Source organism: Pseudomonas sp. GM33, from assembly GCF_000282295.1.
GTDB lineage: Bacteria > Pseudomonadota > Gammaproteobacteria > Pseudomonadales > Pseudomonadaceae > Aquipseudomonas > Aquipseudomonas laurylsulfatiphila.
The window spans coordinates 1-56,536 of record NZ_AKJO01000177.1; the positions used below are offsets into that span (position 1 = coordinate 1).

The 56,536-nt window shown below is 61.1% G+C and carries 56 protein-coding genes and 1 pseudogene (1 of these 57 cut by a window edge); 36 read left to right on the forward strand and 21 right to left on the reverse strand.

Translation table 11 applies throughout. The annotated features are described in order from the left end of the window. From PMI26_RS03235 to cobG, 4 genes and pseudogenes are all read right to left on the reverse strand, one after another. Positions 1-276 (reverse strand): annotated as a pseudogene (locus tag PMI26_RS03235) (precorrin-3B C(17)-methyltransferase); the annotation flags it as partial. Then, positions 276-1,007, reverse strand: a complete 732-nt coding sequence (locus PMI26_RS03230) for a precorrin-2 C(20)-methyltransferase (RefSeq protein WP_033048380.1) — start codon at positions 1,005-1,007, stop codon at positions 276-278. The pseudogene PMI26_RS03235 and the gene PMI26_RS03230, both read right to left, overlap by 1 nt. Next, positions 1,007-1,633 (reverse strand): precorrin-8X methylmutase, encoded by a 627-nt coding sequence (locus PMI26_RS03225; RefSeq protein WP_007979603.1) that lies wholly within the window; start codon positions 1,631-1,633, stop codon positions 1,007-1,009. The genes PMI26_RS03230 and PMI26_RS03225 overlap by 1 nt, the downstream gene beginning before the upstream one ends. Next, positions 1,626-2,948, reverse strand: coding sequence for a precorrin-3B synthase (gene cobG / locus PMI26_RS03220; protein WP_007979605.1), 1,323 nt, complete (start codon positions 2,946-2,948; stop codon positions 1,626-1,628). Before cobG ends, PMI26_RS03225 begins: the two co-directional genes overlap by 8 nt. Positions 2,949-3,116: 168 nt before the next feature. On the opposite strand from cobG, the gene PMI26_RS03215 reads away from it, so the two are divergent. The 19 genes from PMI26_RS03215 (at position 3,117) to urtE (ending at position 21,768) form a co-directional block, all read left to right on the forward strand. Continuing rightward, positions 3,117-4,328, forward strand: a complete 1,212-nt coding sequence (locus tag PMI26_RS03215; RefSeq protein ID WP_007979607.1) for a bifunctional cobalt-precorrin-7 (C(5))-methyltransferase/cobalt-precorrin-6B (C(15))-methyltransferase — start codon at positions 3,117-3,119, stop codon at positions 4,326-4,328. Next, positions 4,321-5,418, forward strand: a complete 1,098-nt coding sequence (locus PMI26_RS03210) for a cobalt-precorrin-5B (C(1))-methyltransferase (RefSeq protein ID WP_007979609.1) — start codon at positions 4,321-4,323, stop codon at positions 5,416-5,418. Before PMI26_RS03215 ends, PMI26_RS03210 begins: the two co-directional genes overlap by 8 nt. Continuing rightward, the gene (locus PMI26_RS03205) at positions 5,415-6,140 is read left to right on the forward strand and encodes a cobalt-precorrin-6A reductase (RefSeq protein ID WP_007979611.1); all 726 of its coding nucleotides are present in this window, start codon (positions 5,415-5,417) and stop codon (positions 6,138-6,140) included. The genes PMI26_RS03210 and PMI26_RS03205 overlap by 4 nt, the downstream gene beginning before the upstream one ends. Before the next feature lie 56 nt (positions 6,141-6,196). Further along, positions 6,197-6,532: a type II toxin-antitoxin system RelE/ParE family toxin gene (locus PMI26_RS03200; RefSeq protein ID WP_007979613.1), complete on the forward strand. Its 336-nt coding sequence runs from the start codon at positions 6,197-6,199 to the stop codon at positions 6,530-6,532. 4 nt (positions 6,533-6,536) lie between these two features. After that, positions 6,537-6,860 carry a helix-turn-helix domain-containing transcriptional regulator gene (locus PMI26_RS03195; protein ID WP_007979614.1) on the forward strand — a complete coding sequence of 108 codons (324 nt, stop codon included), beginning with the start codon at positions 6,537-6,539 and terminating at the stop codon, positions 6,858-6,860. A 110-nt stretch (positions 6,861-6,970) separates the two neighbouring features. Then, positions 6,971-7,369, forward strand: a complete 399-nt coding sequence (locus PMI26_RS0129880) for a DUF2946 domain-containing protein (protein ID WP_033048371.1) — start codon at positions 6,971-6,973, stop codon at positions 7,367-7,369. Between the two features lie 47 nt (positions 7,370-7,416). Beyond that, positions 7,417-7,896, forward strand: coding sequence for a copper chaperone PCu(A)C (locus PMI26_RS03190; RefSeq protein WP_007979618.1), 480 nt, complete (start codon positions 7,417-7,419; stop codon positions 7,894-7,896). Positions 7,897-7,917: 21 nt separating this feature from the next. Continuing rightward, positions 7,918-8,361, forward strand: a complete 444-nt coding sequence (locus PMI26_RS03185) for a DUF2946 domain-containing protein (RefSeq protein ID WP_007979621.1) — start codon at positions 7,918-7,920, stop codon at positions 8,359-8,361. Between the two features lie 239 nt (positions 8,362-8,600). Further along, a complete protein-coding gene (locus PMI26_RS03180; RefSeq protein WP_443200857.1) occupies positions 8,601-10,670 on the forward strand; it encodes a TonB-dependent copper receptor in 2,070 nt (689 codons plus the stop codon). Between the two features lie 100 nt (positions 10,671-10,770). Beyond that, complete coding sequence (locus PMI26_RS03175; RefSeq protein ID WP_007979625.1) at positions 10,771-12,150, forward strand: PepSY-associated TM helix domain-containing protein; 1,380 nt, start codon at positions 10,771-10,773, stop codon at positions 12,148-12,150. A 180-nt stretch (positions 12,151-12,330) separates the two neighbouring features. Further along, positions 12,331-13,119 carry an ABC transporter ATP-binding protein gene (locus PMI26_RS03170; RefSeq protein ID WP_007979627.1) on the forward strand — a complete coding sequence of 263 codons (789 nt, stop codon included), beginning with the start codon at positions 12,331-12,333 and terminating at the stop codon, positions 13,117-13,119. Continuing rightward, positions 13,116-14,075, forward strand: a complete 960-nt coding sequence (locus PMI26_RS03165) for an ABC transporter substrate-binding protein (RefSeq protein WP_007979628.1) — start codon at positions 13,116-13,118, stop codon at positions 14,073-14,075. The genes PMI26_RS03170 and PMI26_RS03165 overlap by 4 nt, the downstream gene beginning before the upstream one ends. Then, positions 14,072-15,082, forward strand: coding sequence for a FecCD family ABC transporter permease (locus PMI26_RS03160; protein WP_007979630.1), 1,011 nt, complete (start codon positions 14,072-14,074; stop codon positions 15,080-15,082). Before PMI26_RS03165 ends, PMI26_RS03160 begins: the two co-directional genes overlap by 4 nt. Before the next feature lie 201 nt (positions 15,083-15,283). Then, on the forward strand, positions 15,284-15,706 hold the full coding sequence (locus PMI26_RS03155) for a hypothetical protein (RefSeq protein ID WP_007979632.1): 423 nt from the start codon (positions 15,284-15,286) through the stop codon (positions 15,704-15,706). Between the two features lie 328 nt (positions 15,707-16,034). Then, positions 16,035-17,300: an urea ABC transporter substrate-binding protein gene (gene urtA, locus PMI26_RS03150; protein ID WP_007979634.1), complete on the forward strand. Its 1,266-nt coding sequence runs from the start codon at positions 16,035-16,037 to the stop codon at positions 17,298-17,300. Positions 17,301-17,489: 189 nt separating this feature from the next. Next, complete coding sequence (urtB, locus tag PMI26_RS03145) at positions 17,490-18,992, forward strand: urea ABC transporter permease subunit UrtB (protein WP_007979636.1); 1,503 nt, start codon at positions 17,490-17,492, stop codon at positions 18,990-18,992. Next, on the forward strand, positions 18,992-20,071 hold the full coding sequence (urtC, locus tag PMI26_RS03140) for an urea ABC transporter permease subunit UrtC (protein ID WP_007979638.1): 1,080 nt from the start codon (positions 18,992-18,994) through the stop codon (positions 20,069-20,071). The genes urtB and urtC overlap by 1 nt, the downstream gene beginning before the upstream one ends. Further along, entirely contained in the window at positions 20,068-20,937 is an 870-nt protein-coding gene (gene urtD, locus PMI26_RS03135) for an urea ABC transporter ATP-binding protein UrtD (RefSeq protein ID WP_007979640.1), read from the forward strand. Before urtC ends, urtD begins: the two co-directional genes overlap by 4 nt. Before the next feature lie 132 nt (positions 20,938-21,069). Next, on the forward strand, positions 21,070-21,768 hold the full coding sequence (gene urtE / locus PMI26_RS03130; protein WP_007979642.1) for an urea ABC transporter ATP-binding subunit UrtE: 699 nt from the start codon (positions 21,070-21,072) through the stop codon (positions 21,766-21,768). Between the two features lie 11 nt (positions 21,769-21,779). On the opposite strand, the gene PMI26_RS03125 is transcribed toward urtE, so the two are convergent. Continuing rightward, on the reverse strand, positions 21,780-23,114 hold the full coding sequence (locus PMI26_RS03125) for a DUF4329 domain-containing protein (RefSeq protein WP_007979644.1): 1,335 nt from the start codon (positions 23,112-23,114) through the stop codon (positions 21,780-21,782). Between the two features lie 252 nt (positions 23,115-23,366). On the opposite strand from PMI26_RS03125, the gene PMI26_RS03120 reads away from it, so the two are divergent. The 6 genes from PMI26_RS03120 (at position 23,367) to ureC (ending at position 27,913) form a co-directional block, all read left to right on the forward strand. Further along, a complete protein-coding gene (locus PMI26_RS03120; protein ID WP_007979646.1) occupies positions 23,367-24,206 on the forward strand; it encodes an urease accessory protein UreD in 840 nt (279 codons plus the stop codon). A gap of 155 nt (positions 24,207-24,361) precedes the next feature. Continuing rightward, complete coding sequence (locus PMI26_RS03115; protein WP_007979647.1) at positions 24,362-24,664, forward strand: urease subunit gamma; 303 nt, start codon at positions 24,362-24,364, stop codon at positions 24,662-24,664. Between the two features lie 9 nt (positions 24,665-24,673). Then, complete coding sequence (locus PMI26_RS03110; RefSeq protein ID WP_007979650.1) at positions 24,674-25,207, forward strand: GNAT family N-acetyltransferase; 534 nt, start codon at positions 24,674-24,676, stop codon at positions 25,205-25,207. A gap of 6 nt (positions 25,208-25,213) precedes the next feature. Further along, the gene (locus tag PMI26_RS03105) at positions 25,214-25,747 is read left to right on the forward strand and encodes a GNAT family N-acetyltransferase (protein WP_007979651.1); all 534 of its coding nucleotides are present in this window, start codon (positions 25,214-25,216) and stop codon (positions 25,745-25,747) included. Then, entirely contained in the window at positions 25,747-26,052 is a 306-nt protein-coding gene (locus tag PMI26_RS03100; protein ID WP_007979653.1) for an urease subunit beta, read from the forward strand. Before PMI26_RS03105 ends, PMI26_RS03100 begins: the two co-directional genes overlap by 1 nt. 160 nt (positions 26,053-26,212) lie before the next feature. Further along, positions 26,213-27,913: an urease subunit alpha gene (gene ureC, locus PMI26_RS03095; protein WP_007979656.1), complete on the forward strand. Its 1,701-nt coding sequence runs from the start codon at positions 26,213-26,215 to the stop codon at positions 27,911-27,913. A 66-nt stretch (positions 27,914-27,979) separates the two neighbouring features. Here ureC and PMI26_RS03090 read toward each other — a convergent pair whose 3' ends face one another. After that, a complete protein-coding gene (locus PMI26_RS03090) occupies positions 27,980-33,250 on the reverse strand; it encodes a dermonecrotic toxin domain-containing protein (protein WP_007979658.1) in 5,271 nt (1,756 codons plus the stop codon). Between the two features lie 250 nt (positions 33,251-33,500). On the opposite strand from PMI26_RS03090, the gene PMI26_RS03085 reads away from it, so the two are divergent. Continuing rightward, positions 33,501-34,628, forward strand: a complete 1,128-nt coding sequence (locus tag PMI26_RS03085; protein ID WP_007979661.1) for a sensor histidine kinase — start codon at positions 33,501-33,503, stop codon at positions 34,626-34,628. A gap of 108 nt (positions 34,629-34,736) precedes the next feature. Here the strand turns inward: PMI26_RS03085 and PMI26_RS03080 are convergent, their stop codons facing one another. Beyond that, positions 34,737-35,042 carry a chaperone modulator CbpM gene (locus PMI26_RS03080; RefSeq protein WP_007979663.1) on the reverse strand — a complete coding sequence of 102 codons (306 nt, stop codon included), beginning with the start codon at positions 35,040-35,042 and terminating at the stop codon, positions 34,737-34,739. Positions 35,043-35,069: 27 nt separating this feature from the next. Next, positions 35,070-36,017, reverse strand: coding sequence for a DnaJ C-terminal domain-containing protein (locus PMI26_RS03075; RefSeq protein ID WP_007979664.1), 948 nt, complete (start codon positions 36,015-36,017; stop codon positions 35,070-35,072). 297 nt (positions 36,018-36,314) lie between these two features. On the opposite strand from PMI26_RS03075, the gene PMI26_RS03070 reads away from it, so the two are divergent. Further along, positions 36,315-37,589 carry an Hsp70 family protein gene (locus PMI26_RS03070; RefSeq protein WP_007979665.1) on the forward strand — a complete coding sequence of 425 codons (1,275 nt, stop codon included), beginning with the start codon at positions 36,315-36,317 and terminating at the stop codon, positions 37,587-37,589. Positions 37,590-37,706: 117 nt separating this feature from the next. On the opposite strand, the gene PMI26_RS03065 is transcribed toward PMI26_RS03070, so the two are convergent. The 3 genes from PMI26_RS03065 to PMI26_RS03055 all read right to left on the reverse strand — a co-directional run bounded on the left by PMI26_RS03065 (position 37,707) and on the right by PMI26_RS03055 (position 40,153). Continuing rightward, entirely contained in the window at positions 37,707-38,720 is a 1,014-nt protein-coding gene (locus tag PMI26_RS03065; RefSeq protein WP_007979667.1) for an AI-2E family transporter, read from the reverse strand. Positions 38,721-38,985: 265 nt separating this feature from the next. Beyond that, positions 38,986-39,294 (reverse strand): PsiF family protein, encoded by a 309-nt coding sequence (locus PMI26_RS03060; RefSeq protein WP_007979669.1) that lies wholly within the window; start codon positions 39,292-39,294, stop codon positions 38,986-38,988. Between the two features lie 64 nt (positions 39,295-39,358). Beyond that, positions 39,359-40,153, reverse strand: coding sequence for an AraC family transcriptional regulator (locus PMI26_RS03055; protein WP_033048375.1), 795 nt, complete (start codon positions 40,151-40,153; stop codon positions 39,359-39,361). Positions 40,154-40,250: 97 nt separating this feature from the next. Here PMI26_RS03055 and PMI26_RS03050 point away from each other — a divergent pair, with 97 nt between their 5' ends. Then, a complete protein-coding gene (locus tag PMI26_RS03050; protein ID WP_007979672.1) occupies positions 40,251-41,138 on the forward strand; it encodes a DMT family transporter in 888 nt (295 codons plus the stop codon). Between the two features lie 103 nt (positions 41,139-41,241). Here the strand turns inward: PMI26_RS03050 and PMI26_RS03045 are convergent, their stop codons facing one another. From PMI26_RS03045 to PMI26_RS03035, 3 genes are all read right to left on the reverse strand, one after another. Further along, the gene (locus PMI26_RS03045; protein WP_007979674.1) at positions 41,242-42,132 is read right to left on the reverse strand and encodes an esterase/lipase family protein; all 891 of its coding nucleotides are present in this window, start codon (positions 42,130-42,132) and stop codon (positions 41,242-41,244) included. Positions 42,133-42,238: 106 nt separating this feature from the next. After that, entirely contained in the window at positions 42,239-42,544 is a 306-nt protein-coding gene (locus PMI26_RS03040) for a DMT family transporter (protein WP_007979676.1), read from the reverse strand. Beyond that, positions 42,545-43,183 carry an FMN-dependent NADH-azoreductase gene (locus PMI26_RS03035; protein ID WP_007979679.1) on the reverse strand — a complete coding sequence of 213 codons (639 nt, stop codon included), beginning with the start codon at positions 43,181-43,183 and terminating at the stop codon, positions 42,545-42,547. A gap of 110 nt (positions 43,184-43,293) precedes the next feature. On the opposite strand from PMI26_RS03035, the gene PMI26_RS03030 reads away from it, so the two are divergent. Continuing rightward, a complete protein-coding gene (locus PMI26_RS03030; protein WP_162130298.1) occupies positions 43,294-44,208 on the forward strand; it encodes a LysR substrate-binding domain-containing protein in 915 nt (304 codons plus the stop codon). 117 nt (positions 44,209-44,325) lie between these two features. Here the strand turns inward: PMI26_RS03030 and PMI26_RS03025 are convergent, their stop codons facing one another. Then, complete coding sequence (locus PMI26_RS03025; RefSeq protein WP_007979682.1) at positions 44,326-46,401, reverse strand: AsmA family protein; 2,076 nt, start codon at positions 46,399-46,401, stop codon at positions 44,326-44,328. 387 nt (positions 46,402-46,788) lie between these two features. Here PMI26_RS03025 and PMI26_RS03020 point away from each other — a divergent pair, with 387 nt between their 5' ends. The 7 genes from PMI26_RS03020 to PMI26_RS02990 all read left to right on the forward strand — a co-directional run bounded on the left by PMI26_RS03020 (position 46,789) and on the right by PMI26_RS02990 (position 52,172). Further along, positions 46,789-47,343 carry a hypothetical protein gene (locus tag PMI26_RS03020; RefSeq protein ID WP_007979684.1) on the forward strand — a complete coding sequence of 185 codons (555 nt, stop codon included), beginning with the start codon at positions 46,789-46,791 and terminating at the stop codon, positions 47,341-47,343. Between the two features lie 171 nt (positions 47,344-47,514). Beyond that, positions 47,515-48,147, forward strand: a complete 633-nt coding sequence (locus PMI26_RS03015; RefSeq protein WP_007979686.1) for a TetR family transcriptional regulator — start codon at positions 47,515-47,517, stop codon at positions 48,145-48,147. 308 nt (positions 48,148-48,455) lie between these two features. Next, on the forward strand, positions 48,456-48,956 hold the full coding sequence (gene ureE / locus PMI26_RS03010; RefSeq protein WP_007979688.1) for an urease accessory protein UreE: 501 nt from the start codon (positions 48,456-48,458) through the stop codon (positions 48,954-48,956). Beyond that, on the forward strand, positions 48,953-49,627 hold the full coding sequence (locus PMI26_RS03005; protein ID WP_007979690.1) for an urease accessory protein UreF: 675 nt from the start codon (positions 48,953-48,955) through the stop codon (positions 49,625-49,627). Before ureE ends, PMI26_RS03005 begins: the two co-directional genes overlap by 4 nt. A gap of 23 nt (positions 49,628-49,650) precedes the next feature. Beyond that, positions 49,651-50,265 carry an urease accessory protein UreG gene (gene ureG / locus PMI26_RS03000; protein ID WP_007979691.1) on the forward strand — a complete coding sequence of 205 codons (615 nt, stop codon included), beginning with the start codon at positions 49,651-49,653 and terminating at the stop codon, positions 50,263-50,265. A gap of 27 nt (positions 50,266-50,292) precedes the next feature. Continuing rightward, positions 50,293-50,865, forward strand: a complete 573-nt coding sequence (locus PMI26_RS02995; RefSeq protein WP_007979693.1) for a HupE/UreJ family protein — start codon at positions 50,293-50,295, stop codon at positions 50,863-50,865. A 173-nt stretch (positions 50,866-51,038) separates the two neighbouring features. Continuing rightward, entirely contained in the window at positions 51,039-52,172 is a 1,134-nt protein-coding gene (locus tag PMI26_RS02990; protein ID WP_007979695.1) for an AGE family epimerase/isomerase, read from the forward strand. 15 nt (positions 52,173-52,187) lie between these two features. Here the strand turns inward: PMI26_RS02990 and PMI26_RS02985 are convergent, their stop codons facing one another. From PMI26_RS02985 to livM, 6 genes are all read right to left on the reverse strand, one after another. Then, a complete protein-coding gene (locus tag PMI26_RS02985) occupies positions 52,188-53,093 on the reverse strand; it encodes a cation diffusion facilitator family transporter (protein ID WP_007979697.1) in 906 nt (301 codons plus the stop codon). Positions 53,094-53,265: 172 nt separating this feature from the next. Next, entirely contained in the window at positions 53,266-54,027 is a 762-nt protein-coding gene (locus PMI26_RS02980) for an SDR family oxidoreductase (protein ID WP_007979699.1), read from the reverse strand. 294 nt (positions 54,028-54,321) lie between these two features. After that, positions 54,322-54,570 (reverse strand): hypothetical protein, encoded by a 249-nt coding sequence (locus PMI26_RS30990; protein ID WP_162831826.1) that lies wholly within the window; start codon positions 54,568-54,570, stop codon positions 54,322-54,324. A gap of 296 nt (positions 54,571-54,866) precedes the next feature. Continuing rightward, positions 54,867-55,583, reverse strand: a complete 717-nt coding sequence (locus tag PMI26_RS02975; protein WP_007979701.1) for an ABC transporter ATP-binding protein — start codon at positions 55,581-55,583, stop codon at positions 54,867-54,869. Next, positions 55,580-56,452 (reverse strand): ABC transporter ATP-binding protein, encoded by an 873-nt coding sequence (locus PMI26_RS02970; RefSeq protein WP_007979702.1) that lies wholly within the window; start codon positions 56,450-56,452, stop codon positions 55,580-55,582. Before PMI26_RS02970 ends, PMI26_RS02975 begins: the two co-directional genes overlap by 4 nt. Then, positions 56,449-56,536, reverse strand: partial view of a high-affinity branched-chain amino acid ABC transporter permease LivM gene (gene livM, locus PMI26_RS02965; RefSeq protein ID WP_007979704.1) — the final stretch only. 1,196 nt of this gene lie beyond the right edge of the window; the window shows 88 of its 1,284 coding nt (coding positions 1,197-1,284); its start codon lies beyond the right edge, outside the window; its stop codon occupies positions 56,449-56,451. Before livM ends, PMI26_RS02970 begins: the two co-directional genes overlap by 4 nt.

A 56,536-nucleotide genomic window follows, 5' to 3' on the forward strand; every position in this document is an offset into this window, starting at 1 on the left:
GCCCCCCGCCAATACCGGTGGCTCGGCGCCCTTTTCCAACAACAAGGGCGCCAGCGTGCGGATCACAATCCCGGCGGCGCACAGGGCAATGACGGGAGTGCCCTGTTGATAGAGTTCGCGCAGGGTCGCACCGAATTCGTGATAGACCCGATCCGCGCCTTCGACCCGTTCAGCCAGGCCGTGGATCAGCGCATCGGGATAAAGTTGTTGAATGTTGCGCGCGGTCGCGAGGCTGCCATTGCCGAGAATGACAATCGCCGGAACTGGACGGGTCATCAGCCTTGCCACCTTTCACCGGGAACGATGATCAACGAGAAGTACGGCGAAGACATCGGCTCGACCTGGTCCAGCGGCACGATCTTCTGATTGGCCATGGTTGCGCGTTCGACGTACAGCGCACGCTCGGCCAGGCCGAGCTCTTCCAGCACCAGGCGTACCTTGGGAAAGTTGCGTCCCAGTTTCATGATCACCGCCGCATCGGCATCGGCCAGGCGACGCTTGAGTTCGTCGTGCGGCAGCACACCGGACAACACCGACAGACTCTGATTGCGATACACCAGCGGCGCACCGAGCACCGAGGCACCGCCGAGCATCGAGCATACGCCAGGCACGACTTCAGCCTGATAACGCTGGGCGAGCCGGTCGTGCAGGTACATGTAGGAACCGTAGAAGAACGGGTCGCCCTCGCAGATCACCGCTACGTCGCGGCCGGCGTCGAGATGCGCGGCCAGTTCTGCGGCAGCGTCATCGTAGAAGTCGCTGATCACTTGCTCGTAGGACAACGGCGCCGGCAAGGCTTCGGTGGTCACCGGGTACACCAGTGGCAACAAATTCTGTGCGTCCTGCAGGTGGGCTTCGATGATACCGAAGGCGTTGCCCTTCTTGCCCTTGGCGACGAAGTACGCCACTACAGGCGACTCGCGCAGCAACCGCAGTGCCTTGACAGTAATCAGTTCCGGATCACCGGGACCGACACCGAGGCCGATCAAACGTCCAGGTTGCTGCATCATTCGATCTCCGTGGCGAGGGCATTGACGGCGGCGGCGGCCATGGCACTACCGCCCAGGCGACCCTGCATGATGACAAACGGCACGCCACGGCTGTCAGCCGCCAGCGCTGCCTTGGATTCGGCGGCGCCGACGAAACCCACAGGGAACCCGAGGATCAGCGCCGGTTTCGGCGCACCGGCGTCGAGCATCTCCAGCAAATAGAACAGCGCCGTCGGGGCGTTGCCGATGACCACCACGCTACCTTCCAGATGGGGACGCCACAGTTCCAGCGCAGCAGCTGAGCGGGTGTTGCCCAATTCACGGGCCAGTTCCGGAACGCTTTCGTCGCGCAGGGTGCAGATCACCGGATTGTTTGCCGGCAACCGCGCGCGGGTCACGCCTTCGGAGACCATTCGCGCATCGCACAAAATCGGCGCGCCGGCCGCCAGCGCATCACGCCCGGCCTTGCCCGCCCCTTCGGAAAACTGCAAACCGTCGATGGCCTCGACCATGCCGCAGGCGTGAATCACACGGACCGCGAGTTTCTCCAGATCGGCCGGAATTCGGTCGAGGTTGGCCTCGGCGCGAATGATCGCGAAGGAGTTGCGATAGATCTCCTGACCGTCGCGGATGTAATCAAGCATCAAGGGGGCTCCGTGAGTGGGCGTCGAGCAAGGCCGCGACCGCTTCAATAGTAAGGTTGTGTGCGTGCAGCGCGCCGAAACCCGGCTGCGTTGCATCACGAAAATAGAGATCGTAGTGACCGGGGGCGACGGCCAGCAAGGTGACGGGCGCCGTATGCGCGGCGGCACAGGAACGCGCGCACCCGCTCAAATGCACGCTCGGCGTTTGCCCGTGACGTTGCAGCAATGTAGCCAGTTGCAGGGCATCGCCCTTGGTCTCGGCCAGGCCTTTACCGCAGCCGTTTGAACCGGTGCAGGCGATCAACCGGGACAATGGCTGATCGGCATCGCACTGCAAGCCCAGACAGTGCAACTGCCGAATGACCTCGGCGGCGTTTTCCGCGCGGATATTGGGCAATAGCAGGCTTTGCCAAGGCGTGAAGCGCAGACTGGCATCACCGAACTCCCGTGCCAGTTGTGCCGCCCCCCGCAGCATCGCCGGATCGAGCCGCCCTAATGGAGGGACAGCCCCGACATAGACAACACCTGACCCGGCCTGGGGATGCGCGCCGATGTGCAAATCACTGCAACCCCCAACCCGCTGCCAACCGACAACCGCTTGCATCGGTACTCGCTCAGCCAGCCGAAGCAAAACACCCTCGGCCGAATGCTCGGCCAGCAAATGACGCATCCGCGTCTGCTCGGGGCGCGCCAGTTCAAGGAACAACTCAAGGACCGCGACCACCAGCGCATGCCCGTCAGCGAGTGCAACCGAACCGGCGGGGCTATCCGTCGGGCATCCCGCCAAACCGAACGCCAACCGTTGCTCGCCGCCCTGGTCAAACGCCGAAAGCCACAGGTCATGGGGATGTTCGAGCATCGCAAGGTCTTCACCGCCATCAAGCTGCACGGCGAACTTGGCACTGAGGTCGTGAAAAGCTTCGTGGCTTTGCAATGTGGCGAGGATCTGCCCGGCCAGCGGCCGAGTGTCGAACAGCATGTGCCGATCGATCCCGGCGCCGGGGCTGAGCATCAGGTTGCGCACATCGTCGCCAGCCGCCGTTCGCGGTCCCAGACCGGCAGCCAGCAGGCTGTCGATCAACGCCGATTGCTCGTTGCCAATTCCGCGGATCTGCAGGTTGGCCCGGTTGGTCGCCTCGATCGCTCCGCTGGCGTAACGCTCGGCTGCTGACGCCACGGCCTCGGCCTGGACGCTGTTGATCGAACCACCGTTCAACTTGATCCGACAGATGCCGCCATCCAGCGCCGGCACAATACGCAGCAACCCCGGGCAAGCCGAGGGGCGTAAGGCAGCGGACAGCGGACGTTCGTTCAAGGCGGACCCGTTCAGGTGGCGAGGCGATTCACGGCGAAAGTGCGCGGTATTATGCCTGCTTTACTTCGCCGCATGAAAAGACTCCGGTCGGGAAGAGAAGGCAGTCAGCTCAAGGAACCCGCGCTATCATGCCGCCCAACAATGTTGAACGCGTGATTGAGGAACGGCATGACACCCTGGCTGACGGTAGTAGGCATCGGCGAAGACGGTTTCAAGGGCCTGGGCAAGAACGCCCGGCATGCGCTGTTGCGCGCCGCGAAAATCTTCGGCGGCCAGCGGCATCTGGATTTGCTCCCGCCGTGCATACGCGGCGAGCGCCAGCCGTGGCCGAGCCCCTTCTGCCTTGAGTCGCTGCTGTCGCACCGTGGCGAGCCCGTTTGTGTCCTGGCCAGTGGCGATCCGATGTTCTTCGGCGTCGGCGCCAGCCTGGCCCGGCAACTCCCCGCCGCCGAGATGCTGACGCTTCCCGCGCCCTCCTCCTGCTCGCTCGCCGCAGCGCGAATGGGTTGGCCCTTGCAAGACGTGGTTACCCTTTCGGTGGTGGCCCGGCCGGTCGCTGCACTCAACGCCCAGTTGTCCAGCGGTGTGCGCTTGCTGGTATTGAGCAACGACGGCCGCAGCCCCGCCGCCATCGCTGCACTGTTGCGCGAACGAGGCTTTGGTCCCAGTCGACTCACCGTGCTGGAACACCTGGGCGGCGAAGCCGAGCGGCGTATCGATGGTATCGCCAGCGACTGGAACGACTCACCGATTGCCGACCTGAACCTGGTCGCCATCGAGTGCATCGCCGAGCCGAATACGCTGCAGCTGTCCCGACTGGCCGGACTGCCGGACTCCGCCTTCAAACACGATGGCCAACTGACCAAACGCGATGTGCGCGCCATCACCCTCGCACGTCTGGCCCCGATCCCCGGCGAACTGTTGTGGGATGTCGGTGCCGGCAGTGGCTCGATCGGCATCGAATGGATGCGCACCCACCCCGGTTGTCGCGCACTGGCCATCGAGGCGGATGACGGCCGCCAGGCGCTGATCGAGCACAACCGCGATGCCCTCGGCGTTCCTGGCCTGCAGCTGGTTCGTGGCAGTGCGCCGCAGGCCTTGGCCGGCCTGGAGCGACCGGACGCGATTTTCATCGGTGGCGGTGTTACCCGTGACGGTGTGCTGGATACATGCTGGGCCGAACTCAAGCCCGGTGGCCGGCTGATTGCCAACGCGGTCACCCTGCAAAGTGAAATGACCCTGATGGCCTGGCGCGAGCAACACGGCGGAGAGCTGACGCGAATTCATATCGCGCAAGCACAACCACTGGGCGACTTCGACACCTGGCGCCAGGCCCTGCCGATTACCTTGCTGGACGTAACGAAGCCTTTCGATGCGTGACGAAACCGCCGAACAACCCGCCCCGCTACGCAGTGGCCTGACCACCGGCAGTTGCGCAACCGCTACCAGCCTCGCTGCCGCACGCTTGCTGTTGGCCGGTGTAACAGCCGACGCGGTGGACATCGTGCTGCCCAAAGGCAAGCACGTGCAGATGCGCCTGGAGTTCTGCCGCCTCACCGAGGACGGCGCCGAAGCGGGAACCCTCAAGGACGCCGGAGACGATCCCGACGTGACCCATGGCGCCCTGCTCTACTCGCAGGTGCGCCTGAGCGCCGAGCCGGGGATTCGCTTCCATGCCGGTCGCGGCGTCGGCACCGTGACCCGGCCCGGGCTGGTGCTGGGTGTCGGCGAACCGGCGATCAACCCGGTGCCACGCAAAATGATCGGCGACCACCTGGCCGGGCTGGCCGACGAGCTCGGTTATGCCGGCGGTTTCGACGTGACGGTCAATGTCGAGAATGGCGAGGCACTGGCACTGAAAACCATGAACCCGCGCCTGGGCATTCTTGGCGGACTGTCGATCCTCGGCACCAGCGGCATCGTCCGGCCGTTTTCATGCGCGGCCTACATCGCCTCGATCCACCAGGGCATCGATGTGGCGAAAACCAACGGTTACCTGCACATCGCCGCCTGTACCGGCAATGCCAGCGAAGACACCATGCGCCAGGTCTACAACCTGCCGGAAATTGCCCTGATCGAAATGGGCGACTTCGTCGGTGCCGTACTCAAGCACCTGCGCAAAGTGCCCGTGGACAGGCTCAGCCTGTGCGGTGGATTCGGCAAGATCAGCAAACTGGCGGCCGGGCATATGGATTTGCACAGTCGTCATTCGAGCATCGACCTGCCGCAACTGGCGCTATGGGCCGCACAGGTCGGCGCCGATACGGCATTGCAGCAAAGTATCCGCGAGGCCAACACCAGTCAGCAGGCACTGGCCATGGCCGCCGCAGCCGGGGTTGCCCTGGGCGACGCAGTCTGTCAGCACGCCCTGGACTTCGCCCGCAGCGTGGTGCCGGCGCAGGTTCAAGTGGAAGTCTTTGCCATCGATCGCCAGGGCGGGATTGTCGGCCATGCAGGCGCTTTCCAATGAAGCGCATCCTGTTGCTCGGCGGTGTGACCGAAGCCTTGGCCATTGCCCGCACGCTGGGGCCGCAGCACATTTACAGCCTGGCCGGTATCGGCCGGGTGCCGACGGACCTGCAATGTCAGATCCGCGTTGGCGGTTACGGCGGTGCCGAGGGTCTGGCGCAATTCATTCGCGATGAAGGAATCGAGCTGCTGGTCGACGCCACTCACCCCTACGCCGCCCAGATCAGCCAGAACGCTGCGACCGCCGCGCGCTTGAGCGGTATTCCCTGCTGGGCGCTACGGCGTCCGGCCTGGCAAGCCCAGGCGGGAGACGATTGGCGGGAAGTTGCCGATTGGGCCGAACTGATCGAAGCCCTGAAACCCTTCCGCCGACCGCTGTTCACCCTCGGTCGCGAGCCCCTGCAACACCTGGACGAAATTCCTGCGGAGCAATTCTGGACCCTGCGCGCGCTGGACGTCTATCCGGGCAACGAGCGCTGCGAAGTGATCGGCGCACGGGGACCGTTCCTGATCGACGATGAACGCGCGTTGTTCGAGCGTCGACAGATCGACGTATTGATCAGCAAGAACAGCGGCAGCACGGCGACCGAGCCGAAGCTGGAAGTGGCGCGTGAGCGTGGGGTGCCGGTGATTGTTCTGCAGCGGCCGGTGTTGCCGGGGGTTGATCGGGAGTTCCTGACGCTTGAGGAAATACTTGGCGCGTTGTCGGTCTTCGTCCGATAGGTCAGGATCATTGGCTTGCATGATAAGTAACCTATTTGTTACCTTCAGAGCCGCCTGTGATCACACTCGAAGAATACGTTCAGGACAACGACAAAAGCCCCTTTGGCCGCTGGTTTTCCACCTTGGATGCACAGGCAGCGCTTAAGGTATCCAGTGCGTTGCTTCGCCTGGAACTGGGAAACACATCAAACATCAAGTGGTTCGATGGTCTCGGCGAGTACCGGATCAATTGGGGGCCTGGCTACAGAATCTATCTTGTCCAAGAGGGGAAACGCCTGATCATCCTTTTTGGTGGTGGTGACAAGTCCACACAAAAAACTGACATCAAGCAGGCGAAAACACTGATAGCCGAGTTTCGATCCCGAAAAAAGACTGAACGGCACCGGAGATAACGTCATGGCGCTCACCCGAAACTACAAACACACCATCGCCGAGCGTGCCCAACGTGATCCCGAGTTCGCCCAGGCATTGTTGGACGAGGCTGCTACTCTGTTTCTTAACGGCGAACCTGAAATGGCCCGGATCATCCTGCGCGACCTGATCAACGCCACTGTAGGTTTTGAAGAACTGGCAAAGGAAACGGCAAAGCCCAGCAAAAGCCTCCATCGCATGCTGTCTGCCAAAGGCAACCCGAGCATGGACAACCTGGCTGCAATATTCGCCGTAATTCGCGCTACGCTAGGAGTAGAAATACAAGTACATGCGGTACGTGCACACTGAGTCAGTGTCTTTTTACTGCGACACCAAACCGCACGCCACGTTTTTACTTATCGGCCCTGATCAGGCTAAATAGCCCGCGCCTGATCGCCCACCCAAACGGATTTTGTCCCATGTCCCGACAACGGCTCGCAATTGCCTGGATAGCCTGCTTCGCAGTGCTGTTCAATTTGCTCGCCATGCCGATGTCCGGAGCGATGGCGCAAACATCGAAGTCACCTGCCGAACAGTTGTTGTGGGGCAGCTTCTGCAGTTCCAGCGGCACCAGGATGGTGGCGACGTCCATCGGCGACCTCGAACAGAAAGCCCCGCAAAACGACGATCATTCCAATATGCAGCATTGCTGGTGCTGCTCGGGTTCTGCGCCATTGGTGGCGTTGCCGGGGCATTCGCCACAGCTGTATTTCGCGCACTTCGAATCCAACCGAAGCCTGCCTGCCACCTCGCTCACCAGCCCGTCACCGCGCCAGCAATGGCCGAGTCTCAACCCCCGCGCGTCCCCTCTGGTGTGATTTTTTCTCGCAATTGACTGCGTTTTAAATCGTTCCGGAGAACTGCCATGTTGAACAAACTCATCGTTCTGGCTGCGTTGCTGCTGCCTGCCTGCTTTGCCAATGCCCACGAATACAAGGTCGGCACGCTGGAAATCGCCCATCCGTGGTCCCAGGAGTTGCCACCCAATGCGCCCACCGTTGCGGCGTATTTCGTGATCGACAATGAAGGCAAGACCGCCGACCGCCTGCTCAGCGTCGACACCCCCATTGCCGGTGAAGCGCAATTGCATGAGCACGTGATGCAAGGCGACATGATGAAAATGCAGCACGTACCGAGCGTGGAAGTGCCCGCCGGTGGCGAGGTCACTTTCGCACCGATGGCCTATCACGTGATGTTGCTGGGCCTCAAGGACCGCAGCCTGCTGGTTGACGGCAAGCGCTTTCCCATGACGCTGCACTTCGAGAAGGCCGGTGACGTGACGGTCGAAGTCGCGGTGCAGAAGCAGGCGCCGGACGGCATGCAGGCGCACGCGCACAATCCGTAATCGCCTGAGCTGAAAACGCCCATGCGCCCGCTTAGTGCCAGGTCATCCAGGCCACGCAGTCAGGCATTGAGCCTGACACGCGGCAGCTGGATCAGCCTGTTCGCCATGCTGATGATCTTTATCGGTCCGCTGATTTCCCAGTCGATGCCGATGGATTCGCGCGCCATGTCGATGAGCATGCCGGCGGATATGAGCATGGACATGTCGGCAATGGAGCATGCCGACCACGGCAAGCAAACCTCCGCCGAGCATTGCCCGCCTGCCCCGGGGCACCATGTGCTGTGGGAAAAGTGCGGCTATTGCAGCCTGCTGTTCAATTGCCCGGCGCTGACCGGCGGCGTGTCCTTCGCCAACTTCGTCATTCCACCCGTCAACACCTTCACCACGCCTTCTCCGCGCCTGGGCCACGCCCGGCAAACCTTCTTCCCCGGCGCCCGCACCCGCGCCCCGCCTGCCGTCGCGTAAACACCCACCTCCGATCTCACACGGTCCGCAAGACAACCCAAGCAACCGGTGGGAGCGGGCTTGCTCGCGAAGAGAGAGTGTCAGTCAACGCAGATGTCGACTGGCACACCGCTTTCGCGAGCAAGCCCGCTCCCACAGGGACAGCTTCAGGCTGCTGGCCGTGTCGTTTACGACTGTTCGATGGAAATTTCATGTCCAGGTTTTCTGCTGACACACGCTTGAGCCCAGCTCAAGTCTCCATGACCCAAAACGAATCCGGCATTCGTTTCAGGCACGCCACTGCGATTTTGTGCAGTGCATTGCTGGCGCCTTCCGCGCTGGCCGATGAACACGCCGGTCACACTGAAGAACTGAGCCCGACGGTGATTACCGCCGTTGCCCCCAGCTCGCCATTGACCATCGTCACCAATCCCAAGGACCCGCGCCAACCGGTGCCGGCCAGCGACGGCTCGGATTATCTGAAAACCATTCCCGGTTTCGCCCAGGTGCGCAACGGCGGCACCAACGGCGACCCGGTGCTGCGCGGCATGTTCGGCTCGCGACTGAACATCCTCACCAATGGCGGCATGATGCTTGGCGCCTGTCCTGGGCGGATGGACGCGCCGACCTCCTACATTTCGCCGGAAACCTACGACAAGCTGACCGTGATCAAAGGCCCGCAAACCGTGCTCTGGGGACCGGGCGCGTCGGCCGGCACCATCCTGTTCGAGCGCGAGCCGGAACACTTCGGCGAGCTCGGCACACGGGTCAACGCCAGTGTGCTAGCCGGCTCCAACAGGCGCTTCGACAAACTGGTGGACGCCGCTGCCGGCGGACCACTGGGCTACGTGCGGGTGATCGGCAACACCGCACATGCAGACGACTATCAGGATGGCAACAACGACACCGTCCCATCGCGCTACGACAAATGGAACGGCGACGTCGCACTCGGCTGGGCCCCGGATGCCGATACCTTGCTGGAGCTGACCGCCGGCAAAGGTGACGGTGAGGCGCGCTACGCCGGGCGCAGCATGGACGGTTCGCAGTTCCTGCGCGAAAGCCTCGGCCTGCGCTTCGAGAAATCCAACATCGGCGATGTGCTGGATACGGTCGAGGCGCAGGTCTACTACAACTACGCCGACCACGTGATGGACAACTATACCCTGCGCACGCCGTCCGGTACCGGCATGATGGCCGGCCCCATGGCCTCCAACGTCGACCGCCGCACCCTCGGCGCACGGATCAAGGCCACCTGGCGCTGGGCTGATGTGCAACTGATCAGCGGCATCGACGCACAGACCAACGAACATCGCCAGCGCAGCGCCATGGGCATCGACACCTACAAGGACCTGCCCTACACCAAGGATGCCGACTTCCATAACTACGGTGTGTTCGGCGAACTGACCTGGTACGCCGCCGACCGTGACCGCTTGATCAGTGGCGCACGCCTGGACCGCGCCTCGGCCAAGGACTATCGGCAAACCATCGGCTCGGGAATGATGACCCGGCCGAATCCGACCGCCGACGACACCCGCGCCGACACCCTGCCAAGCGGCTTCATCCGCTACGAGCATGACCTGGCCGACAGCCCGACCACCTTGTACGCGGGCCTCGGTCACACCCAGCGGTTCCCGGACTACTGGGAGCTGTTTTCGCCCAATTCCGGCCCTGCCGGTTCGGTGAATGCCTTCGATTCGATCAAGCCGGAAAAAACCACCCAGCTCGATTTCGGCCTGCAATACAAGACCGAAACACTCGAAGCCTGGGCCTCGGGTTACGTCGGGCAGGTGCGCGACTACATCCTGTTCAACTACACCCCGACGATGATGGGCACGACCTCGCAAGCCGAGAACATCGACGCACGAATCATGGGCGGCGAACTGGGCGCCGCCTACAGCCTCACTGAACACTGGAAAGCCGACGCGACACTGGCCTACGCCTGGGGCAAGAACAGCAGCGATGGCTCTGCGTTGCCGCAGATGCCGCCGCTGGACACCCGTTTCGGCCTGACCTACAGCGAAGACAACTGGAGTGCCGGCGCACTGTGGAGAGTGGTCGCCGCACAAAATCGCATCGACCAGAACAAGGGCAACGTGGTCGGCAAGGACTTCGGCAAGACGCCGGGGTTCGGCGTGTTCTCCCTCAACGGAGCCTATCGGATCAACAGCCACTGGAAGGTCAGCAGCGGCGTCGACAACCTGTTCGGCAAGGCTTACGCCGAGCACTTGAATCTGGCAGGGAACGCCGGCTTCGGCTACCCGGCCAATGACCCGCAAGCCATCAAGGAGCCGGGGCGCACGCTCTGGACCCGGGTGGATATGAGTTTCTGACAACAAGATCAAAAGATCGCAGGCTTCGCCAGCTCCTGCAGGGAATGCGTACTGCGATCTTTTAAAAAAACAACTGATTCGCCAATGCGGAGCACACGTGATGAAACAGCCCAAAGTGAACTTCTACAACCTGGCCTGGCGCTGGCATTTCTATGCCGGATTGTTCGTTGCGCCATTCATGGTGATGCTGGCCCTGACCGGCACCCTTTACCTGTTCAAGCCGCAACTCGATTCGCTGATGTACAGCAGCCTGCTCAACGTACCGGCCGGTCATCACACTGTCCCGGCCGACGATCTGCTCAAGCGGGTAAAAGATGCGTATCCCCAGGCCACGATCAAACAGTACCTGCCACCGGTCAATGCCGAACGCAGCGCTCAGTTTGTCGTGCTCAACGACGGCAACGAGCTGAACGTTTTTGTCGATCCGTACCAAGGCGACATCCTCGGCGAGCAAGACGCCAAGAAGAACCTGCAAGCCATTGCGCGCGCGATTCATGGCGAGCTGATGATCGGCACCGTCGGCGATCGGCTGATCGAACTGGCCGCCGGCTGGGGTGTGGTGCTGGTGGTATCCGGGGTATTCCTGTGGTGGCCGCGCGGTCAGGCCGCCGGCATTCTGTGGCCACGCCTGAGCAGTCGCGGGCGGGTGCTTTGGCGTGACTTGCATGCCGTCACCGGATTCTGGGGCGCCTCCCTGCTGCTGGTGATGCTACTCAGCGGCATGACCTGGACCGGCTTCTGGGGCCAGCAATACGCGGCCGTGTGGAACGTCTTTCCGGCGGCAATGTGGGACAACGTACCGAAGTCCGACGTCGAGGCGCGCAGCCTCAACAGCGCCACCCGCCAGACCGTGCCCTGGGCCATGGAAAACACGCCGATGCCCATGTCCGGCGACCACGCCGAGCACATGGCCCACGATGGCGCGCAGGCCGGCACGGCTGCACCGACCATCAGCCTGCAAGACGTGCAAAACATCGCCACCCAAAGCAAGGTCGAGCCTGGCTACAGCATCACCTTGCCAACGACGGCCACCGGTGTGTTCACCATCGCCGTGTTCGCCGATGACCCGCGCAATGACGCCACTTTGCACATCGACCAGTACACCGGCAAGGTCCTTGCCGACGTGCGTTACGAGCAATATGGCGCCGTCGCCCGCGCCACGGAAATCGGCGTGATGCTCCACGAAGGCAAGATGTTCGGCACCCTCAATCAGATCATCGTGTTGCTGATCTGCCTGATGATCCTGCTCAGCGCGGTCAGCGGCGTGGTGATCTGGTGGAAGCGTCGTCCGCAAGGAAAACTCGGCGTACCGCCGCTGCGCCACGACCTGCCGAAATGGAAAACCGCCATGGTGATCATGTTCGCCCTCGCGGTAGCCTTCCCGTTGGTGGGCGCTTCGCTGGTGGTGGTGTGGGTGCTGGATCGTGTGCTGCTGTCGCGTTTTACCCGGCAGACTGAGAGCGCCTCATCTTCATCATGAAACAGCTGAGATGCGCGGGGCTCAAGGGGCTGTAAACTGCCCCGCGCGTCACCCTCTCGTATTCAGGGTGTCCTTTCGGGCCTCTTCGCGAGCAAGCCCGCTCCCACAGGATTCACGCAATTGCTGTGGGAGCGGGCTTGCTCGCGAAGAGGCCATCAGCTTCACCTCAAGAGTAACGGCATGACCTCGCTGCACCTCACCAACCTCACCTGGTCCCCACTGGGCCACGGCCATTGCCACCATCAATTCCAGCTGCGTGATGCCTCCGTGCACGTCGCCTCGGGTGAGTTCGTCGGGTTGATCGGCCCCAACGGCAGTGGCAAGACCAGCCTGTTGCGTTGTGCCTGGCGCTTCAGTAAACCGGAGCACGGCGAGGTCAGGCTCAATCACCAGAATGTCTGGAAACAGTCTTCACGCTGGTGCGCGCAACGCATCGCCGTGGTCTTGCAGGAGTTCCCCGATGCCTTCGGCCTGACCGTCGAGGAAGTGGTCGCCATGGGCCGCACGCCACACAAAGGTCTGTTCGATGGCGACACGCTCGAGGACTCGACACTCATTCATCAGGCGCTGGAGTCCGTCGGCCTCAAGGGCTTCGATGACCATGAGTTCGCCACCCTCTCAGGCGGTGAAAAACAGCGGGTAATACTCGCCCGCGCCCTGGCCCAGCAACCGCAACTACTGATCCTCGACGAGCCGACCAACCACCTCGACCCACGCTATCAGCTTGAGCTGTTGAAGTTCGTCAGGCGCTTGAACATCGGCACCCTGGCGAGCATCCACGACCTCAATCTGGCGGCGGCTTTTTGTGATCGCCTGTACGTGATCAATCATGGCCGCATCGTCGCCAGCGGCACGCCGCAAGAGGTGCTCACCGCCGCCCTGCTGCGCAATGTGTTTGGCGTCGAAGCGCTTATTGATGACCATCCGCTGCACGGCTACCCACGAATCACCTGGATAACCCAACCATGAATTTGCGTTCCCTGCTGCGCTCCGGCCTCTGCCTCGTGATGCTGTCGGTCTGCGCCCAGGCCCTGGCCGAAGCCACCCATTACCCGCTGACAGTCAAAAGCTGCAACCGCGAAGTGACCTTCACGCAAGCACCGCAACACGCCCTCAGCCACGACATCAACATGACCCAGATGATGCTCGCCCTCGGCCTCAAGCCACGGATGGCCGGCTACAGCGGCGTCAGTGGCTGGAAGGCCGTGACACCCGACATGCAGTCGCTGCTCGACGGTCTGCCGGAGCTGGCGGCCAAGTACCCGTCGGTGGAAACCCTGCTCGATGCCAACGTCGATTTCCTCTTCGCCGGTTGGGACTACGGCATGCGGGTCGGCGGCGATCTCACTCCGCAGACCCTGCAGCCGCTGGGCATCAATGTGTATGAGCTGAGCGAATCCTGCGCCTTCGTGATGAAGCGCCCTCCGGCCAGCCTCGAAGACACCTACAACGATCTGCGCAACCTCGGCAGGATCTTCGATGTGCAGGACCGCGCCAACGCCCTGGTCGCCCACATGCAGGCGCAAGTGGCGGACATTCGCAAAACCCTGCCCGCGCAAAGACCGCGGGTCTTCCTGTACGACAGCGGCGAAGACCGGGCCATGACCTCAGGCCGCCTGGGCATGCCGCAAGCGCTGATCGACGCCGCTGGCGGGCGCAACATCCTCGAGGATGTCGATGTAAGCTGGACCCGGGTCAACTGGGAAAGCGTGGTCGAACACAACCCGCAGGTGATCGTGATCGTCGACTACAGCGAAATCACCGCCGAACAGAAGATTCAGTTCCTGCTGGCAAACAAGGCCCTGCAATCGGTGGAAGCGATCAAGCAGCGGCGCTTCATCGTCATTCCGTACGTGCAGGCCACGCCGGGGATCGATAACGTGCTGGCGGTCGCTACACTGGCCAAGGGTTTCCACGGCGAATGATCAACCGTCGCTACGCCTTGTTGCTGATCGTCCTCGGTGCCCTGTTGCTGGTGTCTTGCGTAGTGTCCCTGGGTTTCGGCCCGGCACGGGTACCGCTGGACGTGGTGTGGCACATCCTGCTGCACAAACTGTTCGGCTTCGGTGTGCCGGACTGGAGCCCCGGGCAGGAGCATATCGTCTGGCTGATCCGCGTGCCGCGCATGCTACTCGGCGCGTTGGTCGGCGCTGGCCTGGCGCTGATCGGCGCAGTGCTGCAAGCGGTGACGCGCAACCCGCTGGCTGATCCGCATTTACTCGGCGTCACCTCCGGCGCGACGTTGGGCGCGGTGATCGTGGTGTTGCATGTCGGAGAAATCGTTGGCCTGCTGACCTTGCCGGTCGCCGCCTTCATCGGTGCATTGCTGAGCATGCTGGTGGTACTGATGATCGCCAGCCGCCACGGTCGCCTCGACAGTGATCGCCTGTTGTTGTGCGGCGTGGCGGTGTCGTTCGTGATGATGGCGATCGCCAATTTGTTGCTGTTCCTGGGCGACCATCGAGCCAGTTCGGCGGTGATGTTCTGGATGCTCGGCGGACTCGGGCTGGCGCGCTGGGAATTGCTGGCGGTACCGACCGCCAGTGTGTTGTTCGGTCTGGTTTTACTGCTGGGCATGGCGCGACCGTTGAATGCGCTGATGGCCGGTGAGCAGACGGCAGTGACCCTGGGCCTGAATGCGCGCACCGTGCGTCTGCGGGTATTTCTGATTGCATCGCTGATGACCGGGGTGCTGGTGTCGATCAGCGGTTCGATCGGTTTTGTCGGGCTGATGGTGCCGCACATCGCGCGGCGACTGGTCGGGGCTGAACACCGAAGAGTACTGCCGGTGTGCGTGTTGCTTGGCAGCGTGTTTCTGGTCTGGGTCGACGTTGCTGCCCGGACGATGATCGCGCCCGAAGACTTGCCCATCGGCGTGGCCACGGCGGCGATTGGCGGGTTGTTCTTCATCGGCTTGATGCGACGTCGTTAACGCCATGTTTAATTAAAACAAACTTCAAAACTGCAGCTATGCCTGGAAAAACCTCGTATTGAGTTCGCACTTAACAAATCCATTACCACGCTCATACTCCGCTCCCGCGAGTTGAATAATAAAAAATACTCGCGCACTTCAATGACGATTATTCCTACATCTTAATCGTCACAACTCTTACAAGAGCGGAAAGAGGTAAGCATGTTCAAAAAACTCATCATATCCATCGCACTTGTCTCAACGCCTGCATGGGCCGCCAAGCCCCCCTTTACTGGCGTTGACTACAGCGGCCGATATCAATGCACCGGAATGGACAGCCATATCGGTGCGTTTGAAGGTGTGGTCGACATGAAACTCAATGCCGAACAAAGTACCGGCGAACATGGCGCCTACGGTTTTACCCTGACGTTGCCCGGCAACTCCCTGTATGACGGTTTTGCCGCCGCCAACTCGAGTTCCCTGGCGATTTACTTTGCCCATACGGATCCGTCGCACAAGGACTACGGTGTCGGGATAGCAAACATCGCTTCCACGCCTGACGGGAAAACTTCATTCACCAAGTACTACTACGGCCCGGAGTACAAAGGTGGCGGACATGGTTTTGAAACCTGCATCAAAAGCTGATCTGATGCGCCGCTGACCTTGTGGGAGCGGGCTTGCTCGCGAAAGCGTCAGGTCAGTCGATTACAGTGTCGACTGATCCACCGCTTTCGCGAGCAAGCCCGCTCCCACAATCGATTGTTGTTGCTCACACAATCTGCGCCCCAATCTGGCGCAACGCTTCGCACCAACACGCCTGCCGCGATCCTTCCTGGTGCGTCATCAATCCGCACAACCGCTCTAAAACGCCATTCCCGTACCTTTCCCCGACCGGGCACAGCCCTTGCTAAAGACCCTTCAGTAGTCCGCATCTGCCAACCAAGAAAATTCATAAGTTCATGGAGATCGCACAATGAAGCGTCGCAGTTTGATCAAGGCTTTCACTCTCTCGGCATCCATTGCCGCAATGGGCATGACCTGGACCGTCCAGGCCGCCGAGACCATCAAGGTCGGTATTCTGCATTCGTTGTCCGGGACCATGGCGATCTCCGAAACGTCGTTGAAAGACATGGCGCTGATGACCATCGACGAGATCAACGCCAAGGGCGGCGTGAACGGCAAGATGCTGGAACCGGTGGTGGTCGACCCGGCGTCGAACTGGCCGCTGTTCGCCGAAAAGGGTCGCCAGTTGCTGACCCAGGACAAGGTCGCCGTGGTGTTCGGTTGCTGGACTTCGGTGTCGCGCAAATCGGTACTGCCGGTGTTCGAAGAGCTCAATGGCCTGCTGTTCTACCCGGTGCAGTACGAAGGCGAAGAAATGTCGCCGAACGTGTTCTACACCGGCGCCGCGCCGAACCAGCAGGCGATCCCTGCCGTTGAATACCTGATGAGCGAAGAAGGCGGCAGCGCCAAGCGCTACTTCCTGCTCGGCACTGACTACGTCTACCCGCGCACCACCAACAAGATCCTGCGTTCGTTCCTGCACTCCAAAGGTGTGGCCGACAAGGACATCGAAGAGGTCTACACCCCGTTCGGCCACAGCGACTATCAAACCATCGTCGCCAACATCAAGAAGTTCTCGGCGGGCGGCAAGACCGCCGTCATCTCCACCGTCAACGGCGACTCCAACGTGCCGTTCTATAAAGAACTGGCCAACCAGGGCCTGAAGGCCACCGACGTTCCGGTCGTGGCGTTCTCGGTCGGCGAAGAAGAATTGCGCGGCATCGACACCAAGCCACTGGTGGGCAACCTCGCCGCGTGGAACTACTTCGAATCGGTCGAGAACCCGGTGAACAAGAAGTTCGTCGATGACTGGAAAGCCTACGCCAAGAAACACAACCTGCCCGGCGCCGACAAAGCGGTGACCAACGACCCGATGGAAGCCACCTATGTCGGCATCCACATGTGGGCGCAAGCCGCCGAAAAAGCCAAATCCACCGATGTCGACAAAGTCCGCGAAGCCCTGGCCGGCCAGACCTTTGCCGCGCCGTCCGGTTACACGCTGACCATGGACAAGACCAATCACCACCTGCACAAGCCGGTGATGATCGGTGAGATCCAGTCTGACGGTCAGTTCAACGTGGTGTGGCAGACCGAAGGACCGATCCGCGCCCAACCGTGGAGCCCGTTCATCCAGGGCAACGACAAGAAGCCGGAGTATGCGGTGAAGAGCAACTAAAGCCATTGGGCCTGACGATTGTTCAGGCCCAACACAACTCCCTGTGGGAGCATTTTTTGTGGCGAGGGAGCTTGCTCCCGTTGGACTGCGGAGCAGTCCTTTTTTGGGGCCGCTTCGCGCCCCAGCGGGAGCAAGCTCCCTCGCCACAAAAGCCAGCCTTCACATTTAGTCCGAGCAAGGCGACTCTCTATGCCCACTGCCCTCTACCGCTTCATCTTCGCCCTCGCGCTGCTATTGCCGATGGCCACCCACGCCGGCGATGCCGAAGACTTCGTCGCCGCCAATCCCGTGCAGCAAGCCAAACTTCTGGAAGCCTGGGCCGCGCAGCCCGATCCGGCCCGTATCGAGTTGATCGATGCCCTGCAACAAGGCGAACTGACCATCGACGGTCAACCGAAAACCCTGCGCCTGAACAACCGCCTGCGGGGGCTGATCGACTCGGCCCTGGCCAGTCATCAGTTGCTCGCCGCCGACGCCAAAATCCGTCTGGCCGCCGCGCAGCAATTGCAGAAAAGCGCCAAACCGGCGCAGTTGAAATTCCTCGATCGGCAACTGGCGGGTGAAACGGATGAAGCTGTCCACGCAGCCCTCAGCCTGGCCCTGGCCAATCTGCAACTGGTCGACAGCGATCCGGCCGTGCGCCTCGCTGCCGTACGCCTTCTCGGTGAAACCGGCGATCCGCTGGCCCGCACCCGCCTCGAAAGCCTGCTGGAGCCGGGCGTTGAAACCGATGCGATGGTGCGCACCGCCGCTGAAACCAGCCTCGCCCAGGTCAAGCGCAAACTGCTGGTCGGCGAAATGCTGGGCCAGGCGTTTAGCGGCATGTCCCTCGGTTCGATCCTGCTGCTCGCGGCATTGGGCCTTGCGATCACCTTCGGCCTGCTCGGCGTGATCAACATGGCCCACGGCGAGATGCTGATGCTCGGCGCCTACTCGACCTATGTGGTGCAACTGATGTTCCAGCGCTTCGCCCCGCAGGCCATCGAGTTCTATCCATTGATCGCGCTACCCGTGGCATTTTTCGTCACCGCCGCCATCGGCATGGCGCTGGAACGCACGGTGATTCGCCACCTCTATGGTCGCCCGCTGGAAACCCTGCTCGCCACTTGGGGCATCAGCCTGATGCTGATTCAGCTTGTTCGGTTGCTGTTCGGCGCGCAGAACGTCGAAGTGGCCAATCCGGCCTGGCTGTCGGGCGGAATCCAGGTACTGCCCAATCTGGTACTGCCCTACAACCGCATCGTCATCATTGCCTTTGCACTGTTTGTGGTGGTGCTGACCTGGCTGCTGCTGAACAAGACGCGCCTCGGCCTGAACGTGCGAGCGGTCACCCAGAATCGCAACATGGCCGCCTGCTGCGGCGTGCCCACCGGACGCGTGGACATGCTCGCCTTCGGTCTTGGCTCGGGCATCGCCGGCCTCGGTGGCGTGGCCCTGAGCCAGATCGGCAACGTCGGCCCGGACCTCGGCCAGAGCTACATCATCGACTCGTTCCTGGTGGTGGTGCTCGGTGGTGTCGGCCAGTTGGCCGGTAGCGTGCTGGCGGCTTTCGGCTTAGGGATAGCCAACAAGATTCTCGAACCGCAGATCGGTGCGGTGCTCGGCAAGATCCTCATCCTCGCGCTGATCATTCTGTTCATCCAGAAACGTCCGCAAGGCCTCTTCGCACTCAAAGGACGGGTGATCGACTGATGAACCAGCCCCTGCTCGTTACCGCGACCCAAAAAGCCGGCCCCAAAGTCTCGATTGCCATCGGCGCAGTGATCCTCATTGTGCTGCTGGCGTTACCGCTGCTGTCGTTGTTACCAGTGGACAGCATGCTGCATGTTTCAGCCTATACGCTGACGCTGGTGGGCAAGATTCTCTGCTACGCCATCGTCGCCCTGGCGCTCGATCTGGTCTGGGGCTACGCCGGCCTGCTGTCCCTGGGGCACGGCCTGTTCTTCGCCCTCGGCGGCTATGCCATGGGCATGTACCTGATGCGCCAGGCCTCGGGCGATGGCCTGCCGGCGTTCATGACCTTCCTGTCGTGGACTGAAATGCCGTGGTTCTGGACCGGCACCAGCAGCTTCCTCTGGACCCTGTGCCTGGTGGTATTGGCGCCGGGGTTGCTGGCGTTGGTGTTCGGTTTCTTCGCCTTCCGTTCGCGGATCAAGGGCGTGTATTTCTCGATCATGACCCAGGCCCTGACCTTCGCCGGCATGTTGCTGTTCTTCCGCAACGAAACCGGTTTTGGCGGCAACAACGGCTTCACCAACTTCCGCACCATTCTCGGCTTTGGCATCACCGAACCGGGCACCCGCGCGGTGCTGTTCTTCGCCACGGTGTTGTTGCTGGTAGCGAGCCTGTACATCGGCTGGCGCCTGGCACAGAGCAAGTTCGGTCGGGTGCTGACCGCACTGCGCGATGCGGAGAACCGCCTGATGTTCTGCGGTTACGATCCGCGCGGGTTCAAGTTGTTTGTCTGGGTGCTGAGCGCGGTGTTGTGTGGCCTGGCCGGTGCGCTGTACGTGCCGCAAGTCGGCATCATCAACCCGAGCGAGATGTCGCCGACCAACTCGATCGAAGCCGCCGTATGGGTCGCCCTCGGCGGGCGCGGCACGCTGATCGGTCCGTTGCTCGGCGCCGGCGTGGTCAACGGCATGAAGAGCTGGTTCACCGTGGCCTTCCCCGAGTACTGGCTGTTCTTCCTCGGCGCGCTGTTCATCGTCGTGACCCTGTACCTGCCCAAAGGCGTGATCGGCCTGCTGAAGAAAAGAGGTGAATCATGAGAATCACGGCAACCGCTGAATTCATGCTCGAACCGGCGTTTTTCCCCGTAGAACCCAACAAGGACGCCGGCAGCAGCCGTGACGCCATCGGTCTCGGCCAGCGCGCCGGCAAAGGCCTGAATACGCGTCACGGCACCATCCTGACCCTGGAAGACATCAGCGTCAGCTTCGACGGCTTCAAGGCGCTGAACGATTTGAACCTGTACATCGGCGTCGGCGAACTGCGCTGCATCATCGGCCCCAATGGCGCGGGCAAGACCACGCTGATGGACGTGATCACCGGCAAGACCCGTCCCAGCCACGGCAAGGCCTGGTTCGGCGAAACCCTGGACCTGACGCAGATGAGCGAAGTGCAGATCGCCCAGGCCGGCATCGGGCGCAAGTTCCAGAAGCCGACGGTGTTCGAAGCCTTGAGCGTGTTCGAGAACCTGGAACTGGCGCAGAAAACCGACAAGTCGGTGTGGGCCAGCCTGCGGGCGCGCTTGAATGGCGAGCAGAAAGACCGCATCGCCGAGGTGCTGGAAACCATTCGCTTGACCAGCTCGGTCAATCGCCCGGCCGGCCTGCTGTCCCACGGCCAGAAGCAGTTCCTCGAGATCGGCATGCTGCTGATGCAGGACCCGCAATTGCTGCTGCTCGATGAACCGGTGGCGGGCATGACCGACGCCGAAACCGAATTCACCGCCGAACTGTTCAAGCGCCTGGCCGGCAAGCATTCGCTGATGGTGGTGGAACACGACATGGGCTTCGTCGGCTCGATTGCCGACCACGTCACCGTGTTGCATCAGGGCAGCGTGCTGGCCGAGGGCTCGCTGGAGCAGGTGCAGGACAACGAGCGGGTGATCGAGGTGTATCTCGGTCGATAAACCTGCAAACACATACCTATGTGGGAGCGGGCTTGCTCGCGAAAGCAGTGTGTCCGTCGATGCAAATGTTGAATGTCAGTCCGCATTCGCGAGCAAGCCCGCTCCCACAGGGGAACTGAGGAGTATTTGAGAATGCTGCAAGTCGAAAAACTGCACCAGTACTACGGCGGAAGCCACATCCTGCGCGGCCTGACGTTTGACGTGAAGGTCGGCGAAGTCACCTGTCTGCTCGGGCGCAACGGCGTGGGCAAGACCACCCTGCTCAAATGCCTGATGGGCCTGCTGCCGGCCAAAGAAGGCGCGGTCAATTGGGAAGGCAAGCCGATCACCACGTTCAAACCGCACCAGCGTGTGCATGCCGGCATTGCCTATGTCCCGCAGGGCCGGGAGATCTTCGGCCGCCTGACCGTCGAGGAAAACCTGCTGATGGGCCTGTCGCGTTTTCCCGGCAGCGAAGCGAAGGAGGTGCCAGCGTTTATCTACGAGCTATTCCCGGTGCTGCTGCAAATGAAACAACGCCGGGGGGGCGACCTGTCCGGCGGCCAGCAACAACAACTGGCCATCGGCCGCGCGCTGGCCAGCCGCCCTCGCCTGCTGATCCTCGACGAGCCCACCGAAGGCATCCAGCCGTCGGTGATCAAGGAGATCGGTGCCGTGATCAAAAAACTCGCGGCCCGGGGCGACATGGCCATTCTGCTGGTGGAGCAGTTCTACGATTTCGCCGCCGAACTGGCCGACCAATACCTGGTGATGTCCCGGGGCGAGATCGTGCAACAGGGGCGTGGTGAAAATATGGAAGCCGAGGGCGTGCGTGGGCTGGTTACGATCTGAACAGTGAACTGTCAGCGCTCATTCAGAATCCGGGGTGATGGGTTTGCCCCTGCATAGGGCCGCCATTCAGAACCCACCACGCCGCCAACATCCCAGAGCGGGCTGCTTTTTTCGACCGTCAGTACGCCCGTTACTGCAACACTCAAGACAAAATCCTTGGCGCTCAGATGCCCACCCAGCAAGAGTTTATCGATGTTGACGCCCATCGCCCCTTCAGTCTTGATAACCCAGGCTTCGGCTTCAGAAAACGTGCTGTGGTACTTCAGCAGTGCTCCGTCCGGAGTCTGGCGAAATACCGAATAACCCAAGGAAGAGTCCACCAAGCCTGATCCCCGAGCCTGCAGAACACTGAATACCAATGACTGGGGTGAGAAAAACTGCTGATACAGATCAGCCTCATTTTCCGGTAGTGCCGTCGCCAGCAACTCGGGCCCCAGGTACACACCTGCCAACGTCTGATTTTCCGGTAACAGAAAACCGTCTGGCGTCGCGGGGAAGACCTGCTCGATTGCCAGCAATCCATCAGGTCGGTGGAACGGCAATGTCACGACATATTCGTCACGGTCGCGACGCTTGAGGATAAACCCCACACGCTGATCTCCCGCTGTCGCGGGCACGCGACTCAAGGCATCGTTCAACGCTGAGGCCGGGTCTTCAAAAACGCCCGTAAAAAACGGCTGGAGTTTGGGAAGCCCGGGTATGACCGGTTGGTAGGGAATCCATTCAGCCGTGATCGGGCCACGCAGGCCACCCCATAGGGTGCCTGGTTCCAGGACACGCATGTGACCGATGACTGCGATCCTTCTGACCATGTCTTCGGGTGTGCGGCCCATTCGGTATACAGGACTGTAGTCTGAGTCCGGTGGATTAATGGAGTACGCCACCAGAGAACCGGAGGGACCTGAAACATAACACTGTTTAAAAAAGTCCCTATGCCTGAACGCACCATGGACATCAGGCATTGAAGGCAGCGCGTTGAACAACTTGACCTGATCATCGTTGAAGGATGGGTTCGCCTTGGCAATCCCCTCGGGAATGTCCGGATGACTATGCCATTTGCCAACGCAAAGGTATCCGGCCGGATGGCTGATCGTCTGGGTCTGCCGGTCGTAGTTCAACAAACGTTCCATATCAAACGAAGTTGCCTTGCCCTGGACAGGTGTTGTCGCGACAAACTTGCCATCCGGGCGCTGCAAAATGAGTGCGCCGTACTCTCTGTCGCTCACGCGATCATGTTGGTGAACCCAATACGCAGCATCGTCTTCGCAAATAAAGGGCTGACTAACAGGTGGTAACACCGGCGCGGTCGCCGGTGCAGATTGTAAAGGCTCATAAGAAGTGGTCATCAAGAAACTCCAGAATGTTCGGTCGCCCCGCCGGAGGGGGGGGAGCGTGCGCTTGCATCCTGGGTTCTTCGTGACCACCGATGGCGGTAGATATATATGTCTAAACAGGCGCGAAGCACCAATTGGTTGCACGATATTTCATAGATCGCCCCTTAGTGGTGCATCAGCACAATCAATAGTCGCCTCCTGCCTGCAAATCCTTGCGGCACAGCCTTTGCAAACATCCTGACGACCTCTCGACAAGCATTGACTATGACTCTTCCGGCTTCAGGCGTTTTGTTCACCCCCAGTTGGCACGCCGAACTGGAGCTCGGCTACGCCCGATTCGACAACACCACGCGCCCGGTCCAGCGTCGGCACAAAGGCCCGCTGCGGGTACAAAAGCACCTGTATGCCGAAGGGCCGGAAGTCTGCCAGCACATCATCGTCCACCCACCCGGCGGAATTGCCGGAGGCGATCGACTGGACATTTCGGCCAGCGTCGAGGGCGATGCCTGGGCGCAAATCACCAGCCCCGGCGCGGCCAAGTGGTATCGCGCTGCCGGCCCGGCCTTTCAGCAACTGAAGTTGAAGGTGGCGGCCGGTGCGACACTGGAATGGTTGCCCCAGGAGACGATCATTTTCAGTGCGGCCCAGGCTGAACTCAGCACTTCCATCGACCTTGAAGGCGATGCGCGCCTGTTCTACTGGGACGTCGTGGCCCTGGGCCGTCCGGCCAGCGGCGAGCGCTTCGACCTTGGGCATTTCCAGGCACGACTGGATGTGCGCCGCGACGACCAGTTGCTCTGGCATGAACGTCAGCGCATTGTCGGAGCGGACGGTTTACTTGATTCGCCCATCGGGCTCGACGGGCAACCGGTGTTTGCCACGTTATTGGTGACGGGTGAAATCGATAGCGAACTGCTGGAGCGCTGCCGCTCGCTGCCCAACGACGTGCGCGGGGATTTGACCCAGTTGCCGGGGTTGCTGGTTGCACGGTGCCTGGCCACTGAAGCGTTGTTAGCACGGGGATGGTTGATTGAACTTTGGAAGTTGTTACGCCCCGCCCTTCTGGGTCGCGAGGCCGTATCACCCAGAATATGGAGCACCTGAAATGCGATCGAATGTGGGAGCGGGCTTGCTCGCGAATGGGGTGGGCCAGTCAGCATTGATGTTGAATGACACTCCGCATTCGCGAGCAAGCCCGCTCCCACAGGGTTTGTATTCACAGATCCGAACTTTTTAATCTGCCCAGATGGATGTCTACGATGGACCTGACCCCACGCGAAAAAGACAAGCTGCTGATATTCACCGCAGGCCTGGTGGCCGAGCGGCGTTTGGCGCGCGGCGTGAAACTCAACTACCCGGAGGCCATGGCCTACATCTCCGCGGCCCTGCTCGAAGGCGCCCGTGACGGCCAGAGCGTGGCCGACCTGATGCACTTCGGCACCACCCTGCTGACCCGCGAACAAGTGATGGAAGGTATCCCGGAAATGATCCCGGAAATCCAGGTCGAGGCCACCTTTCCCGACGGCACCAAACTGGTCACCGTCCACCAACCCATCGCCTGAGGCCGCGCCATGACTTACCACATCCGCGATGCCGTGCCTGCCGATCTGCCGGCCATCCGCGACATCTACAACGACGCGGTACTCAACACCACCGCGATCTGGAATGAACAGGCGGTCGACCTCGGCAACCGCCAGGCCTGGTTCAGCGCCCGGCAATCCCAGGCTTACCCGATTCTGGTGATCGTCAATGGTGAAAATTCGGTACTGGGCTATGCCTCATTCGGCGACTGGCGCCCCTTCGACGGTTTCCGCCACACCGTCGAGCACTCGGTCTACGTACGCAACGACCAGCGCGGCAACGGCCTCGGCCCACAACTGATGAAAGCGCTGGTCGAACGCGCCAAAGACTGCGGCAAACACGTGATGGTCGCCGCCATCGAAAGCGGTAACGCCGCCTCCATTCGCTTGCATGAGCGCATCGGTTTCATCACCACCGGACAAATGCCTCAGGTCGGCACCAAATTCGGCCGCTGGCTGGACCTGACCTTCATGCAACTGACCCTCAATCCCGGCGCACAACCGCCGAGCGTCAACCAGGAGTAACGCCCGATGAACGCCGCCCAACTGCGACGCGTCAACGTTGAAAGCTTTGCGCACTATCGTCAGGGATTGATTGACCTGCTGCTCGATGCCGTCGGCTATGGCGCCAGTGTCGGCTTCATGGCCGACCTCGATGCGACCCAGGCCCACGCCTATTTCGATGAGGTCCAGGACAACCTGAACAAGGGCAATCTGTTGCTGTGGGTGGTGGTCAAGGACGAACAGGTGCAGGCCAGCGTGCAGTTGGGTTTGTGCCAGAAAGCTAACGGCCTGAACCGCGCCGAAGTGCAAAAGCTGCTGGTGCGCGAACATGCCCGGCGTCGCGGTCTGGGCCAGCAACTGATGAACGCTCTGGAGGCCGCCGCCCTGCAGCACAAGCGCGGCATGTTGTACCTCGACACCGAGGCCGGTTCGCCCGCCGAAGCCTTCTATCAATCGCTGGGCTATACCCGCGCCGGTGAAATCCCCGACTACGCCTGCGACCCGAGCGGCCGCTACAAGCCGACCGCCCTTTATTACAAGATTCTCCAAGGAGCCCATTGATGATTCCCGGCGAATACCAGATCCAGCCCGGCGACATCGAACTCAACGTCGGCCGCCGCACGATCAGCCTGAAGGTGGCCAACAGCGGTGACCGGCCGATCCAGGTCGGCTCGCATTATCACTTTTTCGAAACCAACGACGCCCTGGCGTTCGACCGTGCCGCCAGTCGCGGCATGCGCCTGAACATCCCGGCCGGCACGGCGGTGCGTTTCGAACCGGGACAGAGTCGCGAGGTGGAGTTGGTGGATTTGGCGGGGCATCGTCGGGTGTTCGGGTTTGCCGGCAGGATCATGGGCGATCTCTGATTGATGCGATCTCTGCACCGGCCCCTTCGCGCGCAAGCCCGCTCCCACATTCGACCGAGTTCCTCCGGTTGGAATGCGGGCAACTGTGGGAGCGGGCTTGCTCGCGAATCTGTGAGCGAAGCGAACAGTCTCAAACACAATTGAATCCCAAGGCAAGCGCATGAAAATCTCAAGACAAGCCTACGCCGACATGTTCGGCCCCACCGTTGGTGACAAGGTGCGCCTGGCCGATACCGAGTTGTGGATCGAAGTGGAACAGGACTTCACCACCTACGGCGAAGAAGTGAAATTCGGTGGCGGTAAAGTCATTCGTGACGGCCAGGGTCAGAGCCAGTTGCTGGCCGCCGACGTGGTCGACACCCTCATCACCAACGCGCTGATCATCGATCACTGGGGTATCGTCAAGGCCGACGTCGGCCTCAAGGACGGGCGCATCGCGGCGATCGGCAAGGCTGGCAACCCGGACATTCAGCCCAACGTCAACATCGCCATTGGCGCCAGCACCGAAGTCATCGCCGGTGAAGGCATGATCCTCACCGCCGGCGGCATCGACACCCATATCCACTTCATCTGCCCGCAGCAGATCGAAGAGGCATTGATGAGCGGTGTCACCACCATGATCGGTGGCGGCACCGGACCGGCTACCGGCACCAACGCGACCACCTGCACCTCCGGGCCGTGGCACCTGGCGCGCATGCTTCAGGCTGCCGACGCGTTCCCGATGAACATCGGTCTCACCGGCAAGGGCAACGCCAGCTTGCCGGAGCCGTTGATCGAACAGGTCAAGGCCGGTGCCATCGGCCTCAAGTTGCATGAGGACTGGGGCACCACGCCCGCGAGCATCGACAACTGCCTGAGCGTGGCCGACCGGTTCGACGTGCAGGTGGCGATCCACACCGACACCCTCAACGAATCCGGTTTCGTCGAGACCACCCTCGCCGCCTTCAAGGGCCGCACCATTCACACCTATCACACCGAAGGTGCCGGTGGCGGTCACGCACCGGACATCATCAAGGCCTGCGGTTTTGCCAACGTGCTGCCGAGTTCGACCAACCCGACCCGGCCGTTCACCCGTAACACCATCGACGAACACCTCGACATGCTGATGGTCTGCCATCATCTCGACCCGAGCATTGCCGAGGATGTGGCCTTCGCCGAAAGCCGCATCCGCCGCGAGACGATTGCCGCCGAAGACATCCTCCACGACCTCGGTGCGTTCTCGATGATCAGCTCCGACAGCCAGGCCATGGGGCGGGTCGGTGAAGTCATCACCCGCACCTGGCAGACTGCCGACAAGATGAAAAGACAGCGCGGGCCGCTGCCCGGCGATGGCGCCGGCAACGACAACTTCCGCGCCAAGCGCTACATCGCCAAGTACACCATCAACCCGGCGATCACCCACGGAGTCAGTCATGAAGTGGGCTCGGTGGAAGTGGGCAAATGGGCGGACCTGGTGCTTTGGCGTCCGGCGTTTTTCGGCGTGAAACCAACGCTGATTCTCAAGGGGGGCGCCATCGCGGCCAGCCTGATGGGCGACGCCAATGCCTCGATCCCGACACCGCAACCGGTGCACTACCGCCCCATGTTCGCCAGCTACGGCGGCTCGCTGCACGCCACCAGCATGACCTTCATCAGTCAGGCGGCGCAGGAGGCCGGCTTGCCTGAAGCGCTGGGTTTGAAGAAGAAAATCGCTGTGGTCAAAGGTTGTCGCGACGTGCAGAAAACCGACCTGATCCACAACGACTACCTGCCGAAAATCGACGTCGATCCGCAGACCTATCAGGTCAAGGCCGATGGGGTTTTGCTGTGGTGTGAGCCAGCTGAGACATTGCCGATGGCCCAGCGTTACTTCCTGTTCTGAACCGGCAACCACGACACGAGCAAAGGCCTCGCACACCCTGTGTCGAGGCCTTTGTTTTTTCCGTGATTACTGAACGGAGTCAATCCGCAGCCGATCCAGCTTGGCCCGAATCATCGCTTCCCGTGTCAGTTTTTTCAGCAACTGCGTAATCTGCAGATCGATGTCATCCAAGGCTTGAACATATTCCTCGTCAGTCATCAGCTTGCCGTTCGCAAAGTCAGTTTCACTTTTGCCCAACTCACTGCACAACCCCTTGATTTCCGCCTCCACCGCCGCCTTTCCCTCGGCGGTGAGCCGCGTACCATCGGCCCGACGCTGCAATGCATCCTGCAAATCGGTGGTCGCGTCGATCCTGCGCTTCAAGCCGTTCAATTCCTCGCGGTAAGTAGTCTCCAGCCAGGTTCGCCAGAGCGGTTGCTCGAAGAGGCGATCAATCAGCAGATCACCTTCCTCCAGCGCCTTGATCCGCTGGAACGCTGCTTCGGTCATATCCTTGCTCACACCGGCGATTTTTCGAAACTGCATGCCCCGCGCCTGCCACGGCAAATCCAGTCGCTCTGCCAGATCGGTCATGTAGGCCAGGTGCACTTCCACTTCATCGATAGTGCCGATCACATCGCCATTGGCGTCGTAGCGACGGAACCGTTCGCCGTTAGCCAGCCGCGCAGACACTCGCTGACGGGCAATGGCACCGAGCTCATCGAGCCGGGACTTGCCAAGGGCCAGCTCCAGCAATTGCGCCTCAATCAGGTCCGCACGCACCAGGGCGTAGGCTTCGTGCACCATCACCTGCACGCCCATGGCATTGAACAGTTGCGTGCCGCCATCCACGCACTCGGTGGGCGTTGCCGCCTCGTTGAACAGCTTGATTCGCAGTTCGCTGTCGCTGGCCATGGCTTCGAGCATGCGCCAGACCTTGGTCGTCAGTTCCGTCTGATAGTCACCGCCGGCCTTGAAGTCGGCGGACTGGGTGAGCTTGCGCAGCTCATTGAAAAACGGCACCGAACCAAACTCGTCTTCAACGTCGTTCCAGACTTCCTGCTTTTCCTGCCATTGCCGCTCAGTCATGCCCATCCACCAATCCGCACTGTCGAGCAGACCTCGGGGTGGGTATGGGCGGTCCGGGTCCATGCCGACCGACTCGATGTACAACCTGAGGGTGTCGAAATTTTCCGGCGATATCCAGTGCGGCTCCCGGCTGATCACCGTGCGAGCCAGCAGCTCGGCGCGAAACGATCCGGGCGCGACTTGCGGTATCCGGCTGATCGGATTGCGGCTCAATTCAATGAAAATACTGCGTGGTCGCGACTGGGAAAACAGACCGACAGGCCAACTGTCCAGTCCGGTATCGCTTAATACCAATACCTGCAAATGCGGCATCCGGCTGACATCAGGAATGAGCTTCAGCGGGTTGCCGCGCAGCGCCAACGACCTCAGGCGTGTCAGATTCTTCAGGCGATCAACTGCCACTGGATCCAGCTCGATGCGGTTGTCGTTGAGGTACAGGTCGGTGAGATGACGCATGTCCTTCAGTACCGGCGGAAAAGCGCTCAGCAGATTGTCTTGCAGGTTGAGGTAGCGCACCTGATGGAACGGCTCGAGGAACGACAGGTTCCCGGAACGCAACTGCCCACCGCGCAGGCTCAGGCTGGTGACATGATCGAAGTTGGCCTCCAGTCTCGGCAGGGTTTCCAGCAGTCGGCTCAGCCTGGGAATGTTGTCCAGACTCAACGCCTGCGGCCGTACTACCCCGAAAGCCTCGATGCCCTCCGGCCCGGTGCGCTGCCAGCATTGCCTGAGCACTTTGTAGATGTTGTTTCGTGCATGCCACTCCGCCACGCCCGGCGGGGTAAAGCGAGCGGATTGCGTCGGCGAATTCATCCAGCGTTGCAGGGTGCGGTTCAACTGGTTGAACTCGGCCTCCAGCAGGGTCAGCCGCGCATGCACCGCCCCTTCGCCCTGACCGAAACCCGCCAGCAATGTCTCCACTTCCTCCGAGGTAAGATCCGGATACAGTGCACGAGCCCGCTGTCGCAGGCCTACGCCTTGTGGTGCTTGTCGGGCATAGCCACGCATGCCGCCACGCAAGCGCATGACACTCGGGTCGTAAGCCGGCCTGGTGATCGGGTGGTCCCGCAGAAGCAGCTCAAACCGGGATCGATCCAGCGGCTGCGCCCTGACCGTTTGCTCAAGGCGTGAATACTCATGGATTTCAAAGCCAAGCGCTGTGCGCTCAGCGTCGGGCAAGGCATGCAGCACCGCCGCGTACAGATTGTCCGCACCGTGCAGATGCTGATCGAGCGCATCACGCGCCTCGTAACGACCATGCTCATTCAACACCAATACCCTGCGGATCGATGCATCCTCTGGACCGAGACTGTCGGCCAGCGGACCTTCAAATGAGTACTCGCGGATTTCCAGACGCAAATCCGCCGACCAGCCCGGCAGGTTGGCCAGAGAATGCAGTTCCAGGCGCGCGGTGTCGGCATTATGCAATGAGTCGAGGTAGAAGCCTTCATAAGCTCGCGTCACCCGCAGCTGATATGCAGCCTCCCGGGCTTGTTCAGTCAATCTCAAGGGAACGCGCTGTTTTTCGCTCAGGTGTTGCACGTCCGATGGCTGTGCATCACGCAGCAGTTCTTTCGCCTGGGCGGTCGCGAGTTCTGCACCATCATTCTTGAGCAGGTTCACCAAGGGGTCGGCCGAACGCGTCCGACTTGCATACAGCCCATCGAACAGACGCCTTTTGTGCAGGCGTGCCTGCCCCGCCAGTTGCTCGCGCATTGCTACGACACGCACCTGCCGGTCCCCGGAGTACCGCTGTCCGAGTACATCGCGCAGGGCCTGTTCATCGAGGAACCCGACAACCCGTTCGGTCAACTCACCGGCGAGCAGATCCTGCCGGCTCATGCGCAAGGTCTCGGCCGGCAGCGCATCGGCGTAACCCTCCTTGATCGACGCACCTGACAGGTCCGGGTCGTCGAAGATTTCGATGGCTTTACCGTCGGGCCAGCCCGGCACTTCAGTCATGAAACGTGGCAGAAAACCGGCCCATTCCTCATCGACCCGGTTCGCCAGGATATGCACTGCGCAAGCGTCGGCATCGGCGTGGGCCTTGTAGCGTTCCAGGGTGTCGAGCAGCAACGCGGGCGGAGTTTCATGCTCGACATGGAGCCTGCGCAGCACGTTTTCATGCACGCCGCTGGCAGTCAAAATATGCTCCAGGGTCTCATCGGAAAGCCCCTGCACCGAAGAGCCCAGGCGCCTGAGCACTGCACGCCGATCCCATTCGAGCGGTTGATCGAGTTCGGTCTTCCAGCTGCCGGCACCGTTGTGCTCCAACAGCGGCTGATAGGCCTCGGCGCGAGTCGGGTGTTGCAGCCGATGCTGGCCGGTTTCCGGGTCTTGTCTGACGGCATAGCATTTGTCGTCTAGCCGCAGCAGGTCCTGTTCCTGATGACGGTACAGCCCTGTGTCACCGGCCTTCGCCCCATCGGGCAATGTTATCGATTGCTCATAAGGCGCGAGGTCAGGGTTCCACAACCGCTCCTTGCCGCCGACTTCCACTGGCTTGAGCCCCTCGACAAACGGCGACACCTTGATCGGTGCGACAGCGGGGCCGGGCAACACATGTCCGGCGCCCATCAGTGCCAGTTGCGCGAAGTTGATCAAGACCCCGTTGAAGTACGCCGAAGCCTGTTCCTTGTCACCCTTGCTCCAGTCCTCGACGCCTTCGGCAACCTCGGCGAGCATTTGCGCGACCATGATGCCGAGCATGGCTTCGCCCAGCCCCGGCACCAGCATTGCGGCGAAATTGAAAACATTCCAGCCGATCGACAGGTAACCGCTCAGGCGCTTGAAGCGTGCGTTGGCATCCTCGTCACCGGTCGGTACGGCGATCAGCCGGGCATCAGCGATGGCCTTGTTACGCCGTTCCACAAACAGGGTGATCCACAGATCATCCGCGATCTGGTTGGTTACCGGTTCCGCATCCGGATTTTCGACCGCCGTTTCACGCCACCACGGGCCCATGTCCAGCGGTTCGCGCTCATGCCAGGTGTAGGTCGTGAGACGCTCTTTGACCCGGGCGAAAAACAGCCCCTTGTCCTTCTGCGCCACAAAGCGGCTGAAAAACGCCTGGTAATCGGTATTTCTCAACTGCCCCAGGAGCGCCTTCATGAACGCAGTCAGTGAGGGGTACTCTTTCAACGGATGATCAGGATCATCGGGCACATAAGCGATCAACGGACCGCTTACACGACTCTGTTGATAGATGTCCTCGCGGCGCAACAGCTCATCGTTCAACCCCTGCGGCCCATTGGCGAAGAAAGCTTGCAGCAGTTTGAATTGATCGTATTCCCGGCCCGGAAGAACAGGGACGCGGTGCGACCAGTCGATCCAGAATCTCAACAAGGCCGGTGTCAACGCTTCAATTTCGCGCTTTATTTGCGATGGCTCGCTGACCGCGCTGAACAACACGATACCGGTCAAGCGAAACCCCATCAGCGACAAGCGATGACCTTGCAACGGCCGGTCGTAGAGCGTGATGTTGGCCTGCCTCTCACGCACCTGGCCCAGTTTGACGTAGGCATGGTCACTGATATCGCCCTTCAATCGGGCAATCAGTGCGGCCACATGAAAGGCCGCCTGTTCACTGGCCACCGAGTCTTGTTGCAAGGTTCGCTGTGCTTGCGGGGCGTCGGGCAACAGGACGGACTTGATGTGCCGCTGGTATTGCCCGCCGATGTCCAGGCTGCGACACAACGCGGCAAAATCCGGCAGGGCAATGGCCGACTCCAGGCTCAGACTGCCCCGGTTGTCCTTGCGGTAAATACCGGAACTGTCTCGGAACGCCCCTTCGACGGTTTCAGCTTCCTCGAAGTTGTGCAGTGCCGCCTCCAGCAAGGTCGACTGGCGGACGCGACTGGCGCCGGTGTCGATGCCGAAGATGATCGTACTGGGCACCTCGAGCTGCACGCTGAGTTCGTCGGCGCGTTCAACCGAGTTGAAATTCGCCTGCAACATCTCCCTGAGCAGCGGTTCGGCGAAGGCCTCGATGTCGTGTTGCAAGCTGCCCAGCGTTTTGTCCAGTACGCCCTGCACACGCCAGCGCTCCTCGATCAACTGCTTCAGGTACTGGCGGTCGATGGCCCGTGCGCCGCTGTACCACTCGGGCATCGCCGGCTTCAGGGTTTCGAGGGATTTGAGCCTTGCAGGCGGGGCATTTTTCAGGGCGCCCGGTATCCCGTCGAATACGCGACGGTAATGTACGCCCTGGTGTTCGACACCTGTGGTTTCAATGGTTTGCTGTGAATGGCTTCCATGCAATTCAGACACTGTTACATCACCTTGATGGCTGGATTTGAACCCACAGCTTCGCCAACCCGCCCGCCAAACAAAAGCCCAAATAACCGTTGGGCCGCCCCTGGAAAAAGGCCTCCACCGTTCGAAATTCAAAGAGCCTTCAATACATAAGTACCGCCATAGAGACCTGGACTCATGCCACCGAACGAGCGGTCGTGTTTTTTCCGGCAAAGGGACTACTATTCGATTCGCTGCCCCCCCGATTCATGCTCAGGTAACCACCATGCGTCTTTCCGAATTCATCGTGCTACAGGTTGATCGCATCGTCGATGAGTGGGAGCAGTTCGCCAAAACCATCACCCCGGCCGCCGAATCCATGGACAGCGCCGCCTTGCGCGACCATGCCCGGTCGATCCTGCTGGCCGCGGCCCGGGACATGTGCAAGCCCCAGACACCCGCCGAACAAGCGGCCAAGGCACGCGGCGAAGGCCCGGAGAAAACCCCGAGCCTCGACGAGGCCGGTGCCAGCCATGGCGAATTGCGCCATACCGTGGGTTTTGACCTGGTGCAGATGACCAGTGAATTCCGTCATTTGCGCGCCTGTGTCATCCGCCTGTGGGTCAACAGCCTGCAGTCACCTGACCTGGCCTACTTCCAGGACATGATCCGCTTCAACGAAGCCATCGACGAAGCCCTGGCCGAATCCACCGCCGCCTATGCCGAAATGGTCAACCGCTCCCGGGACATTTTCCTCGCGATCCTCGGTCATGACCTGCGCGCGCCCCTGCAGGCGGTGAGCATGTCCACCGAAATACTGCTGCGCAAAGCCGCGCTGGAAGGTGATGCGCTCAAGTGCGCGATCAATATCCAGCGCAGCACCGGACATCTGGCAGTGATGGTCGGGGATTTGCTGGAACTGGTGCGCAGTCGCCTGGGCAAGCATCTGCCGATCGAACCGGCGCCCATGGACCTGGCTGAAGCGGCACGGGAGGCGATTGCGCGGGCCTGTGCCGGTCAACCGGAGTGCGATCCAACCCTGACGGTACAGGGTGACACCCGCGGCACCTGGGACCCGCGCCGGCTCGACCAGATGCTGCAAAACCTGATCGGCAATGCCTTGCAACACGGTTCGAGCAAACGTGAAGTGACCTTGACCCTCAAGGGCGAGGCCGACAGCGTTCGGCTGACGGTGCAGAACGACGGAGTCCCCATCCCCTGCGATGCGATCCCGACCCTTTTCGACCCGCTGGTGCGCAGTGCCAGCGAAGAACTTGGCGAGCCTACTACCAGCCTTGGGTTGGGGTTGTTTATCGTCAAGGAGGTGGTCGACGCCCATCAGGGGACGATTGAAGTCAGTTCCAGTGAAATGGATGGCACGATCTTTACCGTGGTGTTGCCACGCAAAACCTGAAGCCCCCCGTGTAGGAGCTGCCGCAGGCTGCGATCTTTTGATTTTGAAGTCTTGCATCAGCAGGAGCAATGAAACACAAGATCAAAAGATCGCAGCCTGCGGCAGCTCCTACTCCACCAACAACCGCCCCAACCGCTGCTTGAGCATGCGGTTCTCGGCGCGCAGCTGCTGCACTTCTTCAAGCAGGTCCAGCGCCAGGGCGACGCCTTCCCACTCCAGGTCAAGGTCGCGCCGCAGCTTGGCGGCGCGCTTGGCCAGGGTCAGCTCATAGTCGTTGAAAACCCAGTCCTTGGGCTGAGCGCCCTGAGGTTCGAGGATGCCGTGCTCGACGATTTCGATCACGTAGACGTCCGACAGCTCGGTCGCCTCACAGAATTCTGCCATGTCCAGTTGAACGATCAGGGGACTGCTCATTGTCAGTGACTCCTTGGTTCTAAGGGATCAAAAATGCTCTCGCGGGTCGAATGCGGCTTTTTTCGCCAGTTCCTGCCACAGGGCCTTGATGTCATCGTCGGATTTCTTCGGCATCACGGCCTTCAATTGCACGAACAGGTAACCGCGCTCACCGGCCTTGTTCATCAGGCCGTGGCCCTTGGCGCGCATGCGCTGGCCGTTCTGGCTGCCGGCCGGCACCTTGAGGTTGATCTTGCCGGTCAGGGTCGGCACGGCGACTTCAGCCCCCAGCGCCAGCTCCCACGGAGCCAGTGGCAAGGTGATGATCAGGTTATCGCCTTCGACGTCGAATTTCGGGTGCGGTGCGAAACGGATCGTCAGGTACAGGTCGCCATTGGCGCCGCCGCCCACGCCCGGAGCGCCCTGCCCCTTGAGGCGAATGCGCTCGCCGTCGGCCACACCGGCCGGAATCTTCACGTTCAGGCTTTTGCTGGTGTTGCTCACATGCTGGCCGGCCGCGTTGTACTGCGGTACCTGGAAGGTGACCTTCTTCGATTCGGTCGACAGTGTTTCTTCGAGAAAAACCCCAAGCTCCATTTCCACGTCTTGCCCTCGACGTCCGGTGCTGCGACGCGACTGTCCACCCCCACTGAAACCAGGCCCACGGTTGCCGAAGATCGAACTGAAGAAGTCCGAGAAATCGCCCGTGTCCTGGCCACCGCCACCGAAACCGCCACGGCTCTGCCAGCCCGGCGGTCCCTGGAACGGCTGGCCGTGCTGGCCATAGCGGCGCAGATCATCGTATTCGGCGCGCTTGTCGGCGCTTTTCAGCGCTTCATAGGCTTCCGAGGCGTCCTTGAACTTGGCCTCGGCGTCCTTTTCCTTGCTGACGTCAGGGTGGTATTTGCGCGCCAGCTTGCGATAGGCGGCCTTGATCGCCTTATCGTCTGCGGTCGGTTCCACACCGAGAATCTTGTAATAGTCTTTGAAGTCCATCGCGGGAATCACCATCCGTTATCAAATCGCGCCACGGGCCACAGCATGCGCTTGTTTGCAGCCGTTGGTTTGACCGATCTCAAATTTGTGACCGGGCGGCGCAGCAGAAGTTTATCGGCAGCCGGCGGGGCTTCTTGCGAGCACGCCCGCCGCTGTCCGGTTGATGCAGGGTAGTTTGGGGGGGATGCCCCATCTTTCAAGGCATTGTTTGCGAAGAATTAGCAGATAACCGGCCTTCGAATCTGGCGCGCACTGGCATACACTGCGCGGCCGTTTTTTAACCGGAACCTGAAAGACATGAACAACGCATCTCCAGCCCGTGCCGTGGGTATCGACTTTGGCACGTCCAACTCCACCGTCGGCTGGCTGCGCCCCGGCGTGGAAACGCTGATCGCGCTGGAGGACGACAAGATCACCCTGCCGTCAGTGGTCTTCTTCAATATCGAAGAACGTCGCCCGGTGTACGGCCGGCTGGCGCTGCACGAATACCTGGAAGGCTACGAAGGCCGCCTGATGCGCTCGCTCAAGAGCCTGCTGGGTTCCAAGCTGATCAAGCACGACACCAGCGTCCTGGGCACAGCCATGCCGTTCAAGGACCTGCTCGGGCTGTTCATTGGCCAGCTCAAGAGCCGTGCCGAGGCCGCCGCCGGTCGGGAATTCGAAGAAGTGGTGCTGGGTCGGCCGGTGTTCTTCGTCGATGACGATCCGATGGCCGACAAGGAAGCCGAAGACACCCTGGTCGACGTGGCGCGCAAGATCGGCTTCAAGGAAGTCTCGTTCCAGTTCGAACCGATTGCCGCGGCATTCGACTACGAGTCGACCATCGAGAAAGAAGAGCTGGTACTGATCGTCGACATCGGCGGTGGTACGTCCGACTTCTCCCTGGTGCGCCTGTCGCCGGAGCGGCGTGCTGTGGATAACCGCCAGGACGACATCCTCGCCACCGGCGGCGTGCACATCGGCGGGACCGACTTCGACAAGCAACTCTCGCTGGCCGGCCTGATGCCGCTGTTCGGCTACGGCAGCCGGATGAAGAGCGGTGCCTACATGCCCACCAGCCATCACATGAACCTGGCGACCTGGCACACGATCAACTCGGTGTACTCGCAAAAATCGCAACTGGCCCTGGGCAGCATGCGCTACGACATCGAGGACACCGGCGGCATCGATCGCCTGTTCAAGCTGATCGAACAGCGCGCCGGCCACTGGCTGGCGATGGAAGTGGAAGAAACCAAGATCCAGCTGACCCACGCCGACAACCGCCACGTGCCGCTGGACCGCATTGAAGCGGGCCTGAGCGTGGACTTGAGCCGTGCGCTGTTCGAGTCGGCCATCGATAACCTGCTGGAGCGGGTGCGCAACAGCGTCACCCAATTGCTGACAGACGCCGATGTTCGGGTCGATCAGGTCGACACGGTGTTCTTCACCGGCGGCTCAAGCGGCATTCCGGCGCTGCGCAACAGTGTTTCGGCGATGCTGCCGAAGGCGCGGCATGTGGAAGGGAACATCTTTGGCAGTATCGGCAGTGGCTTGGCGATCGAGGCTGCGAAACGCTACGGGTCGATGGACTGATCCAGAATCTTTGGCGCGCCCTTCGCGAGCAAGCCCGCTCCCACAGGTCATGCACAGTCCTTGTGGGAGCGGGCTTGCTCGCGAAGAGGCCAGCTCAGACAACAAAGATCCAGCGGATCAAACCATCCCCACCTGCTTCAATTCACTCTTCAGATACGCGTAGTAAATCGGCCCCGCCACCACCCCCGGCAGGCCGAACGCAGCCTCGAACACCAGCATCGCCAGCAGCAACTCCCACGACTTGGCACTGATCTGCCCGCCGACGATACGCGCGTTGAGGAAGTATTCGAGCTTGTGGATAAAAATCAGGTACCCAAGCGCCGCGACGGCGACCCAGATCGACAGCGACAGACCGACGATGGTGATCAGGGTGTTGGACATCAGGTTACCGATCACCGGCAGCAGGCCGAGGAGGAACGTCAGCACGATCAGGGTTTTGGTCAGCGGCAGCTTGATGCCGAACATCGGCAGGATCACCGCCAGGAAAATCCCGGTGAAGAAGGTGTTGAGCAGGGAAATCTTGATCTGGGCGAACACGATGTTGCGAAACGCCTGGACCAGCAGGTGCAGTCGATCAAACAGCGCCGCCGCCAGCGGTTTGCGCTTGGTCAGATCCGGCACACGCTGCAACGCAATGATCGCGCCCAGCACCATGCCGATCAGCAGGGTCACGAACATGTGTGCCGCGTCCTTGCCTACCAGCTGCAATTCGCTCAGGTGCTTGCTGACCCACTCGCCAATGGCCACACGAAACTCGGCGGCACTGGCCGGCAGATAGGCGTCGATAAACGGCGGAAGTTGCCCGCGTGCGCGGTCGACCACCCCCATGAATTTGTCGAGTGAAGCGCCAGGGTTTTCCGCCTCGTGCAAGAGGAAGCTGAAGGCACCGGCAAAGATCAGCGACAGTACGCTGACAATCAGAGTCCCCAGCAATGCCACCGCCAGCCAGCGCGCACGCCGGCCTTCGATCAGCCGTTGCAGTTGCGGGGTGAGCATGTTGACCAGTTCGAACACCAGCAACCCGGCGAGCAGGCTCGGCAGCAACCGCAGCGGCAGGACCAGCAGCAGCCCGCCAAAAATGATGACCCAGCTGATGACCAGCAAAACTTGACGCTGAGAAAACGTTGGCATACAGCCTCAAAAACGAACGGCGTAAAAAGGATTGGCAGTCTGCCAGCGATCCGGTGCGAGCACTAGGATTGTGTGGGTCGACCTTGGTCGGGGGCAGCTCAAGCGACTCGGCGCCCTTGTCGGCCTCTTCGTCGGAACGCCGCCCGGAGCAAGCCCGCTCCCACATGGTTTCTGTGCTGAACAAAAATTGCGCAGGCATCCAGGATCCCTGTGGGAGCGGGCTTGCCCGCGAAGAGGGCGGCCCATTCACCACAAGCGTCCAGGTTTATTTTTTCTTCAGGCAATCACTCATGAACGCCTTGCGCTCATCACCCTTGAGGGCTTTGGTGGCGGCGTCGGCGTTGCAGGTTTTCATTTTCTCTTGCTGCGGCGTCAAGGCCTTGCCGGCATCGTTTGCCGCCGGAGTAGCCTTCAGGCAGGTGCTCATGAAAGCTTTGCGCTCGTCGCCCTTGAGGCTCTTGGCCGTGGCGTCGGCATTGCAGGTAGTCATCTTTTCCTGTTGGGCTGTGGCGGCGAAGCCCTGGGAGCAGAGCAGCAAACCGATCATCAACAACGGGACACGCAAATTCTTCATGGAGTTTTCTCCTGGTCGCCACACCGAGGGGCGCGGCCTCGTACTGAAGTGTAGACAACCCCTGTTACACCTTCCTGTTCTCCAGATGGCTGCGCCGATACTGCTCCGGCGTACATCCGGCCTGGCGCTGGAACATCGCGATAAACGCCGAGCCGGTGCTGTAGCCCATGTCGAAAGCGATTTCCTGAATGCTGCGCTGGCTGTCCAGCGCTTCGATCGCTGCCAGAAAGCGCAGGCGCTGGCGCCACTCACCGAAGCTCATGCCCAGCTCCCGCACGAACTGCCGCGCCAGGGTGCGTTCACTGACATGGATGCGTGCGGCCCATTCCGACAATGGCCGGTTATCCCCGGGCTCGGCCTGCAATGCTTCCAGAATCCCCAGCAATCCGGGGCTGCTGGCGTAGGGCAAGTAGCACTCGTGCACCGGGGCCTGTTGCAGTTGATCCACCAATACCTGGGCCAGACGCCGGTCCGCATCGCGCTCGGGAATTTGCACGTCCCGGGCGGCGAAATCCTTGAGGATCGCCTTGAGGATGTCGCTGATGGCCAGGGTACAGGCTCGCGACGGCAAATCAGCGCACACCTTGGGCGCCAGGCACACGGCGCGGTAGTTGACCGGTTGATGGCTATAGAAACTGTGCTCGATCTGTGGCGGCACCCACACCGCGTATTGCGGAGGCGACATGAACCGGCTGCCCTCGACGTCCATGTGCAGTACGCCGTGGGCTGCATATTCCAGCGTCCCCCAGGGATGTCGATGGGGGGCGGCGTATTCGTGGGCGTCAAAATCGGCGTAGCGGAAGTACACCGCCGACGGCAGTTCGCTGAAATCCAGCAGGTCGATGTGTTTACTGCTCATGCTGTCCGTCATCAGGGGCGAGTTGTCTGGATCGAAGTATAGGCTTGCATCCAGACAAGCGGATAATTGCACTTCATTAACGTTCTGGTTTTTCCCGATGCAATACGCTTATCCCCTGCTGGCCATTTTCATCTGGGCCGGCAATACCGTGATCACCAAAATGTCGGCCGGGGCGATCTTCCCCGCCGAGATCGGTTTCTACCGCTGGCTGCTGGCCGGGTTGCTGTTCACCCCCTTCATGCTCAAACCGGTGCTCGCCCATTGGCCGCTGATCCGTCCGAAACTGGGCAAGATCTTTGTCCTCGGTGTTCTTGGCATGGCGGTCTATCAAAGCCTGGCGTACTTCGCCGCGAGCCTGACCTCAGCCACCAACATGGGCATCATCCTCTCGCTGATGCCGCTGATGTCGCTCGCGATGGCGATCATCAGCCTCGGCCAGCGCCTGACCATGGGTGCCCTGGCCGGTGCGGTGCTGTCGTTCGCCGGCGTCCTGGTGGTGGTGTCGTCCGGCAGCCTGGGCGCATTGCTCGAACACGGGGTCAACCTGGGCGACGCGATGATGCTGATCGCGACCCTGGCCTACGCGGTCTACAGCACCCTGTTGAAAAAATGGCAGCTGAAACTGCCGCCGCTGGTGCTCTTGTATCTGCAGGTGCTGGTGGCTGTGGTGGTGCTGTTTCCGCTGTTCCTCGCCTCACCGAAAGTCGGCCCGACCCTGCAGAACATTCCGCTGGTGCTGTACGCCTGCCTGCTGGCTTCGATGGTCGCGCCGTTGGCGTGGATGCAGGCGGTGGTACGTTTGGGGCCGAGCCGGACCACGCAGTTTTTCAATTTGCTGCCGTTGATTACCGCATTGATTGCAGCGGTGGTGCTGCATGAACAACTGGCGATGTATCACCTGGTGGGCGGGGTGTTGACCCTGGGTGGGGTGATTGTTTCCGAGCGTTGGACCACCGTGCTTGGTCGCAAGATTAGCGTTGCCTGATCCGGCGCTTTCGCGGGCAAGCCCGCTCCCACAGGGGATTGCATTCCATTGTGGGAGCGTGGCTTGGTCCGGGCGGCGTTCCGACGATGAACGACAACGCGGTCTAAAGCCCCGTCGCGCTTAGTCGCGCCGCATGTTCGACAAACAACCGCACCGGCGCAGCCCCCTTGCCCACCAGCCCCAGCGACTGGTTGACGATATCGAAGTGATCCAGCGGATACTCATCGCCAATCACCGTGCCCAGGTGCGAGCTGTAGCGCCCAACCATGCCGTCGCAATGCCCGGCTTCACGGACGAAGGTTTTGGCGAATAACCGGCAACTGCGGTTGGTACCGTCCAGCAGATTGCGCCCGCGATCGGTGATGCCCGGCTGCAACGTGCCGGACCAGGAGTAATAGCGCACGCCATTGACCTCTTCCGGCCCGTGACCGCCCCAGGTTTCAGGCAAGCCCTGTGGATAACGCTGGTTGAACAGCGCGACGCCAGCGCTGGTGAGGGAGAGATGGGACGCCTGGATATCCACCGGCAGCTTCGGCCCGCGATAACCGGTATCCAGCAACCCCATCAGTGCGCTGACCATCCGCAGCAAAAAACACAGCAGATGACCACGAACGCTGTCATGGGGGTAATGCTTGTGCAGATAATCGGCAAGCTCCGAACCATGGTTCGGCCCCGCCACCGAGGTCACCGATGCCACGAGATCCGGACGCTTGGCGGCGGCGTAGCGGGCGGTCAGCGAGCCCTGGCTATGACCGATCAGATTGACCTTGTCGGCCCCGGTTTCCCGCAGGATCTCGTCGATACGCGCCAGCAATTGCTCGCCGCGTACTTCGTTCGAATTAAGCGGCGAGACCTGCACGGCGAACACCACGGCCCCACCACGGCGCAGCGCCTCGACGATCCCGTACCAGTACGGATAAAACACCAGGCGGATGAACCCGAGCATTCCCGGGATCAGCACCAGCGGGTAGCGCGGGGCAGAACCTTGCGACATGGGTGGACATCCTTGTGGTCGAATGGTGACGCAAGCGCAATGCAAGACATCCGCCAAGCTACGCCTGCGAAGATGACAACTCGACGACAAGTCTATGTCATCCGCCCTACTTCAACCCCGCCACGCCCGCCACGATCAGCCCGACCGAGACCAGCTTGATCACACTCAGGCTTTCCCCCAGCAGCGCGAACCCGAGAAACACCGTGCCCAGCGAACCGATGGCGGTCCAGATCGGGTACGCGATGCTCACGGGTAACTCGCGCATGGCCAGGGTCAGGAAGTAGATCCCGCCCACAGCGGCCACCACCGTGATCAGCGAAGGCCAGAGCCGGGTGAAGCCCTCGGCGTACTTCATGCCCATGGCGAAGGTGACCTCGAACCCGGCGGCGACCAGCAGAAACACCCAGGCCATCTAGAACTCCCCGGCCAGCGCCAACAAGCGCTGCTCAGCCTCGGCGGCAGAGATTGCAAAGCTGCGCTCGGCGGACTCCTCGCCCTCGGCAGCGACCACCGTGACATCGGTGATGCCGATGAAGCCGAGCACCGTGCGCAGCAGTGTATCGGCATGGTTCATGGCTTCCAGCTCGCCGCCCGGACCAAAACCGAAGCCGCCACGGCTAGTGATGATCAGGGCTTTTTTGCCTTGCACCAACGGTTGGTACTGGGCCACGCCATTGTCCAGGGTGTGATCGAAGGTCACCCCCACCCGCACGATCTGATCGATCCAGGCCTTCAAGCCGCTGGGTACGCTGAAGTTGTGCATCGGTGTGGAAATCACCAGCACATCATGGCCGAGCAGTTCGCCGACCAGTTCGTCGCTGAACGCCAGGTCGGCCTGCATCGACAGTGGCCGTGCGTCGGGCTCGGGGTAAAACGCGGCGGCCACGAATGCCTCGTTGACCGGCGGGATCAGCGCCCGACCGACTTCGCGCCGGGTCAGTGACGAGTGTGGATGACGGGCCTGCCAGGCCGACAGAAACACTTCGGCCAAACGCCGGGAGTGCGAACGATCGCCACGGGGGCTGGCATGAACGGCAAGAATTTTACTCATCTGAATCTCCTCAGGGACTAAACTCAAACGGCTTGTGGCTTGCAGCTTGAAGCTCGCGGCCGCGCCCCTTCAAATGAGTAAAAATCAGCCAAGATGAATCCATTTCATCTGTGGAGTTTCCGATGTTCGCCTCGCTGCCCTTGACCGCCCTGCGCGCCTTCGAATCCGCCTCACGCCTGTTGAGTTTCAAGGCCGCCGCCGAAGAACTGTCCGTCACCCCGACGGCGGTGTCCCATCAGATCCGTTCCCTGGAGAGCTGGCTCGGCGTGCCGCTGTTCGAACGCCTGCCACGCCAGGTGCGCCTGACCGAGTGCGGCGAACGGCTGTTCCAGAGCCTGCACGGAGCTTTCCTCGAAGTGGCGCAAAGTGTCGATACCCTGCGCCCGCAGCGCAGCGGCGCCAACCTGACGGTCTCCACCACCGCGGCCTTCGCCGCACTGTGGCTGGTGCCTCGGCTGGGACGCTTCTACGCACGGCACCCGAATATCAACGTGCGCCTCGACACCCACTGCGAAGTCATCGATCTGCATCAGGACGCCAGTGTCGATCTGGTGCTGCGCTACAGCCTCGACGATTACCCAAACCTGTACGGCCAGTGCCTGTTCGATGAGTCCTTCGGTGTCTATGGTTCGCCCGAACAAGTGGCGCTGGCGTTGAACCGGGCCCCGACGCTGATCAGCGTGCGCTGGCACAACTCGAAACTCTATGCCCACGGCTGGGAGGCCTGGTGCGCGCAATCGGGCGAAACCTGGCTGAGCGGTCGGCCAGCGGTTCGCGAATACGACGAAGAGCATTACGCCCTGCAAGCGGCCATTGCCGGGCAGGGTCTGGTGCTGGCAAGCAATATTCTGGTGTCGGAAAGCGTGGCCAGCGGCCTTTTGTTGCCGTACCGGGGAGACATCCAGGTCGATGGCGCCGGCTACAGCGCACTGTGCGTGCCGGGACGCGAACGCCATCCACCGGTTCGGGCGTTTTTTGCGTGGCTGCGTGAAGAGGCGTTGGCGTCGGGACATGCTCTGGCGTGAGGATTGTTGCGGCTGTCAGGCCGCCATCGCGAGCAGGCTCGCTCCCACATTGTTCCTGCATACACAGATCATTGTGGGAGCGAGCCTGCTCGCGATGGGGCCCCTAAAGACGCCCAATCATTTGCCCGGCTTGACGGTGACAGGCGCCTTGCCCGACTTCATCTGCTCCAGCAACGGCGCGCATTGATTCGGCTCACCGCCACTCGGTGCCACCAGCGCCAGCAATCCTGCCGCCGGTGCGGCGATCACGCCCAGCGCCACCATTCCGGCGCCGCGCAGCATCAACGGCACGGCCTTGACCCCGGCATCGGGCTTGATGAACTTGCCGCGCACATACAGCGGCGAACGCAATGAAATCAGGCGCCAGCCCTTGGATTCCGGGGTGATAGTCAGGTCCAGTTGTTCCGTCGCCATGTTAGCGGTGCCGTCGATGTAGACGATGGCGTTCTCGGTGTCGAATACGAACAGCCGGGTGGTTGCCAGGCCGGACTGGATACCGAAATCGGCGGCCGCGCAGTTGATCCTCACTTCCTTGTCGCCAAAGATCTTGCCCACCACATAGTTGCCGACGTTCAGGCCCGCCAGCTCCATCAGTTCGCGACTGATGGCGCCATCGTTGATCAGCATTTTCAGATTGCCGTTGGCACTGCCCAGCAACTTGGCTACCGAGTTGCCGCGACCGGTGATATCTGCGTCGCCATTGAGCTCGCCAAAACTGGTTTTCATCGGCTCAAAGCCGGGGAACAACTGTTTGAGCTTGAAGCCCCGCGCCGTGAGCCTGGCGTGGCCTTCCAGGGGATCGGTGTGGCCGTTCAGGCGAATCTGTGCGTCCAGCTTGCCGCCGGCCACGCCGAAGCGCAGCGGTTCGAGACTGAGCACGCCATCGGTGAGCACCAGATGGGTATAGAGGTCGTTGAATGGCAATTTTTCGCTGTGCACGATGCGCTTGCCGGTGAACTCGACATCGGCGTCCATATCGCGCCAGCGGTCGGTCTTGAACTCTTCGACCGGCAGCACTTTGTCCGCCGGTTGTTTGCTGTCACCGCCACGGGCCTTCTGTTTGGCGTTGGAATCGGCTCCGATCAGCGGCGCCAGGTCAGCGAACAGCAATTGATTGGACAGCAGCGAGCCGCTGAGTTTTGGCCGTGGCTGGCTGGCCACGTAAGTCAGACTGCCGTGGATGTCACTCTCGCCGATCTTGCCGTTGAATTCTTCATAGCGGAACACCGCGCCACCCGGCTCGTGCAACTTGGCGATCAGATGGCCGTCGGTGGCATAGGGTGGCGTGTCCGGCAGGATCACGCCGGTCAGCGGGTAGAGGTTGCCCAGGCTGGTGCCGGCCAGTTTCAGGCGCAGGTCCAGGGCACCGAGATTCAGCGGATCGGTCAGGGTGCCAGCCAGTTCGACGCTGGAATCGGCGATCTTCACCTGTGCCTGAAGCGGAAACGGCCGTGTCGCATCCTGCAACGCCAACAGCCCGCCAATCTTGCCCTGACCCGCGAGTTTCTGACCGTGGTACTGGCCGTTGACCTTGAGAGCGAACGCATAATCCTGGGGGGACGAGCCCTTTTCTTGCGCGGCTTTCGCCGCTTTGTCGCCGACGATATCGCTGAACGGAATCGGCTTGCCCAACGGATCGATCAACACGTCGAGCTGCGTCTTCAAGCTCTGGTCGTCGAGGGTGACGTGGCCTTTGTCGAAGCCGATCGCACCGATATCCACCACCCAACTGGAAGGCTCGGCGTTCGGGTCTTTGGGGTCGAACTTGAACGTCCAGTTGGCGCGCCCGTCGGCCAGGCGTTGCAGCTGCGCATTCGGCTCGGCGAGGTCGATACGCGGGATCACCACCCGCTGTGCCAGCAAAGCCAGGGGTGATATGCGCAACTCGACACGCTTGAGAGTGGCCATCTGCGGTTGCTTCGACCAGTCCGGGTTACCCAGGCTGAGGTCCTCGGCCACCACATGGGGCCACGGCACCCAGGCGCGCCAGCCGCTTTCATCGGGCTCGGTCTGCCAGACCACCGACAGATTGCCGTTGATGGCAAAAGCGCGGTGCAGTTCTTCGGAAACCTTGGCATTGAGCGGCGGTTTGATCCGGTTCCAGTCGAAGAACACGATGATCAGCACCAGCAACGCCAACAGGGTAAGGAAGGTGGAAAGGGTCCAGACAAACGTCTTTTGGGTGCGCGTCATTGCACAGGGCTCCTGATACGACTGAGCGCCCCGACGGCGACGCACAGGTGAAACGGTGAGCCGGAAGCGGCTCGCCATGAAGTCTACGACTGATAAAAACCCGGCAGGTTTAATCGATAGACGGATTTCGCCGAATCCAGCCAGTCAGATACTGACCCATCAGTCGAGCAACGTTACCGACCCCGCACTTTTACACTTCAGATATGGGTCGAAAATACCCAAACCGGTGCAAGACAACTCGCCGGAAACGCCCGTCCTAGAGCCTCCACAGCAAACAATCAATTCCGTTGATTATTACCATTGCGTTTATGAACTTTTATATCGATTTATCGAGAGTAGCATTGCCCTCGTACCCACTTTTTCGCACCCCCGAGGAGCACAACAATCATGAAACGCCAATTACTGCTTAGCCTTTCACTCTCGATGCTGGCCAGCACTGCTTTTGCCCTGCCAGCAGCTGACCAGGCCACTCCACAAGTGAAACAAGACCACTCGGTGTTCAGCCAGACCGTCGCCGCCGATGGATCCGAGCGTACTCCTCAGGGTCAAACCCTTGCCGAAGGCGGTAATGATCGCCTGAAAGAAAAAGGCCTGATCACTCAGGATGGCTCGGACCGTACACCACAAGGTCAGTCCCTGGCTGCCGATGGTTCGGATCGCACCCCACAAGGCCAGACCCTCGCCGCTGACGGTTCGGATCGCACTCCACAAGGCCAGACCCTCGCCGCTGACGGTTCGGACCGCACCCCACAAGGCCAGACCCTCGCCGCCGACGGTTCGGACCGCACCCCACAAGGTCAAACCCTCGCTGCCGACGGTTCGGATCGCACCCCACAAGGTCAAACCCTCGCTGCCGACGGTTCGGATCGCACCCCACAAGGTCAAACCCTCGCTGAAGGCGGTGGTGACCGTGTGATCGAACGCAACAGCACTCTGAGCTAAGCCCCATGGCCGCCCAGAAAAAAAGCCCAATCCCCGGATTGGGCTTTTGACTTTTCAGCACTGCGCTTTATAGATGCCGCACTTCCCCGCTTGATCCCACATAGTCGTTCGACGCCGACAAAGCCGATTTGCTAGAGTGCGCCGCGTCCCCGTCCAGAAAACGCCCTTGCGATGCTGCCCCGCGCCGAACAGAAACAACAGACCCGTAATGCCCTGATGGACGCTGCCCGGCGCCTGATGGACGGCGGCCGAGGATTCGGCAGCCTGAGCCTGCGTGAAGTCGCGAAAACCGCCGGCATCGTACCGACCGGTTTCTACCGCCATTTCGCCGACATGGATGAACTGGGCCTGGTGTTGGTCAGCGAAGTCGGTCAGACCTTCCGCGAAACCATTCGCCTGGTACGGCACAACGAATTCGTGATGGGCGGCATCATCGATGCCTCGGTGCGGATTTTTCTCGACGTGGTCAGCGCCAACCGCTCGCAGTTCCTGTTTCTCGCCCGCGAGCAATACGGCGGTTCGCTGCCGGTGCGCCAGGCCATTGGCCGTCTGCGTGAAGGCATCAGTTCGGACCTGGCGGCGGATTTGTCACTGATGCCGAAACTGCAGCACCTGGACATCGCCGACCTGAGCGTCATGGCGGACCTGATCGTCAAAAGCGTGTTCGCCACCCTGCCGGACATCATCGATCCGCCCGCCGAGGCCTTGCCTGAGCACCTGACGCCCCAGGCCAAGATCACCCAGCAACTGCGCTTCATCTTTATCGGCCTCAAGCACTGGCAAGGGCTCGGCAGTACCGAGTAACCTCTTGAGGAAGCCCATATCCCTGTGGGAGCGAGCTTGCTCGCGATAGCGTCGGCACATACAGAATCAATGTGACAGATACGCCGTCATCGCGAGCAAGTCGAATCGTCGCACCGCCGCTCCCACACTGAACTGAACCGCATCGCTTCAACTTGGTGCGCAAATCAAAATCAGTGCACCAACTTCAACCAAAAAGCCCACTCAATCGATCCCCCTCCTACACCTCCGTCAGCCATTTCCTACGCATCCTGTCGATTGGCAAGCCCCTTGCTCTAGCCTGAGCATCGTCCATTGCTGGAAGCCTTCCGATGCTGGTGATTCATCGCAGAATCGACCCCCGACCCGTTTGGGCCGCTGAACTGCACCTGACGTTCGAAGCCCGTAGCAAAAGCCGTTTGCGCTGTTTCAGTGCCGAGGGCGAAGACGTCGGGTTGTTTTTGGAGCGCGGCCAACCGCCCCTGCATGACGGCGAATGCCTGCAAGCCGAAGACGGGCGAATCGTGCGTGTCTGCGCCCGCCCCGAACAACTGCTGCACGTCACCTGCGCCAATGCCTTCGAACTGACCCGCGCGGCCTATCACCTGGGCAACCGCCATGTCGCCCTGCAAGTCGGCGACGGCTGGTTACGACTGCTCGACGACTACGTGCTCAAGGCCATGCTCGAACAACTCGGTGCCATGGCCTCGAACATCGAAGCACCGTTCCAGCCGGAACATGGCGCCTACGGCGGTGGCCATCATCATTCGCGCCAGGGTGATGAAGACTTCAACTACGCGCCGAAACTGCACCAGTTCGGCGTACGCCCATGAACCCGGCCTGGGCGCTGCTGCGCCTGGCCAGTCCGCAATTGCCGATTGGCGGCTACAGCTACTCCCAAGGGCTGGAAATGGCTGTGGATAACGGCCGGGTAAACGACCCCGACAGTGCGCGACGCTGGATCAGCGATCAGTTGCTGTTGAATCTGGCACGCTTCGAAGCGCCCTTGCTGCTCGCCCATTGCGTGGCCGCCAGCGAGGACAACTGGGGCCAATTGCTGCAACGCTGCGAGGAACATCGCGCCAGTCGCGAAACCCGCGAGCTGCATCAGGAAAGCCGGCAGATGGGCTACTCGTTGCAGCAATTGCTCAACGGCTTGCCGGAACTCGACACAGCCGCCCGTGCCTTCCTCGAACAACGCAGTGAGCCCCATCTGGCCCTGGGTTGGGCCCTGGCTGCGCGCGCCTGGCAGATCAGCCCGCAGGACGCCTTGGCTGCGTGGCTATGGAGCTGGCTGGAAAACCAGTTGGCGGTGCTGATGAAGACCTTGCCACTGGGCCAGCAAGCCGCCCAACGCCTGACCAGCGAACTGTTGCCGCTGCTTCAACAGGCGCAACAGAACGCCACCCGAATCGATCCCGATCACTACGGCAGCGCCGCTTTCGGCCTGTCCCTGGCGTGTATGGCCCATGAGCGCCAGTACAGCCGTCTGTTCCGTTCCTAGGGCCTGTTATTTTGGAGAATCACATGAACACTCAACCCCTGCGCGTGGGCATCGGCGGCCCGGTCGGTTCCGGCAAAACCGCCCTGACCCTGGCCCTGTGCCTGGCCCTGCGCGAGCGCTATAACCTGGCCGTGGTAACCAACGACATCTACACCCGCGAAGACGCCGACTTCCTGGTGCGCAACGAAGCCCTGGCGCCGGAACGCATCATCGGCGTGGAAACCGGTGGCTGCCCGCACACCGCCATCCGCGAAGACGCTTCGATCAACCTTGAAGCCGTGGATCAACTCAATCGCCGTTTTCCGGGCCTGGACCTGATTCTCGTGGAGTCCGGTGGCGACAACCTCTCCGCGACCTTCAGCCCGGAACTGTCAGACCTGACGATCTACGTGATCGACGTTTCGGCCGGCGACAAGCTGCCGCGCAAGGGTGGGCCGGGGATCTGCAAATCCGACCTGCTGGTGATCAACAAGATCGACCTGGCACCGCTGGTCGGTGCCTCGCTGGAGATGATGAACAGCGACACCCAGCGCATGCGCAACGGCAAGCCATTTGTCTTCAGCAACCAGAAAACTGGCCAGGGTCTGGAACAGATCATCGCCTTCATCGAACGTCAGGGCTTGCTGACTGCGGCCTGATCTCCCCTTCAACAAGGAAGCTTATCCATGACATTGAAACGCATTCTGGGCGCCCTGGCCCTGCTGCTGACGCCAGCTCTTGCCCTCGCCCATCCAGGGCATGGCGACAATGGCTTGATCGCCGGTATCAGCCATCCGCTTGGCGGTCTCGATCACCTGCTGGCGATGCTCGCGGTCGGCCTGTGGGCCGCACAGCAGCAAGGTGCTGCGCGCTGGGCGCTGCCATGCACTTTTGTCGGGACCCTGCTGATTGGCGGGATGCTGGGCTTTGAAGGAACGAACCTGCCCGCACTGGAGAGCGGGATTGCCGCTTCCGTATTGGCCTTGGGGCTGGCGGTGGCGCTGGCTGTGCGTCCACCGTTGGTGATGGCGGTAGGTGCGACAGCCTTATTTGCGCTGTTTCATGGTGTGGCGCATGGGCTGGAACTGCCGGAGATGTCGAGTCCCTGGACCTATGCCGCAGGTTTTGTCGCCGCGACGGCGGTGTTGCATGCGGTAGGTTATGCGGTGGTGCGGACCTTGCCGCAGGCAGCAGCAACGCTGGTTCGACTGGCGGGCGCGGCTTCGGCGGCGACCGGGGTGTGGTTGCTGGCGGGTTGATTCTCTAGCGCCTTCCACGGCCTCTTCGCGAGCAAGCCCGCTCCCACATTGGAATGCGTACACCTGTGGGAGCGGGCTTGCTCGCGAAGGCGGCCTGACAGACACAGCCTCTCTCAAGCCAGCCTCTCTGCTAACATGTCGCGCAATCGCCCCTGCCGTGACGACGCCAGCCAATGCCACCTGTTCCCCGCTCCGCCTCCCAGCCTGAATTGACCGCCCTGTTCGCCTCGGTGCAACAGCATTTCCTGAACGTCATCGTGCCGCTCTGGCAAGGCCCGGGCTGGAATGCCGACATGGCGTTGCCCTACGAGGCGCTGGATGCCGAACACCAACCGCTGCCACCGCAACGCTACCGGGCCATGGCCTGTGCGCGGCAGTTGTATCTGTTTGCCAGCCTGATCGGTCAGGTGCCGGGCGCCGAAGAGCGTGCCGCCGCCTTGTTCCGCTCGTTGCAGCGGCACTTCCACGATGCCGAGCACGGCGGCTGGTTCTACAGCGTCGATGCTCAAGGGGCGCCACTGGATCAGCGCAAGGACCTCTACACCCACGCGTTCATCCTGTTCGCCTGCGCCCATTACTGTGACAAGGTCCGCGAGCCGCTGGTGGAGTCGGTACTCAACGCCTCGCTGGAAGTGATCGCGCAGCGTTTCGCCACGGACGACGGTCTGTATGAAGCCACGCTCGACCGCGACTGGGCATCGCTGGGCAGCGGCCCCTTGCAAAACCCGCTGATGCACCTGGCCGAAGCATTCCTCGCCACCCTGTCGGTGCGTGAAGATCTCGACGTGCAACACGCACTCATCGAGTTATGCACAGCCATGCACGCGCGCTTTATCGATCCGCAGCACGGCGTGTTGATGGAAAAGCCGCTGGGGTCTGTGGATAACTGGTTTGAACCGGGGCATCAGTTCGAGTGGTATTACTTGCTGGAGTCATCCGCTCTGCTGCGTGGCTCGAAGCTGCATGGTTCGCTGGAGCGTGCTTTTGCCTTCACCGAGCAATTGGGCGTCGATCAACAGACCGGTGCGGTGCGGGCCATGCTCGACCTCGAACCAGGTGGCGGCGTCAGGGATGCCACACAGCGCATCTGGGCCCAGGCCGAGTACCTGCGCGCCCTGACGCTGCGTCCAGACAGCGAAGCGGATGTATTGCGCCAGTTGCAGGCGTTGCAGCAGCGCTCGCTGCATGCCGGCGGCTGGTATGAATGCCGTGATGAGCGTGGGGAAGTCAGTCGTCGCGACATGCCGTCGACCACGCCTTATCACCTGGCGACCTGTTATCGCGGGCTGGCTGAATATCTGGCTTGACCATGTGGAGTGCAATCACTCAATCCACTTGCGATCCCCGGTAAAGCTGATGGTCAGCCATCGTGCGGCATCCGGCTCGCCAAGCTTTGTTGAAATTTCCTCGCGCAAACTGTCCAGTTGCCCCACCCCGTCCAGCCAGTAATCCTTCGGCAATACGATGTGGATCTCGATAAAACACGCCCTGCCGTGCTTCTGCACGTAGGAAATGTAGTCGTCGAAACCATGCTCCACCTTCGCCACCTCCATCACCTGACGCACCTTTTCGTCCAGCTGATCCGGGACGATCCCCAACACATCGCGCAAGGCCGGTCCGAGGATTTTGAGCGCCGGGGGGAGCATGCCCAAGGCCAGCAGAATCAGGATCATCGGGTCGACATACACCGCCCACTTGTCGTAACCCTGAGTCTTGAGCAGCAGCGCGATGAGGAAACTCACCAGCAGGCCCGCCGACAGCATCGCATCCACCAGCCAACTGATGTTGTCGAACTGGATCAGCGATGAGTTGAGCGTGCGGTTGCGATGGCGGACGTAGAAAAAATAAATGAGCTCGACGACGGTAAACACTGCCGCATAGACGATTACTAGCCCGAGCTCGACCTCGCGGCCACCATTGATGATGCCAAACACGCCGTTGAGAAAGGCGTAAATGGCGACCAGGAAAATGAAGGAACCCTCGATCACCAGCACCATGGGTTCCAGGTGCCAGGAACCGAACTGGAAGCGCTGGTTGCTTTCCTTGGCAATCAGCCTGGCGGTGATCAGCATCAGGACCTTGATGAAGGCCGCGATCAACGAAAAGAAGCCATCGAACAGGATGGATTGGGCGCCCGACACAAAACCGGTGATGATCCCGGCGAATGTCACGGCGAGCATCAGGAAGGTCGATTGTTTGAGCAGCGACTGCTCGCCTCGATTACTCACTGGATCTCCTCTAATACCTCTAGACCGCCGGGTGTGGCGGGTTGCTTGAGGGAGGAGTCTAGCTGATGTCCTGTTGTGTCTATTCCGGCCTCATCGCGAGCAAGCTCGCTCCCACAGTTGATCGCATTTCCATGTGGGAGCGAGCTTGCTCGCGATTGGCCGTTACTCGGTCTTAAGACTTGCGCTCGATCGCAAACCCAGCCCAGGTCTGGCTCACCGGCATCAGCTCCAGGCTGTTGATGTTGATATGCGCAGGCGCATTGAGCACCCAGAAAATGGTCTCGGCGATGTCTTGCGGCTGAATCGGCTCGGCGCCGGCGTAGGTGGCGTTGTAGCGCTCCTGGTCACCGGCAAAACGCACCAGCGAGAACTCGCTCTCGCACAGGCCCGGCTCGATGTTGCTGACCCGTACGCCGGTGCCCTGCAGGTCGCAGCGCAGGTTCAGGGAGAATTGTTTGACGAACGCCTTGGTCGCGCCATACACGTGGCTGCCCGGGTACGGGTAGTTGCCGGCGATGGACCCCAGGTTGACGATACCGGCGCCACGACCGTGGGCGATCAGGCGTGGCAACAGCAGACGGGTGCTGTACATCAGGCCTTTGACGTTGGTATCGACCATGGTGTCCCAATCGTCCAGGTCGCACTTGGGTGCCGGATCGACGCCCAGGGCCAGCCCGGCGTTGTTGATCAACCCACGCAGCTTGGCAAAGGACGGCGGCAGATTGGCAATCGCCTCCTCCATGGCCTTGCGATCACGCACATCGAGCACCAGGCCATGGACTTCGGTCTGCTTCGACAGCTCGGCGCACAGCGCATTGAGGCGCTCTTCACGACGGCCTGTCAGCACCAATTTCCAGCCTGCGTCGGCAAAACGACGGGCACAGGCTTCACCAAAACCGGAGGTCGCGCCGGTAATAAACAGGGTGTTGGACATCGTGTTCTCCTTGCTTCGGCTGATCGCCAGCCATTGGAATGGTAAATCAGCAGGCAGAATGCCCGGCCTTGCCCATAGCGGCAACCGCACTTTCTGTACAAAAAACGAACAATCCTCGCAAGCCCTCGGCCAACCTGGCTTGCAGCCATGTGCGCGCACGTTATCCACAGGCCGGTCCACAGTCTTTGGGGGCAAGTGGAAAAGCTGCAAGCCGCTGTCCACAAGGCTTTGCGCGGTTTCTTGAAACTTTTTTGCTTGACCCTCAATAGCCCGCCGTGTAGCCCCTGGGGATTTTCATGACTGACGGGTCAAACCAGCGATGGCGCCAAGCCAGTAACCACGGCCTTCAGCCGGGTCTTTCCAGAGTTTAATCACAGACTTATCCACAGGCTTGTCCACGCTGATTCCACCCGCTTTCATCTCGAACAAAAAGGTTGACAAAGTGCTCTTCAAGTTGCGCAAAAACACTTGATCAAAAACTGAACACACCTCTGCAGGCCACGGTTTAAAAGGCCTCCAGCCAGCTACTCCCACGTTATTCACAGCCGGCTCCACAGCAAACGGGGACAAGTCAAAACCGTGACAAAACAACTATTTGCAGCGGCTTTATGTCGCGCTTCGGGAGGTCTTGAATATTGTTTTCCACAATTTCCCGGAGGCACGCCAAAAAACCTGTGGGAGCGAGCTTGCTCGCGATAGCGGTTTGTCAGTCAACATCAATATTGGCTGATAGATTGCTATCGCGAGCAAGCTCGCTCCCACAGGGTTTAGTGGTGTTTGGGAAATGTAAAAAAGCCCCGGCGATTGCGCGCCGGGGCTTGTGCATAACCCACTGAAACTCAGTGGCCGCCGAGATAAGCGTTCCGCACATCCTCGTTGACCAGCAGCTCCTTGCCGGTACCGGTCATGCGGATTTCGCCGTTGACCATCACGTACGCCCGGTCCGACAACCGCAGGGCGTGATTGGCGTTCTGTTCCACCAGGAAGATAGTCATGCCGGTCTTGGCCAGTTCTCGCAGGGTCGCGAAGATCTGTTTCACCACGATCGGCGCCAGCCCCAGGCTCGGCTCATCCAGCAGCAACAACTTGGGCCGGCTCATCAGGGCGCGGGCGATGGCCAGCATCTGCTGCTCGCCACCGGACATGGTCATCGCCCGTTGGGTACGCCGCTCTTCAAGCCGCGGGAACAGCTCGAACATGCGTTGCATGTCTTCCTTGGCGTACTTGTCACCGATAGGGATGGTGCCCATCAGCAGGTTTTCCTCGACTGTCATGTCAGGGAACACCCGCCGCCCTTCCGGCGACTGCGCGATGCCGTTGGAGGCGATGTAGTGGGACGATTTGTGGGTAATGTCCACGCCCTGATAAAGAATCTGCCCGTCGGCGGCCCGTGGCTGGCCGAAGATCGACATCAGCAGGGTCGACTTGCCGGCGCCGTTGGAGCCGATGAGGCTGACAGTCTCCCCTTCGTTGATGTGCAGCGAGACGCCTTTGAGGGCCTGGATCGGGCCGTAGAACACGTCCAGGTCCTTGAGTTCGAGGATGGGTTTGCTCATACCACTTCCTCTTCGTCGGCGCCCAGGTACGCGGCAATCACTTTCGGGTCGTTGCGGATGTCGTCGGGACCACCCTCGGCGATGACGATGCCGTGGTCCAACACCACGATGTGGTCGGAAATGCTCATTACCATGCCCATGTCGTGTTCGATCAGCACCACGGTCAGATCGTGCTCATCGCGCAGCAGCCGGATCATCGCGCTCAGCGCTTCGGTTTCCTGAGGGTTGAGGCCGGCGGCCGGTTCGTCGAGGCAGATGATCTGCGGACGGGTGCACATGGCGCGGGCGATTTCCAGGCGGCGCTGCTGGCCGTAGGACAGTTCACCGGCCAGGCGGTTGGCGCAGTCCACCAGGTCCACCACTTCCAGCCAGTAGAAGGCATGATCCAGCGCATCGCTTTCGGCCTTGCGATAGCCCTTGGTGTTGAGGATGCCGGCCAGCATGTTGCGGTTGACCCACATGTGCTGGGCCACCAGCAGGTTTTCCAGCACCGACATTTCCTTGAACAGGCGAATGTTCTGGAACGTCCGCGCCAGGCCGGCACGGTTTACCAGGTGGGTGCCGCCGAACATCTTGTAGCGCAGCCGGGTGATGAAGCTTTTTGGCGAAACGAAATCGGTCGGCTTGAACGATTCGCCCAGCAACTGGATGACGTTGGTCTTTTGCCCGCGCACGTTCAGTTCGATCTTGCCGCCGGAGGCCTTGTAGAACCCGGTCAGGCAGTTGAACACCGTGGTCTTGCCGGCGCCGTTGGGGCCGATCAGGGCGAAGATCGAGTTGCGCTTGACCTTCAGGCTCACATCATTCAATGCCTTGATGCCGCCGAAGTGCATCATCAGCTTCTCTACGGAGAGTACGACTTCGCTCATGGCGCTACTCCTTTACGCGGCGTCACACCGGTACGGCTGATCCGAATCAGGCCGCGCGGTCGCCAGATCATCATCAACACCATC

What these genes read in the sequence shown, in the direction of transcription:
- PMI26_RS03230 (WP_033048380.1), bottom strand. Translation starts at nt 1,007, where the DNA reads ATGCAGCAACCTGGACGTTTGATCGGCCTCGGTGTCGGTCCCGGTGAT.
- PMI26_RS03225 (WP_007979603.1), bottom strand. Translation starts at nt 1,633, where the DNA reads ATGCTTGATTACATCCGCGACGGTCAGGAGATCTATCGCAACTCCTTC.
- PMI26_RS03215 (WP_007979607.1), top strand. Translation starts at nt 3,117, where the DNA reads ATGACACCCTGGCTGACGGTAGTAGGCATCGGCGAAGACGGTTTCAAG.
- PMI26_RS03210 (WP_007979609.1), top strand. Translation starts at nt 4,321, where the DNA reads ATGCGTGACGAAACCGCCGAACAACCCGCCCCGCTACGCAGTGGCCTG.
- PMI26_RS03205 (WP_007979611.1), top strand. Translation starts at nt 5,415, where the DNA reads ATGAAGCGCATCCTGTTGCTCGGCGGTGTGACCGAAGCCTTGGCCATT.
- PMI26_RS03195 (WP_007979614.1), top strand. Translation starts at nt 6,537, where the DNA reads ATGGCGCTCACCCGAAACTACAAACACACCATCGCCGAGCGTGCCCAA.
- PMI26_RS0129880 (WP_033048371.1), top strand. Translation starts at nt 6,971, where the DNA reads ATGTCCCGACAACGGCTCGCAATTGCCTGGATAGCCTGCTTCGCAGTG.
- PMI26_RS03190 (WP_007979618.1), top strand. Translation starts at nt 7,417, where the DNA reads ATGTTGAACAAACTCATCGTTCTGGCTGCGTTGCTGCTGCCTGCCTGC.
- PMI26_RS03185 (WP_007979621.1), top strand. Translation starts at nt 7,918, where the DNA reads ATGCGCCCGCTTAGTGCCAGGTCATCCAGGCCACGCAGTCAGGCATTG.
- PMI26_RS03180 (WP_443200857.1), top strand. Translation starts at nt 8,601, where the DNA reads ATGACCCAAAACGAATCCGGCATTCGTTTCAGGCACGCCACTGCGATT.
- PMI26_RS03175 (WP_007979625.1), top strand. Translation starts at nt 10,771, where the DNA reads ATGAAACAGCCCAAAGTGAACTTCTACAACCTGGCCTGGCGCTGGCAT.
- PMI26_RS03170 (WP_007979627.1), top strand. Translation starts at nt 12,331, where the DNA reads ATGACCTCGCTGCACCTCACCAACCTCACCTGGTCCCCACTGGGCCAC.
- PMI26_RS03165 (WP_007979628.1), top strand. Translation starts at nt 13,116, where the DNA reads ATGAATTTGCGTTCCCTGCTGCGCTCCGGCCTCTGCCTCGTGATGCTG.
- PMI26_RS03160 (WP_007979630.1), top strand. Translation starts at nt 14,072, where the DNA reads ATGATCAACCGTCGCTACGCCTTGTTGCTGATCGTCCTCGGTGCCCTG.
- PMI26_RS03155 (WP_007979632.1), top strand. Translation starts at nt 15,284, where the DNA reads ATGTTCAAAAAACTCATCATATCCATCGCACTTGTCTCAACGCCTGCA.
- urtA (WP_007979634.1), top strand. Translation starts at nt 16,035, where the DNA reads ATGAAGCGTCGCAGTTTGATCAAGGCTTTCACTCTCTCGGCATCCATT.
- urtB (WP_007979636.1), top strand. Translation starts at nt 17,490, where the DNA reads ATGCCCACTGCCCTCTACCGCTTCATCTTCGCCCTCGCGCTGCTATTG.
- urtC (WP_007979638.1), top strand. Translation starts at nt 18,992, where the DNA reads ATGAACCAGCCCCTGCTCGTTACCGCGACCCAAAAAGCCGGCCCCAAA.
- urtD (WP_007979640.1), top strand. Translation starts at nt 20,068, where the DNA reads ATGAGAATCACGGCAACCGCTGAATTCATGCTCGAACCGGCGTTTTTC.
- urtE (WP_007979642.1), top strand. Translation starts at nt 21,070, where the DNA reads ATGCTGCAAGTCGAAAAACTGCACCAGTACTACGGCGGAAGCCACATC.
- PMI26_RS03125 (WP_007979644.1), bottom strand. Translation starts at nt 23,114, where the DNA reads ATGACCACTTCTTATGAGCCTTTACAATCTGCACCGGCGACCGCGCCG.
- PMI26_RS03120 (WP_007979646.1), top strand. Translation starts at nt 23,367, where the DNA reads ATGACTCTTCCGGCTTCAGGCGTTTTGTTCACCCCCAGTTGGCACGCC.
- PMI26_RS03115 (WP_007979647.1), top strand. Translation starts at nt 24,362, where the DNA reads ATGGACCTGACCCCACGCGAAAAAGACAAGCTGCTGATATTCACCGCA.
- PMI26_RS03110 (WP_007979650.1), top strand. Translation starts at nt 24,674, where the DNA reads ATGACTTACCACATCCGCGATGCCGTGCCTGCCGATCTGCCGGCCATC.
- PMI26_RS03105 (WP_007979651.1), top strand. Translation starts at nt 25,214, where the DNA reads ATGAACGCCGCCCAACTGCGACGCGTCAACGTTGAAAGCTTTGCGCAC.
- PMI26_RS03100 (WP_007979653.1), top strand. Translation starts at nt 25,747, where the DNA reads ATGATTCCCGGCGAATACCAGATCCAGCCCGGCGACATCGAACTCAAC.
- ureC (WP_007979656.1), top strand. Translation starts at nt 26,213, where the DNA reads ATGAAAATCTCAAGACAAGCCTACGCCGACATGTTCGGCCCCACCGTT.
- PMI26_RS03085 (WP_007979661.1), top strand. Translation starts at nt 33,501, where the DNA reads ATGCGTCTTTCCGAATTCATCGTGCTACAGGTTGATCGCATCGTCGAT.
- PMI26_RS03080 (WP_007979663.1), bottom strand. Translation starts at nt 35,042, where the DNA reads ATGAGCAGTCCCCTGATCGTTCAACTGGACATGGCAGAATTCTGTGAG.
- PMI26_RS03075 (WP_007979664.1), bottom strand. Translation starts at nt 36,017, where the DNA reads ATGGACTTCAAAGACTATTACAAGATTCTCGGTGTGGAACCGACCGCA.
- PMI26_RS03070 (WP_007979665.1), top strand. Translation starts at nt 36,315, where the DNA reads ATGAACAACGCATCTCCAGCCCGTGCCGTGGGTATCGACTTTGGCACG.
- PMI26_RS03065 (WP_007979667.1), bottom strand. Translation starts at nt 38,720, where the DNA reads ATGCCAACGTTTTCTCAGCGTCAAGTTTTGCTGGTCATCAGCTGGGTC.
- PMI26_RS03060 (WP_007979669.1), bottom strand. Translation starts at nt 39,294, where the DNA reads ATGAAGAATTTGCGTGTCCCGTTGTTGATGATCGGTTTGCTGCTCTGC.
- PMI26_RS03055 (WP_033048375.1), bottom strand. Translation starts at nt 40,153, where the DNA reads ATGAGCAGTAAACACATCGACCTGCTGGATTTCAGCGAACTGCCGTCG.
- PMI26_RS03050 (WP_007979672.1), top strand. Translation starts at nt 40,251, where the DNA reads ATGCAATACGCTTATCCCCTGCTGGCCATTTTCATCTGGGCCGGCAAT.
- PMI26_RS03045 (WP_007979674.1), bottom strand. Translation starts at nt 42,132, where the DNA reads ATGTCGCAAGGTTCTGCCCCGCGCTACCCGCTGGTGCTGATCCCGGGA.
- PMI26_RS03040 (WP_007979676.1), bottom strand. Translation starts at nt 42,544, where the DNA reads ATGGCCTGGGTGTTTCTGCTGGTCGCCGCCGGGTTCGAGGTCACCTTC.
- PMI26_RS03035 (WP_007979679.1), bottom strand. Translation starts at nt 43,183, where the DNA reads ATGAGTAAAATTCTTGCCGTTCATGCCAGCCCCCGTGGCGATCGTTCG.
- PMI26_RS03025 (WP_007979682.1), bottom strand. Translation starts at nt 46,401, where the DNA reads ATGACGCGCACCCAAAAGACGTTTGTCTGGACCCTTTCCACCTTCCTT.
- PMI26_RS03020 (WP_007979684.1), top strand. Translation starts at nt 46,789, where the DNA reads ATGAAACGCCAATTACTGCTTAGCCTTTCACTCTCGATGCTGGCCAGC.
- PMI26_RS03015 (WP_007979686.1), top strand. Translation starts at nt 47,515, where the DNA reads ATGCTGCCCCGCGCCGAACAGAAACAACAGACCCGTAATGCCCTGATG.
- ureE (WP_007979688.1), top strand. Translation starts at nt 48,456, where the DNA reads ATGCTGGTGATTCATCGCAGAATCGACCCCCGACCCGTTTGGGCCGCT.
- PMI26_RS03005 (WP_007979690.1), top strand. Translation starts at nt 48,953, where the DNA reads ATGAACCCGGCCTGGGCGCTGCTGCGCCTGGCCAGTCCGCAATTGCCG.
- ureG (WP_007979691.1), top strand. Translation starts at nt 49,651, where the DNA reads ATGAACACTCAACCCCTGCGCGTGGGCATCGGCGGCCCGGTCGGTTCC.
- PMI26_RS02995 (WP_007979693.1), top strand. Translation starts at nt 50,293, where the DNA reads ATGACATTGAAACGCATTCTGGGCGCCCTGGCCCTGCTGCTGACGCCA.
- PMI26_RS02990 (WP_007979695.1), top strand. Translation starts at nt 51,039, where the DNA reads ATGCCACCTGTTCCCCGCTCCGCCTCCCAGCCTGAATTGACCGCCCTG.
- PMI26_RS02980 (WP_007979699.1), bottom strand. Translation starts at nt 54,027, where the DNA reads ATGTCCAACACCCTGTTTATTACCGGCGCGACCTCCGGTTTTGGTGAA.
- PMI26_RS02975 (WP_007979701.1), bottom strand. Translation starts at nt 55,583, where the DNA reads ATGAGCAAACCCATCCTCGAACTCAAGGACCTGGACGTGTTCTACGGC.
- PMI26_RS02970 (WP_007979702.1), bottom strand. Translation starts at nt 56,452, where the DNA reads ATGAGCGAAGTCGTACTCTCCGTAGAGAAGCTGATGATGCACTTCGGC.